Origin of the sequence: Acidovorax sacchari (assembly GCF_042847045.1) — a bacterium.
In the GTDB taxonomy this organism is placed as follows: domain Bacteria; phylum Pseudomonadota; class Gammaproteobacteria; order Burkholderiales; family Burkholderiaceae_C; genus Paracidovorax; species Paracidovorax sacchari.
In genome coordinates, this window is record NZ_AP035783.1 from 1,506,448 (window position 1) to 1,563,492 (window position 57,045).

49 protein-coding genes and 2 pseudogenes (2 of these 51 cut by a window edge) are annotated in these 57,045 nt (G+C 63.8%); 17 read left to right on the forward strand and 34 right to left on the reverse strand.

Translation table 11 applies throughout. The features are described 5' to 3' along the window. The 4 genes from eno to ACGHC0_RS06825 form a co-directional block, all read right to left on the reverse strand. Positions 1–1,236, reverse strand: partial view of a phosphopyruvate hydratase gene (gene eno, locus ACGHC0_RS06810; RefSeq protein ID WP_368354549.1) — the 5' portion only. Its footprint begins 51 nt before the window's first position; only the first 1,236 of its 1,287 coding nucleotides appear in the window; the start codon lies at positions 1,234–1,236; its stop codon lies off the left edge, out of view. Positions 1,237–1,365: 129 nt separating this feature from the next. Beyond that, entirely contained in the window at positions 1,366–1,656 is a 291-nt protein-coding gene (locus tag ACGHC0_RS06815; protein WP_415267754.1) for a DUF1330 domain-containing protein, read from the reverse strand. A gap of 8 nt (positions 1,657–1,664) precedes the next feature. Continuing rightward, positions 1,665–2,522 carry a 3-deoxy-8-phosphooctulonate synthase gene (gene kdsA / locus ACGHC0_RS06820; RefSeq protein ID WP_368354550.1) on the reverse strand — a complete coding sequence of 286 codons (858 nt, stop codon included), beginning with the start codon at positions 2,520–2,522 and terminating at the stop codon, positions 1,665–1,667. Between the two features lie 31 nt (positions 2,523–2,553). Then, a complete protein-coding gene (locus tag ACGHC0_RS06825; protein ID WP_415267755.1) occupies positions 2,554–4,233 on the reverse strand; it encodes a CTP synthase in 1,680 nt (559 codons plus the stop codon). A 112-nt stretch (positions 4,234–4,345) separates the two neighbouring features. Here ACGHC0_RS06825 and coaBC point away from each other — a divergent pair, with 112 nt between their 5' ends. From coaBC to ACGHC0_RS06840, 3 genes are all read left to right on the forward strand, one after another. Further along, positions 4,346–5,563, forward strand: a complete 1,218-nt coding sequence (coaBC, locus tag ACGHC0_RS06830; RefSeq protein WP_415267756.1) for a bifunctional phosphopantothenoylcysteine decarboxylase/phosphopantothenate--cysteine ligase CoaBC — start codon at positions 4,346–4,348, stop codon at positions 5,561–5,563. A 76-nt stretch (positions 5,564–5,639) separates the two neighbouring features. Further along, entirely contained in the window at positions 5,640–6,086 is a 447-nt protein-coding gene (gene dut / locus ACGHC0_RS06835; RefSeq protein WP_368354553.1) for a dUTP diphosphatase, read from the forward strand. A 140-nt stretch (positions 6,087–6,226) separates the two neighbouring features. Continuing rightward, a complete protein-coding gene (locus ACGHC0_RS06840) occupies positions 6,227–6,721 on the forward strand; it encodes a glycine zipper 2TM domain-containing protein (RefSeq protein WP_368354554.1) in 495 nt (164 codons plus the stop codon). Between the two features lie 90 nt (positions 6,722–6,811). Here the strand turns inward: ACGHC0_RS06840 and ACGHC0_RS06845 are convergent, their stop codons facing one another. Continuing rightward, a complete protein-coding gene (locus ACGHC0_RS06845) occupies positions 6,812–7,342 on the reverse strand; it encodes an FKBP-type peptidyl-prolyl cis-trans isomerase (RefSeq protein ID WP_415267757.1) in 531 nt (176 codons plus the stop codon). A 63-nt stretch (positions 7,343–7,405) separates the two neighbouring features. Between ACGHC0_RS06845 and ACGHC0_RS06850 the strand changes: the two genes are divergently transcribed. From ACGHC0_RS06850 to ACGHC0_RS06860, 3 genes are all read left to right on the forward strand, one after another. Then, on the forward strand, positions 7,406–8,542 hold the full coding sequence (locus ACGHC0_RS06850) for a JmjC domain-containing protein (RefSeq protein ID WP_368354556.1): 1,137 nt from the start codon (positions 7,406–7,408) through the stop codon (positions 8,540–8,542). A gap of 73 nt (positions 8,543–8,615) precedes the next feature. Further along, the gene (locus tag ACGHC0_RS06855) at positions 8,616–9,128 is read left to right on the forward strand and encodes a hypothetical protein (RefSeq protein WP_415267758.1); all 513 of its coding nucleotides are present in this window, start codon (positions 8,616–8,618) and stop codon (positions 9,126–9,128) included. Between the two features lie 193 nt (positions 9,129–9,321). Then, positions 9,322–9,600: a hypothetical protein gene (locus ACGHC0_RS06860; protein WP_041827273.1), complete on the forward strand. Its 279-nt coding sequence runs from the start codon at positions 9,322–9,324 to the stop codon at positions 9,598–9,600. A 109-nt stretch (positions 9,601–9,709) separates the two neighbouring features. Here the strand turns inward: ACGHC0_RS06860 and ACGHC0_RS06865 are convergent, their stop codons facing one another. From ACGHC0_RS06865 to ACGHC0_RS06890, 6 genes are all read right to left on the reverse strand, one after another. Further along, positions 9,710–10,492, reverse strand: coding sequence for an MBL fold metallo-hydrolase (locus ACGHC0_RS06865; RefSeq protein WP_368354558.1), 783 nt, complete (start codon positions 10,490–10,492; stop codon positions 9,710–9,712). A gap of 35 nt (positions 10,493–10,527) precedes the next feature. After that, positions 10,528–11,622 carry an outer membrane protein assembly factor BamC gene (gene bamC, locus ACGHC0_RS06870; RefSeq protein WP_013593801.1) on the reverse strand — a complete coding sequence of 365 codons (1,095 nt, stop codon included), beginning with the start codon at positions 11,620–11,622 and terminating at the stop codon, positions 10,528–10,530. Positions 11,623–11,698: 76 nt separating this feature from the next. Beyond that, the gene (gene dapA, locus ACGHC0_RS06875; protein WP_368354559.1) at positions 11,699–12,595 is read right to left on the reverse strand and encodes a 4-hydroxy-tetrahydrodipicolinate synthase; all 897 of its coding nucleotides are present in this window, start codon (positions 12,593–12,595) and stop codon (positions 11,699–11,701) included. A gap of 62 nt (positions 12,596–12,657) precedes the next feature. Then, the gene (locus tag ACGHC0_RS06880) at positions 12,658–13,245 is read right to left on the reverse strand and encodes a class I SAM-dependent methyltransferase (RefSeq protein ID WP_415268389.1); all 588 of its coding nucleotides are present in this window, start codon (positions 13,243–13,245) and stop codon (positions 12,658–12,660) included. A gap of 60 nt (positions 13,246–13,305) precedes the next feature. Next, entirely contained in the window at positions 13,306–13,476 is a 171-nt protein-coding gene (locus ACGHC0_RS06885) for a hypothetical protein (protein ID WP_368354561.1), read from the reverse strand. An 8-nt stretch (positions 13,477–13,484) separates the two neighbouring features. Beyond that, positions 13,485–14,723, reverse strand: coding sequence for an MFS transporter (locus tag ACGHC0_RS06890; protein WP_368354562.1), 1,239 nt, complete (start codon positions 14,721–14,723; stop codon positions 13,485–13,487). Between the two features lie 124 nt (positions 14,724–14,847). Here ACGHC0_RS06890 and ACGHC0_RS06895 point away from each other — a divergent pair, with 124 nt between their 5' ends. The 5 genes from ACGHC0_RS06895 to ACGHC0_RS06915 all read left to right on the forward strand — a co-directional run bounded on the left by ACGHC0_RS06895 (position 14,848) and on the right by ACGHC0_RS06915 (position 23,963). Continuing rightward, on the forward strand, positions 14,848–16,830 hold the full coding sequence (locus tag ACGHC0_RS06895) for a DNA topoisomerase IV subunit B (protein ID WP_368354563.1): 1,983 nt from the start codon (positions 14,848–14,850) through the stop codon (positions 16,828–16,830). Positions 16,831–16,833: 3 nt separating this feature from the next. Further along, positions 16,834–17,679: a lytic transglycosylase domain-containing protein gene (locus ACGHC0_RS06900; RefSeq protein ID WP_405045331.1), complete on the forward strand. Its 846-nt coding sequence runs from the start codon at positions 16,834–16,836 to the stop codon at positions 17,677–17,679. Positions 17,680–17,740: 61 nt separating this feature from the next. Next, positions 17,741–20,098: a DNA topoisomerase IV subunit A gene (gene parC / locus ACGHC0_RS06905; protein WP_415267759.1), complete on the forward strand. Its 2,358-nt coding sequence runs from the start codon at positions 17,741–17,743 to the stop codon at positions 20,096–20,098. A gap of 200 nt (positions 20,099–20,298) precedes the next feature. After that, entirely contained in the window at positions 20,299–22,113 is a 1,815-nt protein-coding gene (locus tag ACGHC0_RS06910; protein ID WP_415267760.1) for a methyl-accepting chemotaxis protein, read from the forward strand. A 239-nt stretch (positions 22,114–22,352) separates the two neighbouring features. Further along, on the forward strand, positions 22,353–23,963 hold the full coding sequence (locus ACGHC0_RS06915) for a methyl-accepting chemotaxis protein (RefSeq protein WP_415267761.1): 1,611 nt from the start codon (positions 22,353–22,355) through the stop codon (positions 23,961–23,963). Between the two features lie 25 nt (positions 23,964–23,988). Here ACGHC0_RS06915 and pdxY read toward each other — a convergent pair whose 3' ends face one another. The 3 genes from pdxY to ACGHC0_RS06930 all read right to left on the reverse strand — a co-directional run bounded on the left by pdxY (position 23,989) and on the right by ACGHC0_RS06930 (position 25,915). Next, positions 23,989–24,927, reverse strand: a complete 939-nt coding sequence (gene pdxY / locus ACGHC0_RS06920; RefSeq protein WP_415267762.1) for a pyridoxal kinase PdxY — start codon at positions 24,925–24,927, stop codon at positions 23,989–23,991. 5 nt (positions 24,928–24,932) lie between these two features. Then, complete coding sequence (locus ACGHC0_RS06925; RefSeq protein WP_107129008.1) at positions 24,933–25,391, reverse strand: RidA family protein; 459 nt, start codon at positions 25,389–25,391, stop codon at positions 24,933–24,935. 116 nt (positions 25,392–25,507) lie between these two features. Next, the gene (locus ACGHC0_RS06930; protein WP_107129009.1) at positions 25,508–25,915 is read right to left on the reverse strand and encodes a GFA family protein; all 408 of its coding nucleotides are present in this window, start codon (positions 25,913–25,915) and stop codon (positions 25,508–25,510) included. 122 nt (positions 25,916–26,037) lie between these two features. Here ACGHC0_RS06930 and ACGHC0_RS06935 point away from each other — a divergent pair, with 122 nt between their 5' ends. From ACGHC0_RS06935 to ACGHC0_RS06945, 3 genes and pseudogenes are all read left to right on the forward strand, one after another. Beyond that, complete coding sequence (locus tag ACGHC0_RS06935; protein ID WP_368354568.1) at positions 26,038–26,301, forward strand: hypothetical protein; 264 nt, start codon at positions 26,038–26,040, stop codon at positions 26,299–26,301. After that, positions 26,282–27,082: a zeta toxin family protein gene (locus ACGHC0_RS06940; RefSeq protein WP_415267763.1), complete on the forward strand. Its 801-nt coding sequence runs from the start codon at positions 26,282–26,284 to the stop codon at positions 27,080–27,082. Before ACGHC0_RS06935 ends, ACGHC0_RS06940 begins: the two co-directional genes overlap by 20 nt. A 148-nt stretch (positions 27,083–27,230) precedes the next feature. Beyond that, positions 27,231–28,316 (forward strand): annotated as a pseudogene (locus ACGHC0_RS06945) (DUF4131 domain-containing protein); the annotation flags it as partial. Positions 28,317–28,547: 231 nt separating this feature from the next. On the opposite strand, the gene ACGHC0_RS06950 reads toward ACGHC0_RS06945, so the two are convergent. From ACGHC0_RS06950 to ACGHC0_RS06985, 8 genes are all read right to left on the reverse strand, one after another. Continuing rightward, complete coding sequence (locus ACGHC0_RS06950) at positions 28,548–29,468, reverse strand: hypothetical protein (RefSeq protein ID WP_415267764.1); 921 nt, start codon at positions 29,466–29,468, stop codon at positions 28,548–28,550. 20 nt (positions 29,469–29,488) lie between these two features. Next, entirely contained in the window at positions 29,489–29,875 is a 387-nt protein-coding gene (locus ACGHC0_RS06955; protein WP_415267765.1) for a hypothetical protein, read from the reverse strand. A gap of 52 nt (positions 29,876–29,927) precedes the next feature. After that, complete coding sequence (locus tag ACGHC0_RS06960) at positions 29,928–33,101, reverse strand: UvrD-helicase domain-containing protein (RefSeq protein WP_415267766.1); 3,174 nt, start codon at positions 33,099–33,101, stop codon at positions 29,928–29,930. After that, on the reverse strand, positions 33,101–35,719 hold the full coding sequence (locus tag ACGHC0_RS06965) for a PD-(D/E)XK nuclease family protein (protein WP_415267767.1): 2,619 nt from the start codon (positions 35,717–35,719) through the stop codon (positions 33,101–33,103). Before ACGHC0_RS06965 ends, ACGHC0_RS06960 begins: the two co-directional genes overlap by 1 nt. Before the next feature lie 159 nt (positions 35,720–35,878). Continuing rightward, on the reverse strand, positions 35,879–36,055 hold the full coding sequence (locus tag ACGHC0_RS06970; protein WP_156382509.1) for a hypothetical protein: 177 nt from the start codon (positions 36,053–36,055) through the stop codon (positions 35,879–35,881). 17 nt (positions 36,056–36,072) lie between these two features. Beyond that, the gene (locus ACGHC0_RS06975) at positions 36,073–36,351 is read right to left on the reverse strand and encodes a hypothetical protein (protein WP_415267768.1); all 279 of its coding nucleotides are present in this window, start codon (positions 36,349–36,351) and stop codon (positions 36,073–36,075) included. Positions 36,352–36,422: 71 nt separating this feature from the next. Continuing rightward, a complete protein-coding gene (locus ACGHC0_RS06980) occupies positions 36,423–37,415 on the reverse strand; it encodes a helix-turn-helix transcriptional regulator (protein WP_415267769.1) in 993 nt (330 codons plus the stop codon). Between the two features lie 226 nt (positions 37,416–37,641). After that, positions 37,642–37,896, reverse strand: coding sequence for a hypothetical protein (locus ACGHC0_RS06985; protein ID WP_415267770.1), 255 nt, complete (start codon positions 37,894–37,896; stop codon positions 37,642–37,644). Between the two features lie 185 nt (positions 37,897–38,081). Here ACGHC0_RS06985 and ACGHC0_RS06990 point away from each other — a divergent pair, with 185 nt between their 5' ends. Next, entirely contained in the window at positions 38,082–38,636 is a 555-nt protein-coding gene (locus ACGHC0_RS06990) for a HEPN domain-containing protein (RefSeq protein ID WP_415267771.1), read from the forward strand. On the opposite strand, the gene ACGHC0_RS06995 is transcribed toward ACGHC0_RS06990, so the two are convergent. The 6 genes and pseudogenes from ACGHC0_RS06995 to ACGHC0_RS07020 form a co-directional block, all read right to left on the reverse strand. Next, positions 38,611–39,687: a transposase gene (locus ACGHC0_RS06995; RefSeq protein ID WP_415267772.1), complete on the reverse strand. Its 1,077-nt coding sequence runs from the start codon at positions 39,685–39,687 to the stop codon at positions 38,611–38,613. The genes ACGHC0_RS06990 and ACGHC0_RS06995 overlap by 26 nt on opposite strands. 518 nt (positions 39,688–40,205) lie before the next feature. Continuing rightward, a complete protein-coding gene (locus ACGHC0_RS07000) occupies positions 40,206–40,796 on the reverse strand; it encodes a hypothetical protein (protein ID WP_415268464.1) in 591 nt (196 codons plus the stop codon). A 255-nt stretch (positions 40,797–41,051) separates the two neighbouring features. Continuing rightward, positions 41,052–41,510, reverse strand: a pseudogene (locus tag ACGHC0_RS07005) (TniQ family protein); the annotation flags it as partial. After that, positions 41,498–43,195: an AAA family ATPase gene (locus ACGHC0_RS07010; RefSeq protein WP_415267773.1), complete on the reverse strand. Its 1,698-nt coding sequence runs from the start codon at positions 43,193–43,195 to the stop codon at positions 41,498–41,500. The gene ACGHC0_RS07010 and the pseudogene ACGHC0_RS07005, both read right to left, overlap by 13 nt. Beyond that, the gene (locus ACGHC0_RS07015; RefSeq protein ID WP_415267774.1) at positions 43,192–45,501 is read right to left on the reverse strand and encodes a hypothetical protein; all 2,310 of its coding nucleotides are present in this window, start codon (positions 45,499–45,501) and stop codon (positions 43,192–43,194) included. The genes ACGHC0_RS07010 and ACGHC0_RS07015 overlap by 4 nt, the downstream gene beginning before the upstream one ends. 1 nt (position 45,502) lies before the next feature. Then, on the reverse strand, positions 45,503–46,348 hold the full coding sequence (locus tag ACGHC0_RS07020) for a TnsA endonuclease N-terminal domain-containing protein (RefSeq protein ID WP_415267775.1): 846 nt from the start codon (positions 46,346–46,348) through the stop codon (positions 45,503–45,505). A gap of 264 nt (positions 46,349–46,612) precedes the next feature. On the opposite strand from ACGHC0_RS07020, the gene ACGHC0_RS07025 reads away from it, so the two are divergent. Next, positions 46,613–46,912, forward strand: a complete 300-nt coding sequence (locus ACGHC0_RS07025; RefSeq protein WP_415267776.1) for a DUF6471 domain-containing protein — start codon at positions 46,613–46,615, stop codon at positions 46,910–46,912. 475 nt (positions 46,913–47,387) lie between these two features. Here ACGHC0_RS07025 and ACGHC0_RS07030 read toward each other — a convergent pair whose 3' ends face one another. From ACGHC0_RS07030 to ACGHC0_RS07055, 6 genes are all read right to left on the reverse strand, one after another. After that, positions 47,388–51,137, reverse strand: a complete 3,750-nt coding sequence (locus tag ACGHC0_RS07030) for an SNF2-related protein (protein WP_415267777.1) — start codon at positions 51,135–51,137, stop codon at positions 47,388–47,390. A gap of 9 nt (positions 51,138–51,146) precedes the next feature. After that, the gene (locus ACGHC0_RS07035) at positions 51,147–52,838 is read right to left on the reverse strand and encodes an EH signature domain-containing protein (protein WP_415267778.1); all 1,692 of its coding nucleotides are present in this window, start codon (positions 52,836–52,838) and stop codon (positions 51,147–51,149) included. After that, positions 52,835–53,545, reverse strand: a complete 711-nt coding sequence (locus ACGHC0_RS07040; RefSeq protein WP_415267779.1) for an OmpA/MotB family protein — start codon at positions 53,543–53,545, stop codon at positions 52,835–52,837. Before ACGHC0_RS07040 ends, ACGHC0_RS07035 begins: the two co-directional genes overlap by 4 nt. 3 nt (positions 53,546–53,548) lie before the next feature. After that, a complete protein-coding gene (gene zorA, locus ACGHC0_RS07045; RefSeq protein WP_415267780.1) occupies positions 53,549–55,606 on the reverse strand; it encodes an anti-phage ZorAB system protein ZorA in 2,058 nt (685 codons plus the stop codon). Beyond that, the gene (locus tag ACGHC0_RS07050) at positions 55,603–55,806 is read right to left on the reverse strand and encodes a hypothetical protein (protein ID WP_287142338.1); all 204 of its coding nucleotides are present in this window, start codon (positions 55,804–55,806) and stop codon (positions 55,603–55,605) included. The genes zorA and ACGHC0_RS07050 overlap by 4 nt, the downstream gene beginning before the upstream one ends. Positions 55,807–55,892: 86 nt before the next feature. Next, a complete protein-coding gene (locus tag ACGHC0_RS07055; RefSeq protein ID WP_415267781.1) occupies positions 55,893–56,801 on the reverse strand; it encodes a WYL domain-containing protein in 909 nt (302 codons plus the stop codon). Between the two features lie 148 nt (positions 56,802–56,949). Between ACGHC0_RS07055 and ACGHC0_RS07060 the strand changes: the two genes are divergently transcribed. Next, positions 56,950–57,045 carry the start of a DUF3375 domain-containing protein gene (locus ACGHC0_RS07060; protein WP_415267782.1) on the forward strand. The gene runs 1,368 nt beyond the window's last position, so only the first 96 of its 1,464 coding nucleotides appear in the window; its start codon is at positions 56,950–56,952; its stop codon lies beyond the right edge, outside the window.

Genomic DNA, 57,045 nt, shown 5'->3' on the forward strand with positions numbered 1-57,045 from the left:
CAGGTCTTCCTCGATGCGCAGCAGCTGGTTGTACTTCGCGATGCGGTCCGAGCGCGACAGCGAACCGGTCTTGATCTGGCCGGCGTTGGTGCCCACCGCGATGTCGGCGATGGTGGAGTCTTCCGTCTCGCCCGAGCGGTGCGAGATCACGGCCGTGTAGCCCGCGCGCTTGGCCATCTCGATGGCGGCGAAGGTTTCGGTCAGCGTGCCGATCTGGTTGATCTTGATGAGGATCGAGTTGCCGATGCCCTTGTCGATGCCTTCCTTCAGAATCTTGGTGTTGGTGACGAACAGGTCGTCGCCCACCAGCTGCACGTTCTTGCCCAGGCGCTCGGTCAGGTGCTTCCAGCCGTCCCAGTCGCCTTCGGCCATGCCGTCCTCGATGGAGATGATGGGGTACTTGTCCACCCAGGTGGCCAGCATGTCGGTCCATTGCTGGGCCGTCAGGCGGATGCCGCCTTCGCCTTCCAGCACGTAGTGGCCGTCCTTGTAGAACTCGCTGGCGGCGCAGTCCAGGCCCAGGGCGATCTGCTCGCCGGCCGTGTAGCCCGCGGCGTCGATGGCCTGCAGGATCAGCTGGATGGCGGCCTCGTGGTTCTCGACGCTGGGGGCGAAACCGCCCTCGTCGCCGACGGCGGTGCTCATGCCCTTGTCGTTGATGATCTTCTTCAGGGCGTGGAACACTTCCGCGCCCCAGCGCACGGCCTCGCGGAAGCTCGGCGCGCCCACGGGGATGATCATGAATTCCTGCAGATCCAGGCTGTTGTTGGCATGCGCGCCCCCGTTGATGACGTTCATCATCGGCACGGGCAGCTGCAGGCCGCCCATGCCGCCCAGGTAGCGGTACAGCGGCAGGCCGGATTCCTCTGCGGCGGCGCGGGCCACGGCCATGGACACGGCCAGCATGGCGTTCGCGCCCAGGCGGCTCTTGTTGTCGGTGCCGTCCAGGTCGATCAGCGTCTTGTCCAGGAAGGCCTGCTCGGAGGCATCCAGGCCCAGCACGGCCTCGGAAATCTCGGTGTTGATGTGTTCGACGGCCTTCAGCACGCCCTTGCCCAGGTAGCGGCTCTTGTCGCCGTCGCGCAGTTCGATGGCTTCGCGGCTGCCGGTGGAGGCGCCGGAGGGCACGGCCGCGCGGCCCATCACGCCCGACTCCAGCAGCACGTCGCACTCGACGGTGGGGTTGCCGCGGCTGTCCAGCACTTCGCGGCCGACGATATCAACGATGGCACTCATGGATTTCCTTTGAGGAGTTTGATGACGGGGGGCAGTCACGGGCAGGGCGCCGAAGGAAGGCGCGCCGCGCGTGCGGCTGCAACATCGGGATGGCGGGCGGGCAATGGCGCGGGGCCGGGCCGGAAGGCCTCACACCCCTTCGACGCACACCATGCGCATGACGGCCGCGCCCAGGCGCGCGGACTTCGCCTGCTGATACTCGGCGGATTCGTAGAAGGCGCGGGCGGCCTCCATGGTGGGGAATTTCAGGACCACCGTGCGGCCCGGATTCCAGTCGCCCTCGAGCACTTCCACGCGGCCCCCGCGCACGCACACTTCGGCGCCATGCACCTGCATGGCCTGCGTGCTGAGGCGGCGGTACTCGTTGTACTGCTCGGGGTTGGTGACGGTGACGGACGCGATGATGTAGGCGCTGCTCATGGTTTGTCTCAGGCTGCGAAGTCGTTTTCGAGAAAGCCGTTCCGCTTGGTGACGGAATCCAGGGCGACCAGGGTTTCCAGCAGCGCCTTCATGTGCTTGAGCGGCACCGCGTTGGGACCGTCCGAGAGGGCGTTGCTGGGATCGGGGTGCGTTTCCATGAAGAGGCCGGCCACGCCCACGGCCACGGCCGCGCGCGCCAGCACCGGCACCATTTCGCGCTGGCCGCCGCTGCTGGTGCCCTGGCCGCCCGGCAGCTGCACGCTGTGCGTGGCGTCGAACACCACGGGCGCGCCCGTCTCGCGCATGATGGCCAGGCCGCGCATGTCGGAGACGAGGTTGTTGTAGCCGAAGCTCGCGCCGCGCTCGCAGGCCATGAAGCTGTCTTCCGGCAGGCCCTTCTCGCGCGCGGCGGCGCGGGCCTTGTCGATGACGTTCTTCATGTCGTGGGGCGCGAGGAACTGCCCCTTCTTGATGTTCACGGGCTTGCCCGACTGCGCCACGGCGCGGATGAAGTCGGTCTGGCGGCACAGGAACGCCGGCGTCTGCAGCACGTCCACCACCTTGGCGGCCTCGATGATGTCGTCCTCGGTGTGCACGTCGGTCAGCACGGGCACCTCCAGTTCGCGGCGGATCCTGGCCAGGATCTCCAGGCCCTTCTCGCGGCCGGGGCCGCGGAAGCTCGTGCCCGAGGAGCGGTTGGCCTTGTCGAAGCTGCTCTTGAAGATGAACGGGATGCCCAGTGCCGCCGTGGTTTCCTTCAGGCGCCCAGCCACGTCCATCTGCAGCTGTTCGGACTCGATGACGCAGGGACCTGCGATGAGGAAGAAGGGCCGGTCGAGGCCGGCGTCGAAGCCGCAGAGTTTCATGGAAGGTGCCTTGGGGAGAGGTGCCGGCGCCTCAGGAGGCAGCGGCGGCGGGCAGTGCGGGCTGGCGGCTCTTCTGGTGCTCGATCGCCGCCTTGATGAAGGCGTTGAAGAGCGGATGGCCGTCCCACGGGGTGGACTTGAATTCGGGGTGGAACTGCACGCCGATGAACCACGGATGCACCTCGCGCGGGAGCTCGACGATCTCGGTGAGCTGCTCGCGCTGCGTGAGCGCGGAGATCACGAGGCCCGCCTTGCGGAGCTGGTCGAGGTAGTTCACGTTCGCCTCGTACCGGTGGCGGTGGCGCTCGGTGACGATGTTGCCGTAGATCTCGTGCGCCAGCGTGCCGGAGGCGATGTCGGAGCTTTGCGCGCCCAGGCGCATGGTGCCACCCAGGTCGGAGGTCTCGCTGCGCGTCTGGATGGTGCCGTCGGCGTCCTTCCATTCGGTGATCAGCGCGATCACGGGGTGCGGCGTGGCGGCGTCGAACTCGGTGCTGTTGGCGTTCGCCAGGCCCGCCACATGGCGCGCATATTCGATGGTGGCCACCTGCATGCCCAGGCAGATGCCCAGGTAGGGCACCTTCTGCTCGCGGGCGTAGCGCGCCGTGCAGATCTTGCCTTCCACGCCGCGCGCGCCGAAGCCGCCGGGCACCAGGATGGCATCGTACTTGGCGAGCTTCTCGGCCGCATCGCCCGGAGCGATGGTCTCGGAATCGACGTGCTCGATCTTCACGCGCACGTGGTTCTTCATGCCCGCGTGGCGCAGCGCCTCGTTCACCGACTTGTAGCTGTCGGACAGATCGACGTACTTGCCCACCATGGCGATGGTGACCTCGCCCTGCGGATGCTCGGTCTCGTACACGAGCTGGTCCCAGCGCTTGAGGCTGGTGGGCGGCGTGTTCAGGCGCAGCTTGTCGCAGATCAGGCCGTCCAGGCCCTGCTCGTGCAGCATGCGGGGCACCTTGTAGATGGTGTCCACGTCCCACATGCTGATCACGCCCCATTCGGCCACATTGGTGAACAGGGATATCTTGCCGCGCTCCTCGTCGGGGATGCGGCGGTCTGCGCGGCAGAGCAGGGCGTCGGGCTGGATGCCGATCTCGCGCAGCTTCTGCACCGTGTGCTGGGTGGGCTTGGTCTTGAGTTCGCCGGCCGCCGCGATGTAGGGCAGGTAGGTGAGGTGGACGAACGCGGAATTGTTCGGTCCCATGCGCAGGCTCATCTGGCGCACGGCTTCGAGGAAGGGCAGGGATTCGATGTCGCCCACCGTGCCGCCGATCTCTACGATGGCCACGTCCACCGCGTCGTCGGTTCCGATGCCCGCGCCGCGCTTGACGTATTCCTGGATCTCGTTGGTGACGTGCGGGATCACCTGCACCGTCTTGCCCAGGTAGTCGCCGCGGCGCTCCTTCTCCAGCACGGACTGGTAGATGCGGCCCGTGGTGAAGTTGTTGGTCTTCTTCATGCGCGTTTCGATGAAACGCTCATAGTGGCCGAGGTCGAGGTCGGTCTCGGCGCCGTCGTCGGTGACGAACACTTCGCCGTGCTGGAACGGGGACATGGTGCCCGGATCCACGTTGATGTACGGGTCGAGCTTGATGAGGGTGACTTTGAGGCCGCGCGATTCGAGGATCGCAGCAAGGGAGGCTGAGGCGATTCCCTTGCCCAGGGAAGACACCACACCGCCGGTGACGAAGACAAATTTGGTCATGTCTTTTTATGGTGGTGGGAAATCGGGATTATAGAGGCCGGCCCATCCACGCCCGGCCGCCCCGGCGCCTTCCCCCTGCACCGTGGCGGGGCGTCTGCTAAATTGCTCGCCCATGAACGAACTGGCGGGCAAACACATTCTCCTGGGCCTTTCGGGCGGCGTCGCCTGCTACAAATCGGCCGAGCTGGTGCGCCTGCTCGCCAAGGCCGGCGCCACCGTGCAGGTGGTCATGACCGAGGCGGCCGAGCGGTTCATCACGCCCGTCACCATGCAGGCGCTCACGGGCCGCGCGGTCTACACCTCGCAGTGGGACGCGCGCGAGCCCAACAACATGCCGCACATCAACCTGGGCCGCGAGGCGGATGCGATCCTGATCGCCCCCTGCAGTGCCGATTTCGTCGCCCGGCTGGCGCAGGGCCGGTCCGACGAACTGCTCAGCCTGCTGTGCCTCGCACGGCCCGCGCAGCGCGTGCCGCTGCTGCTCGCGCCGGCGATGAACCGCGAGATGTGGGCACACCCCGCCACGCAGCGCAACCTGGCGCAGGTCGCTGCCGACGGCGCCGTGGTGCTGGGCGTGGGCACGGGCGACCAGGCCTGCGGCGAGACGGGCGACGGCCGCATGCTGGAACCCGCGGAGCTGCTGGAGGAACTGACGGCCTTCTTCGCGCCGAGGCTGCTCGCGGGGCATCGCGTGCTGGTCACGGCCGGACCGACCTTCGAGGCGATCGACCCGGTACGCGGCATCACCAACCTCTCGAGCGGCAAGATGGGATTCGCCATCGCGCGTGCGGCCCGCGAGGCGGGAGCCGATGTGGATCTGGTCGCCGGCCCCGTGCACCTGCCCACGCCGCGTGGCGTGCGCCGCGTGGACGTGCGGTCGGCGAGGGACATGCTGCAGGCCTGCACCGCGCTCGCCCCGCAGGCATCCATCTTCGTGGCGACAGCGGCCGTCGCGGACTGGCGCCCGGCGGAAGCCGCCACGCGCAAGATCAAGAAGGACGGTTCGGGAGCCGTCCCGGCGCTCGCCTTCGTGGAGAACCCCGACATCCTGGCGACCATCGCGGCCTCCGACCGCGCGCGCGGCGGGGCGCTCTACTGCGTGGGCTTCGCGGCCGAGAGCGACCACCTGCTGGAGCACGCCACGGCCAAGCGCGCACGCAAAGGCGTGCCCCTGCTGGTCGGCAACATCGGTCCCGAGACCTTCGGACAGGACGACAATGCCCTGCTGCTGGTGGACGCCGAAGGCCACCGCACGCTGCCCCGCGCCACCAAGCGCGAACTGGCGCAGCAGCTCGTGGCGGACATCGCCCGCCGGCTGGCAGCGGCCTGAAGGTCTCGCCGGGATGGCGCGCCGGGGGCTGGTACCCCGGAGTGTTGCGCCCTCGCATCATTGATTGAAAGCATTTGTGAAAATCGACGTCAAGATCCTCGACGCGCGCATGGCGGAGCAGTTGCCCGCCTACGCCACGCCCGGCAGTGCCGGCCTCGACCTGCGGGCCTGCCTGGATGCCCCGCTGACCCTGGAGCCCAACGCCTGGCAGCTCGTGCCCACGGGCATCGCCATCTACCTGAAGGACCCGGGCTACGCCGCGCTGATCCTGCCGCGCTCGGGCCTGGGCCACAAGCACGGCATCGTGCTGGGCAACCTGGTCGGCCTCATCGACAGCGATTACCAGGGACAGTTGATGGTCAGCGCCTGGAACCGCAGCGACACCGCCTTCACCCTGCAGCCGATGGAGCGGCTGGCCCAGCTCGTGATCGTGCCGGTGGTGCAGGCACAGTTCAATGTGGTGCAGGAATTTCCGGCCACGGCGCGTGGCGAGAACGGTTACGGCTCCACGGGCAAGGTGTAGGTATCGTCCTATCCGTCCGGGGCGATGGTGCCTACGGCGGCCGCGGCCATCGCCCGTCGCGTGCCGCGGCCGGCCCCATGCTCCAATGGGTTGACCGGCGGGGCCAGAGCCTTGTCCATTTCCGCAAGAAGGAGTCGAACATGCTGAAGTTTTCCCGCACCACCGCTGCGATCGCCACCGTGGCCCTCGCCGGTGCCCTGGGCGCCTGCGCCGAGCAGCCGCGCTACGGTTCGCAGTATCCCGGCCAGCCCACGTATTCGAGCTACCCGTCTTCCGCGCCTGCCGGCATGGAATACGGCACGGTGACCAACATCGAAATGCTGCAGGGCCGCAGCGGCAACAGCGGCGTGGGTGTCGGCACCGTGGCCGGCGCCGTGATCGGCGGCGTGCTGGGCAACCAGGTGGGCAAGGGCACCGGCCGTGCGGCGGCCACCGTGCTCGGCGCCGTCGGCGGCGGCGTGGTGGGCAACCAGATCGAGAACCGCAACAGCAACAACGATGGCCGCGCCGAGGGATACCGGATCACGGTACAGCTCGACCAGGGCGGCCAGCGCGCCTACGACGTGGGCTCCCCCGGCGACCTGCGCCCCGGCGACCGCGTTCGCCTGAACGGCGGCCAGATCTCGCGCATGTGACGCACCGGCGCCCGCAGGGCAGCCGCCGCGGCACGCCCTCAACGGAAAAAGGACCCTCGGGTCCTTTTTTCATGGGCGTGCGTCTGCGGTTCAGTGCAGCAGCGGCGCGTCCGTGTCCGTGTCCGGCGGCTGGATGCGGAAGAAGCCGGTGCCGGCGGTGCCGCGTCCGATTTCCTCCTCCGTGGCTTCCCGCACGCCCTGCACGGTGAGGTGCAGGCGCAGCGCGATGCCGGCGAGCGGATGGTTGCCATCCAGCACCACGTGCTCGGGGTAGAGCTGGGTCACGGTGTAGAGCACGTCCCGCGGCGCGTCCGGGTTGGAGCCTTCGGGCAGGGCACTGCCCTCGATGGTCATGCCTTCCTCGATGTCTGCCGGGAAGCGGCTGCGGGGTTCGAGAAACAGCAATTGGTCCTGGTAGTCGCCGAAAGCCTCCTCGGGTTCCAGGTGCAGCGCGAGGGTGTCGCCCGTTGTGTGGCCCTGCAGCGCCTCTTCGATGCGGGCGAACAGGTCGTCGCCGCCGACGAGGAATTCCACCGGGTCATCGAGCACGTCCAGCTCCTCGCCCAATGTGTCTTTCAGGATCCAGGTCAAGGCGACCACGCATTGTTGGTTGATTTCCATAGGAGAATTGTCGCAGTTCGTCCACCGGCCGCGCCATCGGCGCGTGCGCCTTCCGCTTTCCCCATGGATACCCACACCCCCCTCGCCCTGCTGGGCGGAATCACCCCCGCGCAATTCATGCGCCGCCATTGGCAGAAAAAGCCCTTGCTGGTGCGCCAGGCCATCGCCCGGTTCACCCCGCCCGTGGGCCGCGCGGAGCTTTTCGCGCTGGCCGCCCGGGAGACCGTGGAGTCCCGCCTGGTGCAGCAGAAGAAGGGGGGCTGGAGCCTGCGGCACGGCCCCTTCGCGCGCCGCGCGCTGCCCCCCCTCGCCACACCCGACTGGACGCTGCTGGTACAGGGCGTGGACCTGCACGACGATGCCGTGCATGCGCTGCTGCAGCAGTTCCGATTCGTGCCGCAGGCCCGGCTGGACGACCTGATGATCAGCTACGCCACCGACGGCGGCGGCGTGGGGCCGCACTTCGACAGCTACGACGTGTTCCTGCTGCAGGCCCATGGCCGGCGGCGCTGGCGCATCGGGCGGCAGAAGGACCTCGCGCTCAAGGACGGCATCCCGCTCAAGATCCTGGAGAATTTCGAGCCCGAGCAGGAGTTCGTGCTGGAGCCTGGCGACATGCTCTACCTGCCGCCGCGCTGGGCGCACGACGGCATCGCCGAGGGCGAGTGCATGACCTATTCCATCGGCTTCCGTTCGCCGTCGCGCACGGGCCTCGCGCAGGACCTGCTCACCCGCCTGTCGGACGGGCCGGAGGAAGAGGGCGCGCTCTCGCCGCACCTGTACCGTGATCCCGCTCAGGATGCGGCGGACCGCCCCGGGGAGATTCCCGCCGCGCTGCTGGACTTCGCGCGCGATGCCCTGGCGCGGGCCCTGGCCGAGCCGCTGGCCGTGGAGCGCGCGCTGGGCGAGAGCCTGACCGAGCCCAAGCCCAACGTCTGGTTCGAGCCCGGGGATCCGGATGCGGACGTGGCACAGGGTGTGCGCCTGGACCGGCGCACGCGCATGATGTACGACGCGCGCCATGTCTTCATCAACGGCGAGAGCTATCTCGCCGGCGGCCGGGACGCCACGCTCATGCGGCGCCTGGCCGACCGGCGCGAACTCGCCGCGCGCGACATGGCGCGGGCCAGCGAGGATGCGCTGGAACTGCTGGCGTCGTGGTGCGACGCCGGCTGGGTGCACGCGACGCCCGCTGGATAGGCCGGGCAGGCTGCTCGCCGCCCGCGGAGCCTTTGGCGCGGACTGCCGCGCGGTTCGAACAAGGAGGTCGTCCATGGATTTCTCCCAGGCCCCGAGTGGCGAGGCGCCATTGCCGTCCGGCCGTTTCGAGGGTCGGCGCGACTTCGACGGCGGGGTGCGCGCCGCCCTGGCGTGCGCCGCCCGCGAGGGCTGGCAGGAACTGGTGCTGTGCGATTTCGACTTCCACGACTGGCCGCTGGGGGACCGCGACGTGGAGGCCTCGCTGCATGCATGGGCTGCGCGGGGGCGCCGGATGACGCTGCTGGCCGCCAGCTACGACGAGGTGGTCCGGCGCCATGCGCGCTTCGTGCGCTGGCGTGGCACCTGGGACCACATCGTGGAATGCCGCAAGGCGCCCGCGAGGGAGCGGCAGGAGCTGCCCGGCGTGCTGTGGTCCGGCCGCTGGGTGCTGCAGAGGCTGGATGCAGAGCGCTGCACCGGCGTGGCCGGCAGCGAGCCCGAGCGCCGCGTGCAGGTCCGGCAGGCACTGGACGAATGGCTGCGGCGCAGCACGCCTGCCTTTCCCGCGACGACGCTCGGACTATGACATCGCTCAGCCCGGGCTGTCGGTGTTCGTCCGTATTGACGCAATCTCCCTATAATTTGCGGTTGCTGTCTGGGAGTGCATAGCGCACTTCAAGCGCCACGGGGTGCATCGCGCCCGGCCAAAGCGCATCGCTGAAAGAGGGCGGCGTGGCGGCAAATTCCAAGATCCGTCTGTCCCATAGGAAAAAACCGAAATGAAGAACTCTCTCGTTCTGGCTGCCCTGGTCGCGTCCGTCGCTCTCGCCGCCTGCGGCAAGAAGGAAGAAGCCCCGGCTCCGGCCCCGGCTCCCGTCGAAGCTCCGGCCCCGGCTCCCGCTCCCGTGCCCGCACCGGCCGAAGCACCTGCTTCCGACGCTTCGGCTCCTGCCGCAGCCGCTGCTGCAGAAGCCTCCGCTCCCGCCAGCGATGCCGCCAAGGCCGCTGCAGACGCCGCTGCAGCCGCTGCAGCAGGTGGTGCTTCCGCCGCCAAGTAAGCTGCCACACCGCCTCCCGCCGCCGGGCCACCAGCCTGCGGCGAAAGGCCGGCACGAAAGCCCCGTACCGCAAGGTCGGGGCTTTTTTTTCGGCCCGCTCAGGAGAATGTCAGGCCCACCCGCCGATCCAGGCGGTGCCGCTGCGCTGGTCCGCCACCTCGATACGGGCAGGTTCCCAGCCGATGGCCTCGGCGAGCGCGGCACGGGCGAGGTCCGGGCGGTTGTTCTGGGCGCTGAGGTGGGCCGCGGCCACGCTGCGCAGGCCATCGTGCCGCACCGCGCGCAGGATCTCCGCCGCCACGTGGTTGCCCAGGTGCCCGTAGGCGCCGCCGATGCGCCGCTTCAGGAAGGCGGGATAGCTGGAGACGGAGAGCATCTCGCGGTCGTGGTTGCTCTCCAGCAGTAGGGCATGGCAACCGCGCAGGTGGGCAAGCACATGCTCCGTGGCATGGCCCAGGTCCGTGAGCAAACCGATGTGGGTGGCTCCGTCGCTGCAGCGCAGGTGCAGCGGCTCGCGCGCATCGTGCGGCACGGTGAAGGGGCGGGCCTCGAACGCACCCAGGTCGATGGATTCGCCGTCCGCGGTGAGGTGCAGCAGCCCGTCCAGGTCCGGCGCGCCGATGGCCTCATGGGTGCCGTGGCTCATCCAGGCGGGAATGCGGTGGCGCAGGGCGATCTTCTGCAGGCCGGCCACGTGGTCGGAATGCTCGTGGGTGATGAAGATCGCGTCGATGTCGTCGATCGCGAGGCCGGCCTCGCCGAGGCGGCCGGCCAGCTGACGCGGACCCAGCCCGCAATCGACGAGCAGGCGCCGCACCTGCGTGCCGCAGCGCCCCTCGACGATGGTGGCATTGCCCGAGCTGCCGCTGCCCAGGTTCTTGAAGCGCAGCACGCGGTCCGTCGCTCCTCAGCAGGCGGCAACGCCGGTCACTTCAGGTCGTCGGCGAGCACGCGGACGATGCGGTCCGCGTTGGCCGAGCTCTCGGGTGCACCCGCGGCATTGAGCACCGCGACCGTGCTCTTGCCGCCTTCGGTGCGCACCTGGATGCGGTACTTGACGGGCGGCGCGGCATCAGCCGAGCGGCCCAGCAGCTTGGCGAAGAAGCCGGGGTCCTTCTTCTCGGTGGGCTCGACATAGCGCACGGAGTACACACCCTGGGCGCGGTCGCGCTCCTCGACGGTGAAGCCCGTGCGGTCGAGCGCCAGCCCGACGCGGCGCCATGCGCGGTCGAAGCTCTCGTCGAGCTCCACCACGGGCGCGTTGCCCACCCGGCCGATGCGTGCGGTCGGCGGCGGCTGGATCGGAGCGGCCGCCACGGCGCGGGACTCTTCCTGGCTCACGCCGAGCTTGACCATCAGGCGGCGCAGGAATTCGGTTTCCAGTTCAGGATCGACCGGGCGGGGCTGCCAGATGGTGCTGTCCTTCTGGGAGGTGGTGTAGACCTCGACCATGCCGCGGTGGCTGATGTAGATCTCGGTGGAGCCGTCGGCGCCGCGCTCCAGGCGGGTGCGGAACTTGTCGCGCTCGCCCGTGGAATAGACGGAGTCGAAGATCTTGCCGATGGTGGAGCGGATGATGTCCTGCGGCAGCTTGGCGCGGTTCTCGGCCCAGTCGGTTTCCATGATGCCGAGGTTGGGCTGGTCGATCGTGAGCACGAAACCGTTTTCGTTCCAGAAGTCGCGCACCGGCTCCCAGAGCGCATCGGCGGGGCGCTTCACCACCAGCCAGCGCTGGTTGCCGTCGCGCTCGATGCGCACGTCGCCCAGCGATTTGGCGGCGGCATTGACCGTGCCGGGCTGCCTTTGCGCCTGGCCGGCCTCGAAGGCCGCGGCCGACACCACGCCGCCCGCCACCGTGTAGCGCGAATCGCGCGACAGCTGCGTCAGGTCGGGCGGCACTTCGAGGGTCGAGCCCTTGGTGGCGCTCTTGTAGTCGATCTTGTCGTTGTCCAGGATGGACGTGGAGCAGGCGGACAAGGCCATGGCAAGGCCCAGCAGGCCCAGGCGGTTGATAGCGTTCACGCAAAAATCCTTTGAGGGAGTCTCTGGAGGCGGGCTGCGGTGGAAAAGGCGGGGCGCAGGCAGGCGAGGGCGTGCCTCACAGCAGGCCGGCGGAGCGCAGCGCGCCTTCCACCACGGATTCGCTGCCCTGGGAAAGGGGGGTCATGGGCAGGCGCATGGTGCCGCCGCACAGGCCCATGCGCTGCATGGCCCACTTCACGGGGATGGGGTTGGCCTCGACGAAGAGCTGCTTGTGGACCGGCAGCAGCCGGAACTGGATCTCCATGGCCCGGCGCACGTCGCCGGCCAGGGCGGCCACGCAGAGTTCGTGCATCAGGCGGGGCGCCACGTTGGCGGTGACGCTGATGTTGCCCTGGCCGCCGCAGAGCATGAGGGCCACGGCGGTGGGGTCATCGCCCGAATAGACGGCGAAGCCTTCGGGCACCTCGCGGATCAGCCACTGCGCGCGCTCGATGTTGCCGGTGGCTTCCTTGATGCCGATGATGCCCGGCACCTGGGCCAGGCGCAGCACCGTGTCGTGCTGCATATCGGCGACGGAGCGGCCGGGCACGTTGTAGAGGACGGTGGGCAGGTCGCCCACGGCCTCGGCGATCGCCTTGAAGTGCCGGTACTGGCCCTCCTGCGTGGGCTTGTTGTAGTAGGGGACGACCTGCAGCTGCGTGTCGGCGCCCACCTTCTTGGCGAAGCGGGCGAGCTCGATGGCCTCGGCCGTGGAGTTGGCGCCGCAGCCGGCCATGATGGGCACGCGCCTGGCGGCCTGCTCGACGGCCACGCGGATGATCTCGCAGTGCTCCTCGACATTGACGGTGGGCGATTCGCCGGTGGTGCCCACCACGCCGATGCAGTCGGTGCCTTCGGCGACATGCCAGTCGATCAGCTTGCGCAGGGTGGGGTAGTCCACGCTGCCGTCCTCGTGCATGGGGGTGACGAGGGCGACGATGCTGCCGGTGAGGGTGGCGCTGGAAGAGGTCATGTCCACGAAGGAAAACGGTAAAAGAGCATTCTAACGAGTGTGTAACCGGCCCGGCCGGGGGGTTAACCGGAGGCGGGAGGCACGAGGGGGTGGCGGGGTGGCCCGTCGCCGGGCGCTTCCCGGACGGCCGCGAGGCGCTGCACGAACCGCTCCGGAGACGGCAGGAAGCCGTCCTCGTAGGCGACCACCCTGAGACCGGGGAAGGCCGCCAGCAGTTCCCCGGGCTCCAGCAGAAACTCCGGCCGCGACGGCCGGCCCACGGTCCCGTTGCCGCGCGCGAAGGTTTCGTACAGCAGCACGCCGCCGGGCGCGACGCTGGCCGCGAGGGCGGGCAGCAGGGGGCGCCAGAGGTAGTGGGTCACCACCACGGCGTCGAAGCGGCGCCCGGCGAAGGGCCAGGGGCCCTGTTCGATGTCCGCATGGATGAGTTCCCCCAGCGGCGTGAGCGGATCGATCGCTTCGGCGGAGCGGTCCACGCCGCTCACGGCATGGCCGCGCGCATGGAACCAGCGCAGGTGCCGGCCGCTGCCGCAGGCCACGTCCAGCACGTGGCCGCGCGGCGGCACCAGGTGGGCCCAGCGCGTGATCCATTCGGACGGCACGTCGTGGCCGTGCAGCGCGGCATGGGGTGGCGGGCCGGGACGGTGCATCAAGGGAGGAGCGCGGGAGAGAGGAGGCAGGGATTGCGGCGGACGTGCCGCGGCGGGAGTTCAGAAACAGGACCAGACCTGGTCCGCCATCATCACCACGAAGCCGGGCTCCGCATAGAGCGTGAAGGCGGCGGACAGCGCCACGGCGGCCGCGAGGGTCCAGGGCAGCCACCGCTTCCAGCCGGGGCGCCGGGAGGAAGGGGGAGGCAAAGGGGCGGAAGCCGTGGGCATGCTGCGCCTCAGGCGGGGGCGCCCGTCCGGACCGGCGTGCGCGCGATCGGCGATTCGCGCACCGGCAGGTTGATGAGGCCGGCCACCAGCCCCAAGGCGATGGCGAGGTACCAGACCACGTCGTAGCTGCCCGTGCGGTCGTAGAGGTAGCCGCCCAGCCAGACGCCCAGGAAGCTGCCGATCTGGTGGCTGAAGAACACGAACCCGCCCAGCATCGAGAGGTGCTGCACACCGAAGATCTGCGCCACCGTGGCGTTGGTGGGCGGCACGGTGGACAGCCACAGGAACCCGATCACCGCGGAGAACACGTACACCGAGACGGGGGTGAGCGGCGCGAGCAGGAACACGGTGATCGCCACCGCGCGGGCGAAATAGATGAAGGCCAGGATGTGCCGGCGCGCCATGCGCTGGCCCAGGGTGCCGGCGATGTAGGTGCCGAAGACGTTGAAGAGGCCGATCAGGGCCAGCGCGTAGCTCGCCACCTGGGGCGAGAGGCCGTGGTCCTTGAGGTAGCTGGGCATGTGCACGCCGATGAACACCACCTGGAAGCCGCACACGAAGTACCCGGCCGTGAGTAGCAGGAAGCTGGGGTAGCGCAGCGCTTCGGACAGGGCCTCGCCCACGGTCTGGCTGCGCGGCGCTGCGGGAGTGCCTGCGGCGCGGCGCCCGAAGCCCGGCTCGCGCAGGCCGAAGGCCAGCGGCACGATGAGCATCACCATGGCCGAGAGGGCGAGCAGCGATTCCTGCCAGCCCAGGCGGGCGATCAGCTGGCCCTCCACGGGCACCATCAGGAACTGCCCGAATGAGCCGGCCGCCGCGGCCACGCCCATGGCCCAGGAGCGCTTCTCGGGCGCGATCTGGCGGCCCAGCACGCCGTAGATCACGGCGTAGGTGGTGCCCGCCTGCGCCGCGCCGATCAGCACGCCGGCCGTGAGGGCGAACAGCAGGGGCGTGGGCGACAGCGCCATGCCGGCCAGCCCGAGGGCGTAGAGCACTGCCCCCGCGATCAGCACGCGGAAGGCCCCGAAGCGGTCGGCCGCCATGCCCGCGAAGATGCCGAACAGGCCCCAGGCGAGGTTCTGCACGGCGAGCGCGAGCGCGAACGTCTGGCGGGTCCAGCCCATGTCCTGCGTGATGGGCTGCAGCCACAGGCCGAAGCCGTGGCGGATGCCCATGGAGAGCGTGACGACGGCCGCGCCGCAGGCCAGGACCTGCACCATGGAGAGCTTCGGGGTTTCGGAGGACATCCATCGAATGTAGCCAAAAGCGTCCGCCGGCGCTCGCCGCGGAATGCGGGTTAACCCGTGCGGCAGGCGGGTGGCTGTCTTTCCATCCAGTGCCGCCGGGCACGCCGCACTACAATCCGCGCCCATGGCAGCCAAACCCTCTTCCGTTTCGCCCAGCGACTATTCCGAAGGTTCGATCCGCGTGCTCAAGGGCCTGGAGCCCGTGAAGCAGCGGCCGGGCATGTACACGCGCACGGACAACCCGCTGCACATCATCCAGGAAGTGCTCGACAACGCGGCCGACGAGGCCCTGGCCGGGCACGGCAAGCGCATCAAGGTCACGCTGTTCGCCGACGGCTCCGTCGGCATCGAGGACGACGGGCGCGGCATTCCGTTCGGCCTGCACCCCGAGGAGAAGGCGCCGGTGATCGAGCTGGTCTTCACGCGCCTGCATGCCGGCGGCAAGTTCGACAAGGGCAAGGGCGGTGCCTACAGCTTCTCGGGCGGCCTGCACGGCGTGGGCGTCTCGGTCACCAACGCCCTGGCGCTGCGGCTGGAGGCCACCACGCACCGCGACGGGCAGATCGCACGCCTCGTGTTCGAGGGCGGCGACGTCACCGAGCCGCTCACGGCACGGCCCCTGGCCGCGGGCGAACGCCGCCAGGGCACCACGGTGCGCGTGTGGCCGGACGGCAAGTATTTCGAGTCGACCGCGCTGCCGATGGGCGAACTGGTCCACCTGCTGCGCAGCAAGGCCGTGCTGATGCCGGGCGTGACCGTGTCGCTGGTCAACGAAAAGACCAAGGAGACGCAGACCTGGCAATACAAGGGCGGCCTGCGCGACTACCTGGGCCAGAGCCTGTCGGCCGACCCGGTGATACCGCTCTTCGAGGGCGAGGGCTATGCCGACCGGCACAACGAGAGCTTCGCCGAAGGCGAGGGCGCCGCATGGTGCGTGGGCTTCACCGACGAGGGCGCGCCCGTGCGCGAGAGCTACGTCAACCTGATTCCCACCAGCGCAGGCGGCACGCACGACGCGGGCCTGCGCGACGGCCTGTTCCAGGCGGTCAAGAGCTTCATCGAGCTGCACTCGCTGCTGCCCAAGGGCGTGAAGCTGCTGCCCGAGGACGTGTTCGCGCGCGCCTCGTACGTGCTCTCGGCCAAGGTGCTGGATCCGCAGTTCCAGGGCCAGGTGAAGGAAAAACTCAATTCGCGCGATGCCGTCCGGCTGGTCTCGAGCTACGTGCGGCCCGCGCTCGAGCTGTGGCTGCACCAGCACGTGGACTACGGCAAGAAGCTCGCCGAGCTCGCCATCAAGGCCGCGCAGACGCGCCAGAAGGCCGGGCAGAAGGTCGAGAAGAAGAAGGGCTCCGGCGTGGCCGTGCTGCCCGGCAAGCTCACCGACTGCGAGAGCCGCGACCTGTCGCACAACGAGGTGTTCCTGGTGGAGGGCGACTCCGCCGGGGGCAGCGCCAAGATGGGCCGGGACAAGGAATGCCAGGCCGTGCTGCCGCTGCGCGGCAAGGTGCTCAATACCTGGGAGGTGGACCGCGACCGGCTGTTCGCCAACACCGAGATCCACGATATCTCCGTGGCGCTGGGCGTGGACCCGCACGGCCCCGACGACACGCCGGACCTCTCCGGCCTGCGCTACGGCAAGGTCTGCATCCTGTCGGATGCCGACGTCGATGGATCCCACATCCAGGTGCTGCTGCTCACGCTGTTCTTCCGTCACTTCCCCAAGCTGATCGAGACCGGCCACATCTACGTGGCGCGTCCGCCGCTCTACCGCGTGGACGTGCCGGCGCGCGGCAAGAAGCCGGCCTCGAAGGTCTATGCACTGGACGACGGCGAGCTGGAGGCGATCCTCGACAAGTGCGCCAAGGACGGCGTGGCGCGCGAGAAGTGCCAGATCAGCCGCTTCAAGGGGCTGGGCGAGATGAATGCCGAGCAGCTCTGGGAGACCACGCTCAACCCCGACACCCGCCGCCTGCTGCCCGTGCAGCTGGGCGACCTGGGCTTCGCCGAAACCGAGGGCCTCATCACCAAGCTCATGGGCAAGGGCGAGGCGGCCGCGCGGCGCGAGCTGATGGAACTGCACGGCGACGCCGTGGAAGTGGATATCTGAGCCATGGCGGCGCAGCGCGTGGCGGATGGCACGGCGGGGGCCCGGCTGCGGCGGCAGCTGGCGGCGGGCGCGCGGATGGCCGCGCTGGGGCTCGCGCTGTGGCTGCCGCTGCAATCCGCCCATGCGGACCTCTGGGCCTACGTGGACGAGCGCGGCGTGACGCATTTCGCGGCCGAGCGCATCGACGAGCGCTACAGCCTGTTCTTCCGCGGCGACGTGTTCGACTCGACCAGGGACGGGCGCTCCACGGGCACGGGCCTGGTGCCGCCCGGTGTGGCGCCGGCAGCCACGCCGGAGGGCGCGCGGCGCCTGGCCTATTTCGACATCGCCCCCGAGGTCAAGCGCGTGAAGCATTTCCTGCGCGCCTCGGCGAACCAGCACGGGCTCGACTACGAACTGCTGCAGGCCGTGATCGCGACCGAATCGGGGTTCGATCCGCAGGCAGTGTCGCCGCGCGGCGCCGTGGGGCTCATGCAGGTGATGCCGGCCACGGCCGAACGCTTCGGCGTGGCGCGCGAGGCCAGGCGTTCGGTGGAGCAGAAGCTCACCGACCCGGGCACGAACATCGCGGCCGGCGCGCGCTACCTGCGCCACCTGATCGATCTCTTCGAGGGCCGGCTGGATCTGGCGCTGGCCGCCTACAACGCGGGCGAGGGCGCCGTGCAGCGCGCCGGCCGCCGCATTCCCGCCTACCGCGAGACGCAGAATTACGTGAAGAGCGTGCTGGGGCTCTATGCCCTGCTCAAGCCCGCGGCGGCCGCTCCGGCGCCGGTGGCAGCGGGGCGCGGCGCCGCGGCCGGCCGGGTGCGCATGGAGCTGGCGGCACCCGTGGTCCAGGGCGCGCCCTGATCTTTCGAACGACACCGCGGCGCACCGTCCGCCGCGTTCCTCTTTCCATCCTTCCCGACGCATGAGCGACAACGACCAACCCACCCTCGACTTCTCCCAGCCCGCGTCCGGCGACCACCTGGGCCTGGCCGGCTATGCGCAGCGCGCCTACCTGGAGTACGCGCTCTCCGTGGTGAAGGGCCGCGCGCTGCCGGACGTGTGCGACGGCATGAAGCCGGTGCAGCGCCGCATCCTCTTCGCGATGGAGCGCATGGGCCTGGCCTACGGCGGGCCGACCCGCAACGTGCCGGCCAAGCCCGTGAAGAGCGCCCGCGTGGTCGGCGACGTGCTGGGCCGCTTCCATCCGCACGGCGACCAGTCGGCCTACGATGCGCTGGTGCGGCTCGCGCAGGATTTCAGCCAGCGCTACCCGCTCATCGACGGCCAGGGCAACTTCGGCAGCCGCGACGGCGACGGTGCCGCGGCCATGCGCTACACCGAGGCGCGGCTCACGCGCATCGCCAGCCTACTGCTCGATGAGATCGACCAGGGCACGGTCGATTTCGTGCCCAACTACGACGGCTCGACGGAGGAGCCGCGGCAACTGCCCGCGCGCCTGCCGTTCGCGCTGCTCAACGGCGCGAGCGGCATCGCCGTCGGCCTGGCCACCGAGATCCCGAGCCACAACCTGCGCGAGATCGCCGACGCCTGCGTGGCGCTGGTGAAGAACCCGAAGCTCGCCGACGAGGAACTCGCCGCGATGGTGCCGGGCCCGGACTATCCGGGGGGCGGGCAGATCATCAGCAGCCCCGGCGACATCCAGGACGCCTACCGCACGGGCCGCGGCAGCCTGAAGGTGCGCGCGCGCTGGAAGATCGAGGACCTCGCGCGCGGCCAGTGGCAGATGGTGGTCACCGAGCTGCCGCCCGGCGTGTCCGCCCAGAAGGTGCTCGAAGAGATCGAGGAACTCACCAATCCCAAGGTGAAAGCCGGCAAGAAGGCGCTGTCGCAGGAGCAGACGCAGCTCAAGGCCACGGTGCTGGGCGTGCTGGACGTGGTGCGCGACGAGTCGAGCAAGGATGCGCCCGTGCGCATCGTGTTCGAGCCCAAGACCGGCAAGGTGCCGCAGCAGGAACTGATCACCACGCTGCTGGCGCACACCAGCCTGGAAACCTCCGCGCCCATCAACCTGACCATGGTGGGCCTGGACGGCAAGCCCGTGCAGAAGTCGTTGCGGCGGATGCTGGAGGAATGGATCGCCTTCCGCCAGCAGACCATCACGCGGCGCAGCCAGCACCGCCTGGCCAAGGTGCTGGACCGCATCCACATCCTCGAGGGGCGGCAGACCGTGCTGCTCAACATCGACGAGGTGATCGCCATCATCCGTGCGAGCGACGAGCCCAAGGCCGCGCTGATGGCGCGCTTCAACCTGTCGGACCGGCAGGCCGAGGACATCCTCGAAATCCGCCTGCGCCAGCTCGCGCGGCTCGAAGCCATCAAGATCGAGCAGGAACTCAAGGAACTGCGCGAGGAGCAGGGCAAGCTCGAGGACATCCTCGCGAACCCGGCATCGCTGCGCCGCCTCATGGTCAAGGAGATCGAGGCGGACGCGAAGCAGTTCGCCGACGCGCGTCGCACCCTCATCCAGGCCGAAAAGCGCGCCACGGCCGAGGTGAAGGTGGTCGATGAGCCCGTGACGGTGGTCGTTTCGCAGAAGGGCTGGGTGCGCGCGCGCCAGGGCCACGGGCACGATGCCGGCACCTTCGCCTTCAAGGCGGGTGACGCGCTCTACGGCACCTTCGAGTGCCGCACCGTCGATACGCTCATCGCCTTCGGCAGCAACGGTCGCGTGTACTCCGTGGCCATCTCGCAATTGCCCGGCGCGCGCGGCGACGGACAGCCCATCACCACGCTGATCGACCTGGAGGCCGGCACGCAGCCGGTGCACTATTTCGCGGGCCCGGCGAACGCGGCGCTGCTGCTCGCGGGCACGGGCGGCTACGGTTTCATCGCGGCCGTGGAGCACATGACGGCGCGCAACCGCGGCGGCAAGGCCTTCGTCTCGCTGGGCGAAGGCGAACAGCTGTGCCGGCCGTCGCACGCGGCGTTCACCAGCGGCAGCCAGGCGCTCGCCCCCGCGACCCATGTGTGCTGCGCCTCGGCGGGCGGGCGCATCCTGACTTTCGAGATCACCGAGCTCAAGCAGATGGCCAATGGCGGGCGCGGCCTGATGCTCATCGACCTCGAACCCAAGGACACGCTGGCGGGCGCCGCGGCGTACACGCGCAGCGTGCGCATCGCGGGCGTGGGCCGGGGCGGCAAGGAGCGCGACGAGACGCTGGAGATCCGCAGCCTCAACAATGCGCGCTTCCCGCGCGGGCGCAAGGGCAAGGCGGCGGACCTGGGCTTCAAGCCCAACGCCGTGCAGCGCGTCGAGTAAAGCCGCGCGAACACCGCTTGCCGGAGGGCCGCCAGGGCATGGCGGCCCTTTTTTGTTGCGCCGCCGCATCGCGACGGGGACATGGTGTTAATGCGGAGTGGTGTTTCGGCTTGTATCAATGCACTATCTGCCCGCACGGCCACCGGAGGCGGAGGCTGCCGGGCCGTGCATTGCCTTGATGCGCGCCAGGAGCACCTACCGTGAAAGATCTGAAAATCGCCACCCGCCTCGCGCTGGGATTCGCGCTCATCCTGCTTGTCATGTTCGTCATGAACATGCTGGGCCTGACCAACATGGGGGAGATGGTCCGTTCCGTGAAGGGCGTCGGATCGGAAGCCCTCTTCAAGGAGCGCCTGATCAGCGACTGGGCGCGCAACATCCATACGAGCGTGCAACGCACCAAGGCCGTGGCGCTGAGCGCCGATGCGGCACTCAGCGACAGGTTCGCTGAAGAGGCGGCGGCCTCGTCGCGCCAGTCGGGGGACATGCTCAAGCGCATCGATGCGCTGGCGCAGACCGACCAGGAAAAGGCGCTGATGGCCGACATCCAGAAAACCCGCGTGGCCTATCTCGCGTCGCGCGATGCCCTCTACAAGGCCAAGCGCGAGGGCCGGCTGGACGAGGCGCAGCGCCTGTTCACGCAGGAGTTCCAGCCCCTGACCGTGCAGTACCTCAAGAGCGTCCAGCAACTCCTGGACCTGCAGCGCGCGGACATCGACGCGGCCCTCGGGAAGGTGGAGTCCGGCTATGCGCAGACCCGCATCGCCGTGGCGATCGCGAGCGTGCTGGCCCTGGTCCTGGGCGCGGGCCTGGGCTGGTGGATCACGCGTGGCATCACGCGACCGCTCGGCGAGGCGGTGCGTGTCGCGCGTGCCGTGGCGGACAACGATCTCACGAGCCATATCACCACGGGCGGGCGCGATGAGACCGGACAGATGCTGGATGCCCTGCGCCAGATGAACGACAACCTCGCCCAGGTCACGGGCCGCGTGCGCCAGGGTGCCGACAGCATCGCCGTCGCCGCGCGCGAAATCGACGCGGGCAACCAGGACCTGTCCGCGCGCACCGAGCGGCAGGCGAGCGCCCTGCAGCAGACGGCTGCCTCCATCGAACAACTCACCAGCGCCGTGCGGCAGAACGCCGACAGCGCCCGGCAGGCCAACCAGCTCGCGGCCCATGCCTCGCAGGTGGCGGGCGAGGGCGGGCAGGTGGTGGCCGGCGTGGTGCAGACCATGGGCGCCATCGATGCTTCCTCGCGCCGCATCGCGGACATCATCGGCGTGATCGACGGCATCGCTTTCCAGACCAACATCCTGGCGCTGAACGCTGCCGTGGAGGCGGCCCGGGCCGGCGAGCAGGGCCGCGGCTTCGCGGTAGTGGCCGGCGAAGTGCGCGCGCTCGCAGGGCGCAGCGCCGAAGCCGCCAAGGACATCAAGACGCTGATCGGCGACTCGGTGGCCAAGGTGGACGAAGGCTCCCAGCAGGTCGCACAGGCCGGACGCACCATGGAAACCGTGGTGGACAGCATCCGGCGCGTGGCCGACATCATGGGCGAGATCAGCGCCGCGAGCGCGGAGCAGAGTTCGGGCATCGAGCAGGTGAGCCAGGCCATCGGGCAGATGGACCAGGTGACGCAGCAGAACGCGGCCCTGGTCGAGGAGGCCGCGGCGGCGGCCGGCTCGCTCAAGACGCAGGCGGCCATGCTGGCCGAAGTGGTGGCGGCATTCCGCCTGCGGGACGGCCGCGGGGCGGGCGCTCCCGCCACATCCGTGCCCGTTCCGCCGCCCGCTGCCAAGGCGGTGTCGGCGCCCGCGTTCCCTCCGGCGGCAGCGCCTGCGGCACCGCGCCCTGCCGTCGCGGCACCCGCCCGGCCGCGCACGCCGGCCGTCGCCAGGCCGGCCGCCGGCAAGGCGCCTGCACTGACCGGCCGCCCGGCACCGGCGGCATCCGCGCCGCAGCCCCCTGCGCCGCCGCGCAAGGCCAGCCAGAGCGACGACGACTGGGAAACCTTCTAAGAGCGGCTGACACGACCCTTCTGGCGTCGTTGCCGCATCTTGTCGTACTACCCGTACTGCCTGCGATACGGCGCCTGGCCAGAACCGCTTCGCTGGGTCGTGTCAGCCGCCCTGAGCCTGGCAGGTGGTTCCACCCGGCGCTGGTGTAAACACCGAGCGCCCCGGACGCCGCTTCATGCACGATGGCTTCAGCCGACGAGGGTGGGCGCGGCCCGCCCGGCACGACAAAGGAGTCCGCCATGCAACGATCACTGCGGGTCGTCCACAAGCTCTGGATCGCCGTCGCCCTGCTGGTGGCCATGCTGTCCGCGGTACTCGGCGTTGCCGCCGTGCGCTACCAGCGCGAGCAGGCCCTGGCCGAGGCCGCGCGCGACGAGATGGAAAAGCGCTCCCAGGCGGCCCTGCGCTGGGCCGGTCTCACGGAGACCAACGCGGCCCGCACCCTGGCCATCGCGCTCACCGCCGACCCCCTGCTGGAGGCGCAGTTCAAGGAAACGGTCGCCGCTACGTCCGCGCGCATTTCCGAAACCCAGAAGATGCTGTCCGGCATGGATCTCTCCGCGCAGGACAGGGCCCAGATGGCAAGGATCGCGGCGGCGCGCCAGGCCACTCTGGACCTGCGCGGTGAGGCCGGCAGGCTGGCTGCCGCCGGGCAGCGGGACGAAGCCCGTGCCCTGGTGCTGCAGCGCTACCAGCCCACCGTGGCCACCTACCTGCAACTCCTGCGGGATTTTGCGCAGTCGCAGGCCGAAGCCGCCGATGCGGTACGTGACCGGACGATCGCATCGCTGCAGCGCATCCTGCTGGGCGCGGTCGCGGGGCTGGTGCTCCTGCTGGCGGGCATCGTCGCGGGCAGCGTGGTGCTGATCCGCAGCATCCAGAGGCCGCTGGCGGAGGCCAATGCAGTGGCGGCGCGCATTGCCAGCGGCGACCTGGCCTCGCCCGTGCCGCAGGGCGGCGGCGACGAGTTCGGCGAACTGCTGCAATCGCTCGGTGCGATGGGCGAAGCGCTTTCTGGCGTGGTGCGGCAGGTGCGCCAGAGCACCGACAGCATCGCCATCGCCAGTGCCGAGATCGCCACCGGCAACCATGACCTGTCCGTGCGCACCGAGCAGGCCTCCAGCAGCCTGCAGGAGACGGCCGCGGCCATGGAACAGCTCACCAGCACCCTGCAGCAGAGCGCGGGCAGCGCGCAGCAGGCCAGCGGGCTCGCGGCCAGTGCCCGCAGCGTGGCGCAGCGCGGCGGCGACGTGGTCACGCAGGTGGTCTCCACCATGGAGGACATCCACCAGAGCAGCCGCCGGATCGCCGACATCATCGGCGTGATCGACGGCATCGCCTTCCAGACCAACATCCTGGCCCTGAACGCCGCCGTGGAGGCGGCGCGCGCGGGCGAGCAGGGCCGAGGCTTCGCCGTGGTGGCGGCCGAGGTGCGTGCCCTGGCGCAGCGCAGCGCCACTGCCGCACGGGAGATCAAGCAGCTGATCGGGACCTCGGTGGAGCGGGTGGAGGCCGGCAGCCGGCTGGTGCAGGATGCCGGCGCCACCATGCAGGACGTCGTGCGCTCGGTGCAGCACGTCAACGACATGATCGGCGAGATCACCACCGCGGCGGCGGAGCAGAGTGCCGGCATCGGGCAGGTGAACGAATCCGTGGGACGGCTGGACCAGACGACGCAGCAGAACGCCGCGCTGGTGGAAGAAAGCGCAGCCGCGGCCCAGAGCCTGCGCGAGCAGGCCGAGCAGCTGGCGCGCACGGTGTCGGTATTCAAGCTGCGCGCCCTGCCGGGCGCTGCCGGCACGGCGCTGCCGCAGCCCGTGCGGGGCACGCCCCGCACACTGGCGGCCTGATCCGGCGCGGGGCCGGGGCCTCGCCTCAGGACCGCGCCGGGGTGCCCACCGCCTCGGCGGCGAAACGCTCCGACGGTTGCGCGATCTGCTCGCGGCAGGCCACCAGGGGCAGGTCGCGCTGGCCCGGCGCGGTGCGCGACACGAGTGCGTACAGGCTGCTGACCGCGCTCGATACCGCGTCCGGCGTGGACGCGCCGCGCAGCAGGTGGCCCAGCAGCACGGCCGAGAACACGTCGCCCATGCCGTTGGGCAGGGGCTGCAGGTCGATGAACGGCGTGCGCACCAGCCAGGCGGCCTCCGCCGTCACGGCCAGCGTGGCCAGCCGGTCGTCCGGCAGGTCGGGCGTGCGCAGGCTGGTCACCACGATGAGCGAGGGGCCCGTGCCGGTGGCATCGCCCAGCAACGCGCGTGCGGCGGCCACCGCCTCGTCCACCGAGCTCAGGGGCACGCCGTGCAGCAGTTCGAATTCGTACTGGTTGGGCGTGATGATGCTGGCCTGCGCCAGCGCGCGGCGGCGCAGGAATTCCGGGATGCCCGGGCGCACGAACACGCCCCGGCCCACGTCGCCCATCACCGGGTCGCACAGGTAGCGCAGGCCCGGGCGCACGGCCCGGATCTCCTGCACCGCGGCCAGGATGGCCTCGCCCACGCCGGCATCGCCCAGGTAGCCGGAGAGCACCGCCGTGCAGCGCGCCAGCACGCCGCGCGCGCGCAGGCCATCGAGCACGTCGGCGATGTGCGCGGGCGGGAACACCTGCCCCTTGAACTCACCGTAGCCCGTGTGGTTGGAGAACTGCACCGTGTGCACCGCCACCGGCTGGATGCCCAGCATCTGCAGCGGCAGCATGGCCGCGTCATTGCCCACGTGCCCGAAGGCGACATGCGACTGGATGGAGAGCACCAGCGGCGGTTCCCCGGACGGCGGGCTGGCGGAAGGGGCTGCGGTGGCGCTCACGGCATGCACGGCGCTCAGGCCAGTTCGGCGATCAGCTCGATTTCCACGCAGGCGCCCATGGGGATCTGCGCCACGCCGAAGGCGCTGCGCGCGTGCTTGCCCTTGTCGCCGAACACCTCGCCCAGCAGCTCGCTGGCGCCGTTGGTCACCAGGTGCTGCTCGGTGAAATCACCCGTGGAATTCACCAGGCTCATCACCTTCACGATGCGCTGCACACGATTCAGGTCACCGCCCGTGGCCGCATGCAGCGTGCCCAGCAGGTCGATCGCCACGGCGCGCGCCGCGGCCTTGCCGTCTTCCGTCGCGATGTCGCGGCCGAACTGCCCCACCCACGGCTTGCCGTCCTTGCGGGCGATGTGGCCGCTCAGGAAGACGAGGTTGCCCGTCTGCACGTAGGGCACATAGGCCGCGGCCGGCGTGGCGACGGGCGGGAGCGTGATGTTCAGGGCAGAGAGTTTGTCGTAAATGCTCATGGTGGCGGGAGGTGGTGGTTGAGGGAAAAAAGGGCGCAGGCTGTGCGTGTGCAGGTCGATGGAGCGCACGAAAGGCCTGCGGCGGCAGGAATGGTACAGCGCTCCGGCGGCCCTCTTCAGGGCTGCCCGTCGAAGCTTTCCACCCCGTCGGGGGACGGCACCCAGGCAAGGCGCCGCCGGGTCCAGATCTGCCTTTTCGGAGCGCCCAGTGCGTGCCGCTGCCGGATGGCGCCGATCCGCAGTGAATAGGCCGTCGGGGCTTCCTCTGCGCAGGCGTACAGCGGCGTGCCGCAGTGTTCGCAGAACGCGAGCAGGCGCCTGGCCCCGCTGTCGGCGGTTTTCACGTAGGTGCGCGGTGTGCCACGCGTCAGCCGGAAGCCGGAGGCCGGCGCGGGAATGTTGGCGCGGAACGCGGAGCCCGAGTGGGTCTGGCAGTCGTTGCAGTGGCAGACCGTCATGCTGCCCGGCTGGACCTCGGCTTCGTAGGCCACCGCGCCGCAGTGGCATTGGCCTTCAATCTTCACGGAGATTCTCCTGGGGTGGCGGGAGGCGGGATGCCTCCCCGTGGTCCATTCTGCGCCGGGTGGGAAAGCGGCTTCCGGGGTGCCCTGATAGACTGGCGGCGACACGTTTTTCCGCATCCCCCATGTCCTCCCCTACCCAGCGAACCATTCCGACCGAAAGGGGAATGCAGATCGCCGAGCGACGCATCCCCGAGATGGCCTCCAAGGCGGGCCATGAGGCCTACCGGGCCGCGCTCAGGGCGACGGGGGCGGCCACCGTGAAGACCGCTTCGGGCCAGGTCGTCGAGCGCAGGATCGACGGCAGCGTCACCGTCATCAAAGACCTTCCGGTGGGCAAGCGCGTCAAGCCGGGCACGGTCCTCAGGCGTGTCTCACGGGGCAGCTGACGCCCGGCGGGCTGCCAGGCCTGCCCTGGCCCGACCGGCCCAGCCGCGCCTGCGCGTCCTCGCAGGGCCGAACGGATCCGGCAAGAGCACCCTGCAGTCCGAACTCAAGCCCCAGTGGATCGGCGCCTTCGTGAACGCCGACGAGATAGAGAAGACGCTGCGCGCCTCCGGCGGCTGCCTGGGGCTGCGGCAGCTCGGCGTGACAGGTGAGCCCCCGGCGGTGCTGGAGCGGATCCGCGGCAGCTTCCAGACGTTCGGCCTGGGGCGGCGGCTGGACATGCCGGCCCTGCTGGCCGGAATCACGCTGGACAGTGAGCTGACCCTCCGCTTGCCCGGCCCCTGGGACTCCTACCTGGCCGCCACGCTGGCCGAGGCCGTGCGCCGGGAACTGCGCGACGAAGGCCGGACCTTCACGTTCGAGACCGTCATGTCGCACCGCTCGAAGATCGACTTCATGCGGGAAACCCGCGCGCGGGGCTACCGGGTCTATCTGTACTTCGTGGCGACCGACGACCCCGCCATCAACATCGACCGGGTGCGGCGGCGCGTGCTGCAGGGCGGCCATCCGGTGCCCGAGGACAAGGTCATCGACCGGTACCACAAGTCCATCGCACTGATGACGGAGGCCTGCGAGGTGGCACACCGTGCCTACATCTTCGACAACTCGGGCGCCAGGCACAGGCTGCTCGCCGAGGTGACGGATTTCGACACCCTCCGGCTGGAGTCCAGCGTGCTCAACCCGTGGTTTCTCGGGACCGGGCTGTGGAGGGCGTTTTCCTGAGGGCATGACCGCGGCACGGCGACGAAGCAGCGCCCGAAATGCCGTAAAGGGCTCCGCAGGCCGGCCCCGTTGCCTCACGGATCGGTATGCCTTGCATGCCTTTTTCTCGCGGTCTGCGGCCTGTTGCCAGCCCTAGCATCAGGGCCCCATGAGCCGGCCCGCTTCCTCCGCCACGCCGCCCGTCCCTCCGACTCTTCCTGCTCCGCCATCGAGCCCCATCGTCGAGGCTGGCGGCTGGCTCTGGCCCGCGCTGCTGCTGGGCAGCATTGCCGGTGCGTTGCTGCAGCTCATGCAGCCCGCGCTCTGGGCGGCGCGCCTGTATGCGGCACTGCTGCTGGCGGGCGTGGCCGCGTTGGCGCTGGCCAGGCGCCTGGGCCGTCGCCGACGCGGTCCGGCGGCCCATGCACTGCCGGTTTCCGCACCGCAATGGCTGGCCTTCTGTGCCATGGCGCTGGCGGCGTTCGCGGTCTGCGGCCTGCGCGCGGGCGCCTGTCTGTCGGATGCGCTGGACCCGGCTTTGGAGGGGCGCGACCTGCGCATCGTCGCCGTGGTGGCGGCGATGCCGCAGCCCACGGACGCGGGCGTGCGCCTGCGGCTGGAGGTGGAGTCGGCGTGGTTCACGGAGCAGGATGGCGGCGGGCCGCGTTCCGGCGGGCGCCGTGGGCAGCGCAGCGGCCGGAAAGACCGCCCGGAGGCGGAGGGCGGTGCCGGCACACGCCATGCTCCCGGCCGGCCCGTGCGGCTGCCGCCGCTGGTCGATGTGTCGTGGTCTTCCGGAGCTCCCTGGTTCACGCGCCAGGCGGACGGCACCCGGACGAAGGCCCGTGCCGCAGCCGTGTCCGCGGGCATGCCGGACGCGGCACCTATCCCCGCTCCCGTGCCCGAAGTCCGCGTGGGCGAACGGTGGGAAATGACGGTGCGCCTGAATGCCCCGCATGGCCTGCGCAATCCGGGTGGCTTCGACGCCGAGTTGTGGCTGTGGGAGCAGGGCGTGCAGGCCACGGGCTCCGTGCAGGCGGGCGCCCGTGCCGAGCGGCCGGTGCGGCTGGAGGCCGCGCCCTGGTGGCGGCACCCGGTGGAGCAGGCGCGGCAGCAGGTGCGCGATGCCATCCTCGCCCGGCTGGCGCCGCCGCAGGCCACCGGGGCGGACGACGATTTACAGGATTTGGCCCGGCGGCGCGCCGCGGGCGTGGTGGCCGCCCTGGTGACGGGCGACCAGCGTGCGATCGACCGGTGGTCGTCGACAATCAAGTTCTACGCTGGCTTCCCTCTCAAGTCAAAAGCGCCTTGGCAAGTTTTGACAAATGGAGTTACCTTGCAGTGAGGCTTGATGACCAACTGCTGGTCAATCAAGTCCTATTCTGGCTTGATGTGACAGCAGTTCTGGGCCTGCCGATAGCGACTTCTTCTTGCACCAACACAGTGCCGTGACTTGGCCGCATAGGCAACTGAGACGCAGGGGCTCTCAGCCTAAAGTGATGCCTAGGTATCCCGCAATGGCTGCAGGTATCAATGCACTGGCGGTTTCCAAGGCGACGTGCCAAGTACCGCTTCCGGCTCTCAGCAGTAGCGTCCCAAGCCACGCTTTCACTCGAGCTCCCAGCTTCCCGGTTTCCTTGATGTCCTCCTGGTCTTCCGCCAGTGCAGTCTCAAGCTCTGCAATGGCGCCGTTCGGAACTCCAGCATCCTTGAGCAGCTTTTTCAGCGCTGGCAAGTCTCCGGTTCCGATGCTCACATTTTGAGAGAAATTGGAACTGGCATTCGCTATAGCACCAACGCTTCCATAAATCGTCGTATGGAAGACGTTCTTCACTTCTTCCTGGGTGGGTTTGTCGTTTTGAGCGTCGGAATTTTTCATAAGCTCGGGGTGTGATTTCTGCAGCTCCAGGGTGAAGTCCAGAACCTTGGTTTTGACCGCATCTAGGACACCGTGCACGGACCCTGCGGTCAGCACCTTCCACGCCTGTACACAGTGAAACCCCTCGTACATCGCATCGCCGTATAGCGCAAGAGCTTCCATGGGCCAAGGCACTTGGAAGTTTCCTTCACTTCTTCGAAGGAGCTCTTGTAGTGCCCCGACACTTTGCTTGAGCGCGGTCGTGCGAAAGACATCGTGAAACTCTGTTGGCAGAACATGAATCGGGATATCCGCGTTCCGCAAGCCCGAGCCAAAGGCTCCCGAGAAATGTCCCTTCGAAGGAACTTTTAGGATTCGATACGTCGGCGGTGGAACTTCTTCTGGATAGCCGTTGAGTTCGTAGCCTGCCCAGAGTTCTAACTCCCGGGACTCCAGTGTGATGGCCAAAACCTTGCACATCCGTAGAAGACCTGCGACGTCGCAGTCGCGTTTCAAGGTCTCATCACGAATCGTTTTTAGAAGGCTCATGGACTGCTTGCGCTCATTTATCAGGTAGGTGGTAGGGTTGGCTCAGCTTCGAGAAGCCTAGATTCGGGCATGCCTTCCGGTCGGATGACTGCACCCGGTCCGTGAATGTGTTTGGTATCACCCCGGTCAAACTTAATTTGCATCCGGAACTGGCCTGGCTTTCCCTCGGAGTAGAGGCTCTCAATGACTCCCGCGCCAAATAGGCGGTGGACGACACGGGAGCCAACCCCCAAATCACTTTCCCCGACCAAACTGAGGCTAAAGTCTTGAACGGAAAAACCGGGCTCTTGCAGACTAGCTTGGGTCCTCGCCAGTTCTGCCGCGGCGGCTTCGGAGTCCGCCGCTACTTGAACATGAACGGTTCTTGTCTGAACCACTTGAACCTTGGCGTTGAAGTACTTGGTCATCGAAGCGACAGCCTTAAGTTGGTCAAGGTACGGGCGTTGCTATGGCGCAACCTTAAGCGAGGCGCAATGCACGAGCAGCGACCGGCAGGTATAGCCACTGTTCCGCTACCGGCGTCCCTGTGGCAGCAACCAGAGCCTCGGCATAGGCAGCGAGTTGAGGGCCGTGTTCCTGGGTCATCTGCTCATTCCGGTCTGCGCCACCGGGGTTGGATTTGTGGTCTACAAGAATCCATCCATTGGAGGACTGCACCAGCAAGTCGATACGGCCCCTCACGCGCGTTCCATCTGGGCGATTTGCTTCAATCGGAACCTCGACGAAGGTGGGACATCCTGGCCACCGCTCGGCGCACCACGCACGGAAGGCGTTGAGCTGCGCGACAACTGCGGCGTTGTCGACGGTGTTGCCTACGCCCCAATTGCTGAGAATGCTGCTGACATCGGCCTGCTCCACCGCTCCTCGCGCACCAGCCCGAGCAATGCAGTGATGGACTGCTGTCCCCAGGTCGGCCATGTCGGGCTTGCCTGTTAGTGCAATACGAATGCCAATGTTTGCGGTCTCCGCAATGGTGAATTGCCCGCCAACGGCGCTACTCGGTCGGTACCACAAGGGCACTGCCGATGCGAGAGGTCGACGGGTAAACCAATGACGGTCTTGCGGTGCTCGCACTGGAGGCTCGGCCGCGCATTCGTCTTTGTTCCAGTCCTCGGATGTTCTTGAACACCGCCGACTATCAGCAAGGACCGTCTCCCCGGTAGGACCAAACAGAATCTGACTTGCGCCCGGTAGCTCATCCACCCAACTGCGAACTGGCACAGACTTCCTGACGAATGACACCAGGACGTTCACATCTCTGGCACGGGTCAACCCAACGTAGAGCAGGCGCTTGTTTTCCGCCTCGGCGTCTTTTTGCATGGAGACTCCCGTCGCACTTGCTTCCGCGTTGACAGCGGCTTGTGGGGCCGCGCGCTTACCCCAAGTCTTGGGCCAGCAGTGAATGAAGCGATTGCCCAGTGGCATCTGCGGGTCAAAGGCGCCTTCCGTGCGTGCCCGCACATTCCAAAGCGCACTTCTGGCAGTTTCGCCAAGCGCAGAAAGTACAACGACCGGCCATTCCAAGCCCTTTGACCCATGGTAGGTGAGGACCGTGACCGCGTTGTCTGCTGACGCGGCCCGACCATCGTCCTCCGCTTCCGCGGTTTCATCGAGCCACCTGAGTAGCCCACTGACCGTCGCAGGTCGCTTGGCCGCGATGCATTCGTCTTCGTAGGTTTTGCCCAGTTCGACCAGTGCTTCAACGTTGGCCAATCGGTTGTGGGCCTCATGCGGAGAGCTAGACCATTGGGCGACAAGCTGCGCGACGTGTGACTCTGAAGCGGCCAGGCGTAGAGCTTCCAGAGGAGTCAAGGAGGTGAAGGCCGGGCGTAGTTCTTCGAAACGTGAAAGCAGCGGATGTGCAGATTCGCCGTGTGTCTTCCACTCATGAGATTTGACATCGGGCTTGTCTAGATAGTCGAGGCGGTCCGCGAGCCATGCGTCTACCGGGATGCCATCTGCCAACGTCAGCACAAGAGCGGATGCAACCGTGTCGCTGACATCGTGCATGCGTCGCAGACAAGCCAGGACAAAAATGGCCTCGGCTGTTCCCAGCAGGCCGGCGCGAGGGCTTGCAGAAGGAATGCCCCACTGGGTGAGCGAAGTGACGGCCAAGTCCACTTGGTCGTGTTTCCGGCAGAGGACCCCGATGTCACCTGGCTGGACTGCCCGAAGAGATTTGGTCGCCTTGTCTTCCACCTGCATCCCGGAGGCTAGTAGCTCCGCTATGGCCTGGCCCAGTGCCAGGTAGTCCGTGCCGTTCTTGCTGCTCTCAAAGTTCCAGTTCAAAAGCGAGGGTTGGTTGGGGAGGTCCTTGCGAGCGGGTTGCAACTGAACGTCCTGTGGCGCCAATTCGGGCTGAAAGGCACCGCCGAACACTGCATTCGTGAGCGAGACCAAGGTTGGGGTGGACCGACGCGATGTGGTCAGGGGGGCACCAATAGAGCCGCCCCAGCCCGGAATCGCTCCGATGATTCCAGAGATAAGGCTGGCATCGGTCCCGCGAAAGCCATAAATCGCTTGCTTGGGGTCGCCAACCCAGAGTGAACGTTTGGCCAGCTTGGCGAATTCCACGAACAGTGCGAGCTGGAGAGGGCTTGTGTCCTGGAACTCATCGACCATCACCAAGTCGAGTTCGTCGGCCAACACCTCGCGGACGCTGGCGTTTTCTCGAATCGCCCGCAGCAACAGCACTTCCTGGTCGCTGAAGTCCACGGCGCCCAGGGTCTTCTTAGCCTCCGCATAGGCATCCAGGGCATCGGCTGCTAGATTGAATACCAGCTCCAAATACCGCCGCACGTTGGCATGGAAGGCGGGATGAGATTCGTGCGCCTGAGCCGCGGCTTTCACTGGCTCGAGAAAGTGCTTGACCTTGGCACCGGCGTCGATACCTGCTGCACCTATCCAGTCAGGCCACGACCATCGGTCCTCGCGGAACGCACGCTCGAGCTTTTGCAAGTCACCCAGTCCTTCTTGGAGGTTCTTGGCCACTTTGGCGCCGGCCGCATTCTGCGCGTCGACATAGGTGGCCACCTCTTGGCGCGCGGTTGCCACTGCTGCGGCTAAAACTGCCGTCGGGTCTGGACCTGCGACCGGGGCAGGCCAGTTCGCAAGCATTTGGTCGGCGTTGCGCGGTCCCATCGGCCGTAGCGCTGCGGGCGCAATGTCGTTGTCGAGGGCTGCCTTGACCACGTCCTTGACGGTCTTGGCCCAGTCTTCCTGTTCAATTCCAAATCTGCGCGTGAGTTGAACAAATTCGGACTGGCCCACAGGGTCCAGAGTCTCAGCAAGTGATGTTTCGAGCAGCCGTTTTGTCTGCCCTTCACTGAGAACGGTCTGGTCGGGGGACAGCCCCAACTCAAAGCAAAACTGCTTGAGCATCTGGCCGCAGACGCTGTTGACCGTTCCCAGCCTAGCCTGTCCGATAGCCGTGGCAAGGTCAACACGGCCTTTCTCCAGTAACCATGACCGAGCGCGTTCGCGCAACTCCGTGGCGGCCTTCACCGTAAACGTCGTTGCCAAAATGGCATGAGGCCTTGCAGTAGCAGACTCTAGAGCCTGAGCGAGGGTCTCGGTCAGCTTGTAGGTCTTGCCGCTACCAGCGCCCGCGCTCACAAATTCGATGTTGTTCATCACTCCCACCCTCCCAGCAACACAAGGTAGTCCCGGTCCCATTGGCTAGGGCCCTTTACAGGCAGCGTGCCCTCGGGACCGTTGTAATCGTCGGTCGGCCCATGCGGGACGACTTCAATCTGCCCTGCGGCGAACTGACCTGTTCTCCAGGTCCAGGTCGCTTTTGCCCGGTCGAGCAACGTGCCGACCGTAACGCCCTCTGGAGGCGGGGTGAGTTGAGCCTTCGAGAAGAAGTCAGGGTGCGAGATGAAAAGCGCGCCGCTTTCCAGGATGAAGAATCCTAGTGCCGCAGGTGCAGTTCCGGTTTTCTGCTCGACTAAGCTGGAGTACAGGGCCAACTGGAGGTGGCCGCCCTCGCGCAGCATCCGTGCGTAGTGGTTGTCTCCGCGCCACTTCATGTCGAGCGCGACAACTTTGTTGTCAGGTACTTCGACCAGAAGGTCAATCTTGCCGGTCAACGGGACTGGTCCGAGCATGCCATCAAATTCGGCCTCGGTCTGAACGCGTACTGCTTTGGCTGCGCGCAGATGGTCTAAGAGCGAGCAGATTGCACCTTCGCAGGTCATCTGGAAGCGCTGCAGGCTGATGCCGGCGCCTTGCATGAGGAGAACGGCGCCTTCTGTGCGGAGCAACTCGTCGGCCTGAGCTCGAAACCAGTCCTTGGCGTGCTGGTTCGTCCAGGTAAGGACATCGGCATGCGCAAAGAGTTTTTCGAAGACGCGGTGGGCGAGAATGCCGAGAAGACGGTTATCTTCTTCCACAGCAAGAATGGATGTCGGGTTCAGCCGGGCAATCCGCTTGAGCGCAAAGAGAGCCGGCGCGTTGAACAACTCGTTGAGTGCCGTGTAAGACTGTGGATTGGTGGACAGCTTCAGCGGCCCGGCGAGCTGGATATGGCGTTGGACCTCCGGAAATGGAAGCGAAGCTACCTGTACGGTCAGGCTTCCTAGAAACTGGCTGCCGCATGCAGCATCAAGGTCCAGCGCCTGCGCTTCAAAGTCTGGGATGAGTTGCTGGAGGAGTTGTCGTATAGGATGGACTTCCCGACCTGGAGGAGGCAACACCATCACAAAGCGCTTGCGGGCTGCCAACAGCGGACGTAGCCATTGCATGGCCAGGGCTGACAACTGCTTCACGGGGTCCCGCAGCTCGACGCCCAGCTCCTTCAATGCTTGGACTTCTGCACTCGACCACGGGAGCTGCTGTGCCAGCACTGGCGTGGAAGGCATCCACCAAATAACCTCATCAGCTGGCTCGATGCAAGCTGCCGCAGTATTCGCAGAGCGCATGCACCCAACCTGAGAGACGGCACCAGGATTGGATGCGCCTGTTGGCGTTGCATGGGCCACAAGCTGTTCAATTTGCCGGGGCAGCAGTGTGGTGACGCCTTGTCGGGAGAGCTCAGAGAGACTGTCGAAAACAGCTGCGCACTGGCGATGCGCAGGTGCGAACGTGGCCGCTATCGAAGGGTCGCCAGACAGCCTGCGGCGCATAGCTTCTTTGAGCTTGTCGGCTCGCGCGAGCAGGGCATCCAGGGGCGCACCCTGATGGCGTGGCCAGCGTTCGCCTTCAAGCCAGAACTCGATTTCAAGCACCAGAGCTTCGCCATCTTTGTCGGCAGCAATCTTGTTCTTGGCCTCTACCCATGCGTCTCCACCAATCCCCGGTTGCTCCGCAACGGCTTTCGCGAGCGTTGCTCGCGCCTTCCGGCTAAAGGGTCCGACAGGATGTGTCAGGAAGTCGACCAGGCGACCGACGTCGAGAGGTGCCCAGCACATCTCCAGGGCCAGGCCCAGTGCTTGTAGCGCCGGTCGAAGCTGGCTAAGGTTCTCAAAGCCACAATTGACTCCGCCGGTGGCGACCAAGGTGGTGTCGAGCGACTCCCCATGGTTTTCCGCGAGGACCAGCCGGTCCGAGGGGTGGGCTGCGGCGTGCGCACCGAGCCAGTGCTCGGCTGTCGAAAAAGAGAGAGTTCGAACGAGCTGCACGCTGCTGTCCGCAATGGGGGGCATCCTGCTTGGTGGCTCTTGCCCTGACATGACGAGAACCGCTTTTTCTTGCAAGGCACGCAGTGCTCCTTGGCCATGAGGAACTGCAGGGCTGGCTTGCACATTTGGCAAGCACGACAGCACCCTGCGCCACAAGAGAGGGAAATCTTCCTGCGGGTCAATAAGCGAGACAGAGGTAATCGGGTTGGGGCCTGTCGCCCTGAGCGCCTGTTCAACCAACAACAGCCGGGTGGCTTCACCCGGTGGCATGTCCGAGGCGGTCGTCTCTACCATCGCCAGTTCTTGAAGCCGAACCGGATGCGATGCCCGTGCCGTTCCCTGCCAGCCTCCGAGAAGCCACTCATCGCGCCAGGACAGGAGCTTCGCCGCTGTGCCAACGCTGTCGACTTTCATCGATGCGCTGTAAAAACGAGTCCCGTCGTCATGGCGCTGCAGATGTCCCATGTAAACCGCAACGCGCTGTGCTGCCGCTACCTCAGGCCTAGCCAAACCAAGGTACGTTTCCAGCAATGACAAAAAGCCGAGCCGTCCCACAACAGGGGTGTTGAAGGAGTTCTGCGGCGAAGGGCCCTGTCGGGCATCAAGATTCAAACCGAGGGTGACATGCATGGCGCGTAAAGCAAGTAGCGCAAGCACATCGAGGGGATGTGCCTGCGCGGGCTAGGCAAAGGGCAACATCAGCAAGTTCCGTATTCCACTCCCCGGAGCGTCAACCCGGCTGGTCTGATGAAATTTGAACGCGGCCCGGTTTCCCGAGCCGCGTGTTGGCTACTTGTGCTCCTTGCGAACGCCCTTGAAGGGCTCGCCGTCCTTCTTTTGGTCCATGAAGCGGCCGTTGCCGGTGTCGCGCTTGGTCCACGTTTGGTTGGTCGGGTTGAACACCTGCGAGCGGTCACGTACAGCGCCGCGGCGGGCGTTATCGCCGACGGGGTCGTTTTTGGCCATTTCAGTCTCCTATGGGGTTACGCGTTGAGGGAGTGGGTCCAGCTAGGCAGCCCACTACGAGAAAGAAAGTCCACCAGGGGCGGGCTCCCGAAGAACTGCAGCCGTCCACCGGACATGAAGGCGAGGGCAGCCTGGTCGACGCGAAGGTTCGCACCCCGCGCTTTGGCCGTCAGTTGGGCCAGCAACTGGGAGTTGTCGTCCCGGGAGCCAGAGGACGAGCGGGCGTCGAAGACGGCAAAGTTAATCCAGCCGCCGTTCTGTGCACGCTCCCGAATATGAGCGAAATTCACTTTCATCTTGCACTCCTAGCCCGGAAAACGTCGAGCATGGGAGGTATTCTTGCGAGTGCACTGGTTCAAATAACGACCTACTGAACAGCTGCAGGAAGATTTTTTGATGCTGCGGCGCACAATGCGTCATGTAGGCGCTGTCGCAGCTCAGGAGGCTCCAGAATTTCCACTTCCGGGCTGTGGCGTAGAAGGTCCATCAACAACTCTTGGTCATTCGAATATGGAATTTCCAAGATGTAGCTGCCGTCCTCAAGGAACTCGCTCGACTGGTCGTGGTGCCAGGTCTCCTTGCTGACCCACTGGGCTCGGCCTGGTGTGAACTTCAAACGTGCGCGGTGAGCCGCTTTGCCGGCAAAGATGCCGTAGCCGCTGCGGAAGTGCTCCTGCATCTCTTCTAAGCTGACTTCCTGCGCGGGCTCATCCACAACGAGGACATCGGCAACGGCTTCCAGTGCGAAAGACCTGAGGGCATTGCGGGTGTGGCACCATGCGTCCAACATCCAGTTCTCGCGGTAGTGCACCAGTTGTTGAGGAGAAATGGTGCGCTCCGTGTGCTCTTTGCGGTCACGGTTCAGGTACCGCAGATGCAAGCGCTTGCCGTCCAGCAAGGCCCCGGCTATGAGCTGGAAGTGCTTGGATTCAACCTTCCTGGGGGCGAAATGGATGAGCTTGAGCTTGCGTTCAATTGGCTTGGCCGACTTTGTGCCCTCAGCGAGCAGACTGCGGAAGCGTGATTTCAGCGGGCCAACGTGTTCGTCCAGCAGTCCCGGCTGAACACCCTCCACCAGATGGAGCATCGTCAGCAGAGCGAAGACCTCAGATGAGTTGAACCAAACTCCGGGAAGTTCGAACCGGCCGCCATCGGCCAACTCATCGCGGATGACCCATCCGCGTTGGCTGCGGTCCCAGTCGAGGGGGCATCCGAGCCGGTCTCGCAGGAAATCGAGGTCACGTTTTACAGACGCGTGCGAGACCTCCAGTTCTGCCTGGAACGTAGCCATCGGCACAGCGCCATGCCGACGAATGAGGCGCACGATTTTGGTTATACGCTCGATGCTGACCTTCGACATGGCTTTCCTTCAAGTGGCTGGGCTGGTGGGCTTGAAGGGAAAAGCTCCCCTCTCACCAACTCTCAGGCGATATCCCGATGCTCCTTCGAGGCGAACTGCGTCGTGTGATACATCTTAGCCAAATTTGAAACGCTTATACACAATGGTTTATAAGGGTGCGGACCGAGACCTGAAAAAGGGACATCACGCTGGAAGGTAGGGCCGGGCGCCGCTACTGCGAGAGGTTTCAATTGCGGCCGTTACCGGCTTTCTGCGTCCGCTTGGCCCTGACCTGTTTGCGCGGCGCCGTCTGTTCGGAAATGGTCGTCGGGCTTGAGAAATGCTGAACCATCAGGCCCAATGTCGTGGCCTGCACGAGCAAGCTGAAGACGACCACGACGTAGGTGACGTCCAGGACCAGGTCGCGGCCCTGGAATTCAGGCAGCGAAAGCGCCAATGCAATGGAGATACCCCCCACGTAGCTCACGCAGATGCGGCACATGACAGTCCCGAAAAGTCGGTCCGGGTGATTCAGTCATGTAGCGGCCAGGCTCGTGCAATCATCGACGCGACCTGACGCGGCGTTTACCTGGCGACCTTCCTTGAAGGTCGCCTTTTGTGCAGGGCCTGCGCCCCTCGTGCTGGTGGCGACGACAGTGAACTAGGCACCATTAGAGGAGGAAGTTTGTGAAGGACGTTACGAGTGGCTCCCAAGCGCTGGCCACGTTTTTGGTAAGCATCAAGGATGCCGAGAACCTCTTGGCGCACTTCAACACCCTCAATGTCAAGCCGCCACCCCCGGAAATCGAAGTCCTCAAGCGTGCAGGGTTGGTCATGGCCATGACGGCCTGGGAAACCTATGTCGAAGACCGGGTGCTTGAGGCGGCAGCTTCGAGACTGGCAGGCTTAGCCGACTCTGCGCTGGCAAATTTTGTGCAATCCCGATTGACTGATGAGATAAAGCGTCTGCACAACCCTAGTGCGGAGAAGACTGTGCAGTTGTTTGTGGACTATGCCGGGGTGGATGTCTCGGGAAACTGGGTATGGAACCATGTCATCCCCCCTGTTGCCAAACAACGGCTCAACGGCTATTTGAAGCTTCGTGGCGACGTGGTTCATCGGTCGCGTGTATCGGCCAAGGGCCCTCCGCAGCCGGACCCCGTCACGAAAGACGACCTTCACCGCGCCATTGGCTTCTTGAAGGAGCTGGTCAAGGCTACGGACAAGGCGCTTTCGACGTAACCACTTCTTCGTGACCAGGAAGGGGTCCCGAAGTGAGCTCCCCCGGAGGTGTTCGCAGCTTCGGAAGTTGCTCCATCACCAAGTCCAACCTTCCGTCTGCGCGCCATCGGGCAAGTGCACTGGCGACGGTTGTTGGCAAAACGCCATGCAAGGCGGCGAGGTCACGCCAGCTGATGTCAGTAGACAGTTTCTGAAGAATGCAGTTCAGAAGTACACGGTTGCGGCAAGTCTCATATCGACGACCGTGGTCTGTCCTTACCAGAATGGGTCGAAGGGCATCCCATTCCTCGTCTGATAGTGCCCTTCCTGTTTCATAGTCAGTTGCTTCCACGGCGGGCCTTTTAAGTGCTCTTGTGTGGGCCGACGTGACGAAGGAGCGCGGATGACCTATGGCAAAGTCTGCAGGGTCCTCAAGGGCTTCAAACTGAACCAAGCTCAACGTCGTAATATAGCAATCAAGTCCAACGCGATGGTGGCGGCTGGCAACGGTTGCTCTGACACTGGGGAGTTCGAAATGCAAGTGTCCTGCCTTTGCCGCCTGATAGACGCTGGCCCAAGACTGGCGCGCTGAGGGGAAGCAGAAAAACCAAGATAGCGGGCCCATGTAGGTGCTCTCCCGGGTATACCGAATGTTACCAAGATTTCCGCGCACCTGCACATAGCTAGAGCTACCCTGGTCTGCAAGAAAGCAGATGTCGTCCAGGGATTGCGCTTTGAACAACTGGGGCAGCAGAATCTGATTGGGCCGCACGAACGCCCTCAAAAGTGCCAGGGCTGGAATGACCAGTCGCGACCGGCCTAGCTGTAATGACCAAGCGGAGTGTCTTGGTTCGGGGTCCAGCTTCAGCCCAAACGCCTCTGCGTATTCACTGAACGAGGCCGCCTGCAAATCTTGGAGGTTGAAGGTAATGTGTCGGGCGTAGGTTTGAGGTTTGGGTAGTCCTCGATTGGCCATGGCAGCAGGCTCAATGAGCTTCGTGCCGCCTTCACTGCTGCTTGTAAGCGCTAGCGCCTTTCCATTTCGCCAATCGATTCCCGTGACCAGTTCCACAACACACTCCTTCTGTTGGAATGTGTAGGAACGAAGGCGCTACGTATCGTTATAAGTCGAACTTCAGTGCGGCCTAGTCAGGTGTCTATACGAGACATTCAACTTCTAGGCCGGAGAAATGTCCCGTCACTTGTCCATGTACGCCGCCGCATGCTTGGCTACATTCGTCTGTCTGAGCGCGCAAGCTCAAGCTGTTCAAAATTCCAATCCAACCCAGTGTGTTTCCAAGTTGGCAACGACAAGCGAAGCATTCGTGCGCGCGTCAGGTCCTACTATCTCACTGGTAGTCATATCAAAGAACATCGACTCCGCATTTAAATATATGCAGGCGGCTGAGTCTCTGGCGCGTTTACTACCACCTGGCTCAAAGAACGCGTTCGTCACAGACGAGTCGGTTGCGTCTGTCGATTTGCAATCACTGGCAGGCGTTAGCCGTCAAGTTGAGGAGTGTGAGGCATGGGCAAAGGAGGTTTACGGAAAGCTTTCCAATCATGTTCGTGACGGAATTTATGCCTCAGCTAAGAATCGCTTGGAGCAGTTGCGCCCTTCACGATAGTAGGCGAGGCAACGGCTGCCCCCTCCGAGGACGAAAATTTCTTGCGTTGCCGATATTTGTAGACAAACGGCTTCTGCCGGCCCTCCTGAATTGCCAACAACTTCTTGGCGTGAGCCTCGCGGCCTCCTGTCTTCCTTTGTGATGCTTCCGACTTCTTGAAAGCTTCAATTTGCTCCAGTGTCAGTGGAAGTGAGGCCCGGTGATGCCGAAAGATTTGCCATTTTCCGGTCTCCTCCAGCAGATGTTTGACTGTCACTATTTCCCTACGGCGGATGGCCGCTTCGGCTCGCTTCCTCACTGCCGTGGCAAGCCAACGGTCTAATCTGGCGGAATCGACAGGAGTTTTTCCCGGCTTTCGATAGGAAAAGGACAGGTCTGCAGACTGGTAGTGCTCAAAGAACGCTGACAACAAAACATGTTTGGCGGGCGCAAAGGGAACACTGCATCGTTCTCGGACAATCAGCGCGGGCCATGCTCGCTCGGGGGTCGCGTACTCGCATCCTGCATCCGAGAGGTACTCCACGCCAAAAGCTTGCTGCAGTTCGAACGCCATGCGTGCTCCAGCGACGAGACCACTGGGCAGCATTAGGTTCAGGGAGGTTGCGCGTGCACGGTAGTTGCTCAGCCATTCACTTTGATGCATCCATGGGCCATGGCAGATGGCGGCGGACGTCTGCGCGACCTGGCGGAGCAATGTCAAAGAACATTGCGGAATCTCAATGTGCCGTCGTTGTCGGTGCGGCAATGGCATCAAGAGATTCTGAGCCAAGGTTGTTGGGCGATTGCCAGTGCCATGCAGGGGGCTCCCATGCTTGAGGCACATCCGGACGCCGGGTAGGCAATGAACGCGATGCCAATAGCTTTCTCCTTTCTCGTGGACGTCCTCCCTTGCACATTGAGGGCAGTATCGAAATTCTGGAAGGCCGTGAGTGACTGACTTCACCAGAGAAGCCGTTGACCCCTGGCCGACAGTGCAGCCACCGATAAGTTTTCGCTCAAGCCGACAGACCTCCGTCGTCGGCATGAAGGCGACGGCATATGGAAAAACGGTATGGCTCCATAGCAGCGTTCTTGCGTCGGTACGTGTCTGAGTCGCCAAGTCCGGGAGATTGGTGGGCAGAAACATTGAATAGTTGCTCCTGCCCGGGATGCCTAGAAGATGTGTGACCAAGCGCTTCGGTGCCAGGCCATCGTGAATGACTGCCCGCGCTAGGACACTTCCAATGAGCTCGTCGGGATAAGGCGCAGGCAAACTCAGGCGGCCCAAAGTGCGTCCTCGGGTTCTCGTACGAGCTGCAGCGCGAACAACTGCTCAACGATAGAAGTTCGCTCTGTTGCGGCGCGCACGATGGCATGGCGGAAATCGTCCGGACGATGTTCGATGCCCGGAAACGAGGGCGTCGACACCTGTACCGTTTGGGCTTTTGGGGGGCCTTTGGGCTTGGCAACTCCCTTCCTGGCAGGCACGGCCTTCTTCGCCAACTGCGCTGCTGCATCGAACATGTTCTTCGCGGTGCCGTCTTGCTCCACTTCGACCGCCAACACCTTGGCGTCTTCAACTGGCATGCCCAAGGCAGTGCCAGCATTGACAAGCCGCAGCTGAAAGTCGGGAGACCCAGGACGTGCAGAGGCTGCGCGCGTACGGCTGAGGCGTTGCCGGCGTTCCAGGCCTTCCATGAGGGTTTCGACGTGCACGGATTTCACGTCTTCGAACATCAACAGTGCCTCGCGGTCGTCGTTGCGCAGTGCTGTGACCATCGGATGCACCAATGTGAACTGGCTTTCATAGACCGACAAGACGAGTTGAACGCTCAGCGTGTCGAGGTCATCCAGAATAGCGCGGGCCTGCACTACGATGAACAACTTGATGGCGAGGTCGATGATTCCCTGAGTGCAGTCGTAGAAAGCATCGAGTAATTCAGGGGTGAGACGCTGGCTCGTGCTCATCCAGCAGTACTTCCATAGGCACTCCATGAAGTAGACCCACTCACCGTCAGCTTCGACGAGTTGCATGGTTGCCCTGTCCTGTACGACGTCATAGCGGGGCAATGGTGACCAGTTCCCCAGTCCCATACCCAGACTTCTCCGTGCCTGGCGCATGTCCAAGCCCAACACCTTCTCTGCCTTCGGCGTGCCGACGTAGAGGACTGGGTTCTTCGACTTGTTAGCCAATGTCGTGAGCTCGGTCATGACGACCTGGTCTGACTGACCACGGGTATTGGCGACGTTCTGCACCTCGTCAGGAACGAGAAGTCCAACGCAGTGCTTGTTCAGCAGGATGCGAACAGAGGTTTGTAACGCGGCGTCGGTGGCTCGTCCCTTTTTGAGGTGGTCCTCAACGTAGGTGTTATCAGGGATGAGTTCTGCAATGGCATGGATGATGGCCGATAGCAAGGCCTTGACCCCTTTGCCGTCCTTCGACATCTCAAAGTGGAGCCAGGTAATCTGGTAAAGGTCCAGCTCTGGGTGATAGATGACTTGGGGGTACCGGGCCAAGCAGCGCTGGATGGTGGTGGTCTTGCCCATGCCGGACACACCAATAATGGACGCCGAAAGCTTTGGGGCCACGGTGTCGTAGCTTTGGCGGAATCCCTGGGGTTTTTGGGTATCGTCGTGAATTTCTTGATAAATGCGCACGTGCTCGGGGGACATTGGTCGTCGCCCGAGGTATCCCTCACGCAGCATGGTGTCCAGCGTGAGCGCCAGTTCTACATGCGATGTGAGTGGAATCATGAGATTGCTCAGGCTGAGCAACTCCCTCAGACGGTCGTGACGAGCCCATTCGCGCGAGGATTCTTCGAACTTCGGAAGAAACTCCAGTGATTCGACGACTTGCTCCTCGCTGAGTGGCAGTGGTAGCGCCTCAATGAGCTGGTTACCAGAATACCGCGCTTGCTTTTGAGGCTTGTAATTGGCGAGTTGGATGTGGGGCGGCAAGTACAATTTTTTCATATGGTTCCTTGCATACGCTGGCGAAGTTCGGCCATCCGCGCAGACAGCGGCGGTTTGTGCTGGTTGTTGGTGGGCGCGACAGTGGGCGTTTCCGCCGGCTCGTGGTTCGACGACTTGGCCAGTTGTGCTTGACTGATATGTATGACTTTGGCCATCGGTTTTGCCGTTTCACTGGAATGAAGCGCAGGCTGAGGGGGCTCTGCAACGAATGCCCGCGCGTTGGGAATATCGACCCGGGCGACACGTTCGCCTTTGAGCTCTTCCGCGCGGGCGGGTGCAACGTCTTTGCTACGACCGGAGCGTGATACGCCTTTTGTGACGGACTTCATTTCCTTCACTGCCGCATCAATGATGGGTTTCGTCTGTTTGTGGAACTCGTATTGCGCGTGTCGTTTTACCTCGACGGCGTCTGCCGTGAGTTCGTCCACGTCGTGGAAATGCTGAGCTACTTCATTGAAACTCATACCTTCGAACTTGATACTGTCCTTGGTAAGCTTCGCAACGAAGGACTCGCCGCTACCATTCGGGGAGTAAAGGATGATTTCATCAACAACTCGATAGTCGAAGGCGACCTGGATAGGCATGCGCTGTCTCCGACCTTGAACGAACCAGCCGTTCTCTCTCGCTTCTGGGCAGGAGAAGAACATCTTCTTGAATGAGACACCGTCCGCTGTGACCACTGCCTCTCCTCGCGGGAGCAATTCCTCCCTCACCTTTTCGAAGTTCATACGGTCGAGCGAGCCCATTCGCCGCTGGACGCTGTGTTCGAAGAGTTCACGAGGAATCGGCCGTTGACGGTCCGCCACCTGGGCGTCGGTCAATGGGTATCCCTTTTGCATCGTCTTGTTGTGAGCGATGATGGCGGCGACGATGACAGCGGTGAACTCGAGAAGGTTCAAAGCGACATCTTTGTCGATATTGATGCTACGGCGTTTACGAGATTCCGCATCCGGGGCGTATCCGGGCGTGCCCGGCGCAATGATGGCTTGCATCATCTTGAAGCCGCATTCAACAAGCGGCTTCCAATCAGGCCGTAGGCCTGGGACGTTCGCGATGGTGCTGCGCAGAGACATGCCGATTCTGCGAGCCTCGGTGCTGACAAGTTCCCCTTGGTCCGCAAGGAACATTTCCGGCAAGACGCCGTGAGCGGGCCAATCCGCAGGGTCATAAGGTAGCCCGAGGCGCTCGCAAAGCGCCTCCTTGTCTTCGCCAATACTCAGGATTGCCTGCATGGCCGCCGTGTAGCATGCATTCTCGAAACCAAGGTAGTAGCCCACAATGAGTCGGCTATGGCGGTCGATGATGAGATACAACGTTGGTTTCCCAACGATTTTCGACCTGTCCTTTGTCGAAACCAGCTTCACGTCGACGATGGTGGCGTCGAATTCATAGATGTGGCCAGCACCGTGGCACTCAATCTGAATGGACCCTTCTGTGGCGCGGTCTTCTTGAGCAAACCGCTTTTCGCCCTTGCGTCGGGAGAGCCGAACGTGCAACGGGTAATTGGTTTTCAGAAAACGCGACAACTGTCGGTAGCTCGGGCACTCCCGCTCTGGACGCAGACACTCATCCCCGTTGCCGTCAATGAAGGTGTATCGAGTTTCATGGAGGTGCTGAAGGGTGGCCGTCAACGTACGCTGCTTTCCCTTCTCGAAGTAATACATCTCGATGACTTCCCGCATGTTGTCCAGGTCGTGTTGTCCCAACTGATAGGGCTGCAAGGCCGCCTCCCCGGCGCCTACCAGGTCACCCTTTGCCTGGCGCTTGCGCCCACGCCTTCCAGTACCGACGACATCGTGTCGGCCGCACAGGCTGTACTTGCCGAAAAGAGCATCCTGCGTCTGGCCTCCTTGCCACCAGTTGCGCAGGTCCTTCAACAACGTCTTTGGTGTGCCACCGCCGGCGTGCTTTGAACGCTCGACGAGCAGGGCATGCCTCGTCGTCGGGCTGAGAATAGCGGTGTTGTCTACAAGAGAGGAAATTCGCTCGTAGGCTTTGAGGCTGAGCGCGATGCTTGCCGCTGAGGGGGCGCGTCTGAAGGCTTTTGTTTTCGGCTGAAATAGGTCCGAGGCTTCTCTTTGTTGGACTGTCGGCTCAGGGGAAGGGGCCTTGTACTCGGTATGCAACTGCTCAAGAGGTACTTCGAATGGCAGTGCCAGCGGCTCTGTGAGATGGATAAGCCAGGCGCGTCCTGTTAGGACGCACGTTGACCCTTGCGCCCTGTCCCAAACTTCAATGTGGAGGATGCGGTAGAGGCTTCCATCCCGGGAGGCCACAACATCGTTGCGAAGATAGGTGACGCTCATGTCAGGCGCCTCCCACAGAACGGAGGCGTCCCGGGACAGCGGACAACTGAAAGCTTGCGAGAGGTGCGCGCTCCGGACTGGGATTGTTGAGGTCCATCGACAACGCGCGGTTGGCCAGCAGCATTCGCGCTACGCGCATGCCCGTCCCGGTATCGACGCTGCAGCGTCTGTCGTAGTTCGTGCAGTAATCCACCAGTGAGCCGGAAAAACTGGTCGCTGCAAGGTCGTGCACCATGCGCGACTGATGCTCTTCATAGAAGCCGGGGTAAGCCTCGACCGCGTCTGGCTCAAGTTGAGCCTTCCGAATCCACAGGAGGTTTCTCACCTTGGCATGTGGCAGGCGCTCCTTGATGATGAGGTCGTACGAAAGACCCATGCCCGAACAGATGGCATGTTCGATTTCGAGGCGCTCCACCACATCTGGAGTGAGCGCCTTCTGCTCTTTGACGCTGTAGGCCTTCAGTACTTCTTGGCCATCAACAATTCTTGTGACCAGAAAGTCGAGCGTCATGACGTACGGGACGTTCGTACCTGGGTAGTACGGATGTGGCACGCCAATCTCATGGGCTATTTCCAGGGAAATGTCGCGGTCGAGTGGGAACTGCTCGCGGATGTCCGCGTTGTCCAGGCGCCATTCCAGCATCGCGAATGTTTCATTTTCGCCGTCCGAAAGTAGCTCGTGATTGCGCCCTGTGCGATAGCTGTAGGGGGCATGCGTACGCCCGCGTGAGTGGAAGTCTGTGATACGGACCCATGGCTGGTATGAACCGTGATGACCACGGCCACGTCCTTCGTTCTGGAGCTCTGCAATGCGTTTTTCGCTCCATTTCTTGATGCCGCGACTCATCGACGTTGGTTGGTAAGACTAGAAAAGCGCTGCTGGGAGGGGGGAGGATAAGGACAAGGGCGATGCATAAGGGCTACTTCAATTGAGGAACTACAGCCGAAGCGAACATCGCTTCGATACATGGCAAGGGCGCATGCGAGTTGTGTAGCGCTCAAGATGTGAAAACTTTTATATGTGTATCGCAATAGGAGCTTTAACCATGAAATCGATGATTATGCATCTTATACGATGCTTTTTGAGCTAAATACCCCGTTGGCGACAAAAATGCATCGAATGCAAGGAAGAAGCATTGAAGTAGATGTAAAAATGCGGCCAAAATCTGCCGTGGAGAAGGAGTGGGAGGCCGAGGCCAAGCAGCTGCTCAAGGCCGAGCTCGCACGCCAAGGGGTGACCTACCGAGAACTGGTCAACAAGTTGGAAATCCTTGGAATCAAGGACGATGAGAAGGCCATCGGGAACCGCATCAGCCGGGGCAAGTTCACGCTGGTGTTCTTCCTGCAGTGCATGCGAGCCATTGGCGTGCAGCAACTTGACCTACGCGACCGAACACGCTCGCGACTCTAGGTCAGGTGCGATGAGCTCCCCTCAGCGCGAGCAGAGCCCGATAACTTATGAAAAATTATTGGTCGGACTCATAATTATTGAACCCACTTTAATTTCTCATAACGAGGGCCCCAGGTGCTACCTCCAGCAGGCACTCACGGGGTATAAAAACGCGAGCTATATGTTTTGGTCGGAGGAGGAGGCTCAAAACGCTGCGGCCGACGCATCGCGCAAGCAGACTCAAGGCGCAACCCTGGAAGCTAATAGTCGGAGGGGCGAGAGGGAGAAGTGCTGTTTCTCTGATAGTTCGACTATGCGATGGCGCACGCACGCGACCATCGTGCCTCAGCATACGGCCGGCTCCAGGTTTCACCCAGAATAGTCCGCTAGGCGAAGCTTTCTGCCTCCGCGAGGGGTAGGGGGAAACTTCGCCTTGCTCCAACGCTCACCAAATTTCAGTGTCAAGGCGATGGAGGCATGTCCCCATGCCTGACAGTCAGTTAATAGAAGTATCGGACCACTCGGAATAAAGCATCCGCTCAACTTCCAACATGGTTATCGGGTGACGACCCAGCAGTTCTGCCAGATGAGTTTGGTCAAGCAGTTCAACGGAATTGAGTTTGGCATTCTCATGGGCTTGTCGGTTGAAGAACTGGTTAGTGATGCAAACCTTGTCAAAGTTCACCATTGGATGCCTCCGTCGGTAGAAGGCTTCTCCAGTGACAACTTCCTTTACGGCATCCCAGTTCAGTGCGGTACCTTGAGTTCCACTGGTTTTCGCCTGTACTAGCTTGCCTTTTGACGACGCCAACGCGACGACGTCCACGCCGTTGTCGGCGGTGCCGGGCGTGCGATAGCAGTCGTAGCCTTGCTTCGTCCATAGAACGCCAGCAAGACACTCGAAGTGCTGCCAGCTCATGCGCAGTGCCGTATCCAACGTGACGCGCTCATCAATGTCCACGCTATCGGTAGCGGGTACGACGTCGGCAATGTTGAAGTCGCCAGGGTTGACGTCACCCGAACCATTGAGCATGTCTTCGGCTAGACCACGTTTGTAGGTAAGTAGCCGGTCCAGCTTCACATCAAAAGTCGTGAAGTCTTCAGCCCAGACGACGGGGTAATAAACATAAACGTCCTTCTTCTGCCCGATACGATATGCCCGGTCGGTGGCTTGGTCCTCTTTGGCAGGGTTCCAAGTCCGGGTGTAGTGGACCACGTGATTTGCTGCCTGGATGTTCACACCGAAACCGACTGCCACTGGAGAAAGCACGAGGACGCCGAAGCCGGGAGCTTCTTGGAAGGCCTTGATGCGTTTTTGCCGGCTGGCGGTATGACTGGCTGAAGCGCTGGTGTCGCCATTGATGATGCCTGGCTTGATGCCAAATTCGGCTTCGATGTAGTGCTGCAGAAGTCTCTGAATCTCCCGGAACTCACAGAATACGATAGCTTTTTCCTGCTTCTTTTGCACTTGGCGTAGCTGCGCCAATAGCCAATCCAGCTTGGGAGCCTTTTCTCGGTACTGCTTGGTCGGCTCTGGTTTGAAGACATTCAAACCGTGTGGCCGCGGGTCAGTACAGACTAGGCGTAGGTAGTGCAGCAACCCCAGATGGTTTTTGAACGGTGTGGGGTGGTCCGGGTCCCCGCGTTTCTTGAAGCTGTCGATGGCTTTGGCGTACAGGTTGCGCTGCGTGCTGGATAGCGATAACTTACGGCAGTCCTCGACAACAATCTTTTTGGGCAGTTCAGTTGCCACGTCCGCTTTCATCCGCCGCAGAATCTGCGGAGCAATGCGAGTCCGGAGTTCCTCTACGCGGGCCTTCTCTTCATCCGTCTTTGCCTCGATTGGCTTGCGGTAGCGTTGCCCGAAGTCGTTAAGAGCGCCGAGCAGGCCGGGCTGAACGAAATCGAACAGGCACCACATGTCGGCAAGGGTGTTCTCTACGGGGGTACCCGTACAGGCAATCTTGAAGGCCACGTTCTGCTTCTTAGCGGCTCGGGTCACCATCGCCGCAGGGTTTTTGATGCGTTGAGCCTCATCGCAGACCATCAGTGACCACTTCTGCGCAGCGAACGAAAACTCCAGGTCACGCAGGGTTTCGTAGGTGGTCAGCACAACCTTGGCGTCACCAACCCAGTTTGGTCGCAGAAACTTCACGAGCCCATCGTCGGTTTGCAGGCGCTGCTCCACCTGAGCACGCGGCACCCGTAAAGGCGCCAGGGCATCACCGTAGGCGGTCAGCAGCGGAAGTGAGCCTTCCCGGAAGAACTTGCGAGCTTCCTCTGCCCAGTTCTCCAGCAGAGACACGGGCGCGACCACGAGCATGGGCTCAATAGAAGGTTGTTTCTCAATGAGGTATGCCATCAAGGCGAGCAGCTGGAAGGTCTTGCCCAAGCCCATGTCATCGGCAAGGACTGCGCCACGCACCTGGTAGTCGGTCTGGAGGCTGAACAGATGCTGCATCCAGGCCAGGCCATCCCGCTGATGCTTCATCAAAGGGTATTCGGGGCGAATCGCCGTCGGCACTTTGGGTTCGGACGGAACGGACTCCAGCGCATCACGACGGAGTTCTTCGTACTCCAACGCTTGAATATTTGCCCGCAATACGAGCTGTTTCTTCTGCGCGGTTGGAGGTGGCGGCGGCAGTGTTGTTAGCGGGGCCGTTCTATCTTCGAGGTCTTTGAAGACTTCCCTGAACGTTTTGACAATGTTTGTCGCTTCAGCCAGCGGAATGTCCTGAGGTAGCCAAGACGTTTTTACGGTCGATGCCCCGGATTGCTGTGCTGCAGCTATTGCTTTCTCCAACCGCTCAATGGCCGTCTTGTTTGTCGGAACGGCTACGGGCTCCCCACCGTCTGCCGGTTGGTAAACGACAACGGGTAGTACGTTCTCCGGGAACCATCCCTCTCCTTCGTTCTTCTTCGTGATGTAAGGGGAGTAGTACGGCTTCTCGAAACCAATGCCTTCCACGCGTGAGCTGTAGCCACTGAGGTCATGGACTTGGGCATACGAGACCAGGGTGGGCGGGGCGCTCCGCCGGGCAAGCGCCTCCTTCAACTCATCGAGATGGCGTTGCGTGTCGCCCTGTACCTCAAGGTCGTATCCGTGCCAGGCGACGAGCTGATAGTTGCGGGCAAGCGCGGTATGAAGGGTTCGAACGAACACTTCGAGTTTGGCATCGTCGAGCCATTCTGTATGCGATGTCGCGGGGCCGTTGGTGTTGGCCGTTTCGATGAGTAAGCCTACCTGCAGGGGGTACCCTGAAGCGTCACGCTCAAACACAGGAGTGAATCGCTCGTATGCGAGTCCAGCGTCTTCACGGGCCTTCTCGAACTGAGACTCGACGATGACATCGACGGCATCATCGCCCAACGTGGCGTATGGATTGACCAGGAAGGCCTGAGCTCGGCTGCCTGCGACTCGCCGACCGGGTAGTCGTTTGATTTCTTGTAGAACGGTGCGGACCTTGGGAGTCACCAGAATCTGGATGATTCCTTCCGGCGTGACGATGTCATAGCGGTCTCGAACGTCCTTGCTGCGGTCGAATGCGTCAAGCCAATCCGAAGGGGCTCCTTCGAATCCAGGCTCTATCTCCACCACATGGTCATCGTCGACCACTTCAGAGCGCCGCAGCCCTATCTCCAGCTTTTCTGGGGTCAGCACCACTGACCGATAAAGAAAATCGTCGAGCTGCGCACCTGCTTGAAGTGCGAGCTTACGGATGCTGCCCCAAGCTTGGCGATGTGCGATATCAGTGCGCTCTGAGGCCGGGCGTCGAGCAAAGGCAACAACCGCTTTGAAGAGCTCCCATTGCTTGGGTTGCATCAATTCCGAGCGGTCCTCGCGCGCCATCAGCGGACCCGTGAGCTCCCAGTCCTGGGGCGCTCCATCATGGTCTCGCCAACCTGCGAGAACGATGGAGAAGTTTCCATCGGTCAACGAGTTGCTGCTTTGGAGTATCGGCCGCGCCTTCGTGAAAGGAGGCGTCGACAGGACTTCGGGAAGCGAGGCATAGGCAGCATCGGTGATGGCGGCGTACAACGCATCCCATCCCAGAAGAAAACCATCTTCGACTTCGACCGCAAGGCCATCGTCTGCCAACTGAGTCAGGAACCCGCCAACCATGGGGTCGCGCAGGTGCACGCCACCGCCATGTCCGGCGCCACGAGCGATGACCAAGCCGTCAGGCGACCAGTGACGCACCCATTCGGACGGAGGCGCTGCGTTCTTCTTGAATAACTGGAACATGTGTTTTTCTTATCTCCACCAGCCCTTGCCAGCCTTGTGTTGGAAGCCCCAGGTGGACAGAATTTCGGCGACCTGTCGGTCGGAGTCATCAGTAAGGACCCAAAGACTGCCGCCCTTGGGCGTCCTGTCCTCGATGCGCAAACCAAGTCGATGGGCTAGTTTGTCCAAGGCAAACCGGTTGTAGTGCTTGGGGAGTGCCGCGCCTGCGCCTTCAACAACAAGTTGCTCGCGCCGCGGCGGGAGATTTTCTGGAGGCTGATTGGGTGGTGAGGAGGGCCGGGCGACACGCGTCGCAACGGTCTGGGGCTTGATGCCGAACTCCTCGCGCAACTTCGCGTCGAACATCTGTTCCCACTTGGCCCAGCCGTTGATGCCATCTTGGTGGCTGAGCCAAAGGATGCTGCGGTTTTTCTGTTTGAGCGAATTGTGGTCGTACTGCGGCAGGCGTAGCGGCTCAGCCGTGTCGAATGGAACAGTCCTACGGGCGTCGTACCCGTACAGGGCGTTGCCCATGCCACTGAACTCGACGGCTACCAAGTCGCCCATCCGCATGATGAAGGCGTTGTTGCTGCCCGCCGCGTCGAGATGACAAATTAGCCCCTCCATCTTCTTGCGTAGGGCAACGAAGTCCCGGTCTCGGGCATTCCGCGCCGTTGAGCCTAGTGCGAATTCGATGTTATCGATGGCTTTGACGTAGCGTTTCCAGAACTCCATGCGGCGGCGGTCACCCAGGCCATCTTCAGCCAGTTTGGTGAAGAAGGTCTCGATGAACTCTAGTTTGAGCCAATCGGAGACCATCGACCGTGCTTCGGGCACGACGCCACCCCAACGGGTTTCATTGGAGGGGAGCCATGGATTTCCCCACCAAAGCACTGACCAGTCCCGCAGGTTCTGCTGCAGATGCATACCCGGAACCTTTACGTATCTATCAAGCAGCATGACGAGGCCACGGTCTCGCAGCACATCGTTGTTTGCGAGTAGCTCCAGCATCCGGGGCAGCAGACCTTTGAATTGGCTATCGCTCAACTGCGTCGCTCCACGGATTTGCGCGAGGACAAGTTCGCGCAGGAACCAGGATGCCTTGGCGATGCCCAGTTCTTCGCAGAGATGGTCTATGGCGCTGGCATCGCCCCGCAGCAACTCATCGACGTACGGAGCGCAAGGGGTCTCCCCGAACAGTTGCCTGTTGCCAATGGCGGTGGCCACCCAGTCTGGGTTGACCTGCCTGTCCTTGATGAGGTCGTTCTTGTCGTGCAGATATTCGCGCAGCAGCTTCCAGTTGTTGCGGGCCGTCGCGGGTGCGTTGTCCCCGAACGCGTCGTAGGTGAAGTAGCTTTTAGCCAACCCCTGATAGCAGCGACGGAAGGCGCTCGGACGCTCGGACCAGCTATCGACGCCATCAAGAACGGCTTCCAGCCGAGGGCGGTCCTCCAAAACACAGGGACCACTCGGCTTGTGCGGCAGACACAGCCCCCAAGATAGCAAATAGGCATCCCGGAAAGATGCGATTTCTTGGCTGTGCCAAAACCTGCGCACAGCATTGAGTTGCTGGTCCTCGGACAAAGTCTGTCGAGCAGACCCTTTGGCGCGCTCTCGTATTCTTGCCAGTACGCCGTCGATTTCGGTGGAAACCGCCAGCGCGCGTGAGCCTTCCTCGGTCCCGGTCCGTAGCAGCGAAGCCAGATGGTCGAGTGGGTTCATCGCAGTGCGCACTCTCCGAAGTTTCCAGACTCGACCGGCGCCGGCGCTCGGTGTTCGTTGATGCCCAGGAACTCCATCCGCATTTCTACCCGGCGGCTTTCTTCGTCAGTTTCCTTGGCAGCATTGAAGGAGTAGCCTCCGACGAGAAAGAGACTTCGGACGTCCTCTTTCTGCGGGGCTGACAGAACGTTACTGCCACTGGTCGCAAACATCGTGCACAGGACCCGTTGACTGCGCTGCAGGCTGAGATTCAAGTTGCTCAGGTAGGAGCCCGTTTTGTCCGTGTACCCTTCAACGACAACGCGCTTGAGTACTCGTTTGCCTAGGTCTTCGTTGGCCAACGTGAGGATTTCCGGAACGAACTGCCGCAGGACGCTCTCCTGGTCCGAAGTCAGCGTGGATTTACCGAAGGCAAACCGGGCGCGGTCACCGAAGTCGATAACGCGACGCTCTTTGTCGACCTTGATACCGTCATAGCGTTTCGCCGCTTCCGTGAACCGTTCGAGGATGCGCTCGATGTCCTTTCGGTGCTGTTCTTCGGCCTTCTCGCGTTCGGTCACGTTCTTCGTCACGGCGAGCAAGGCGACGCCCATCACCACGAGGAACAAGACCATCAGTGCGGTCATGAGGTCGGCGAAGGAAATCCAAAATGGCTTCTCCGCCTCATCCCGGCCGCCGCGTTTGAAGACAAGCTTGGCCCCTACCATGGCTTACACCCGCGCTGGCTTCATGTTGCCCATGGAGGCAAGCGTCACCTCCAGCTCTTGCACGCCGGAGGACAGGAGGCCGACGGCTGCACCGAGCTTGTTATGGAACTCCGTGTTGGCTTTCTCCAAGGTGCGCCGGACTTCAGTGGCGAAGGTCGTATGGGCTTCACCGAGCACCCGGCTGACACCTTCCAGATATTCATCGGCCTGCTTCTGAGCGGCTCCCAGTCGGGTCGCCGAACTCTCAATGCGGGTGAGGATGTCGGTTGTGAGAGATGCCTCTTTCCTGGCGAGCTCGACGGTTTCTCGCAGTTCGGCGACCAATTGACCGACTGCGTCACGTTGAACGCGATAGTCACGCAAGAGGTCTTGCAAAGTGGAAGCCCCGGCGGTAAGTGCACCAGATGTTTCGGCGAGCTTGGCAGTGACGCTTGCCGCTTGTCCGAGCACGCCGGTGACACGTTCGCCCGCCGCGGCGAAGTTTCGAGAGGCAGCGCCCAGTTGCTCAGCACCGGCATTCATCTTGTCGACCGAGGTGCTGGTGGTCTGGGTGAGGACTGCGACGTTCTGAGCCATCTGCGTGGAGGCCACCCCGATTTCCTTGATGGCGGCCTCTACCGACTCGGACATGCTGTTGACGGCGCTGGTCGTGCGGTCTGCCATGACCTGTTCACGGACGCGATTGCTTTCGAAGACAGCGGCTTGGGAGTCGTTCAAGGTGGCCAGCATGCCGGACACCTGAGTACCAATGGTTTCCAGTGTGGCCTGAAGCTTGGTGTTCGTCTCTGACTGCGACGATGCAACGAGTTGCCGAATCTGCTCAATGAAAGCCGCGGACTGGGCGTTCATCGCCTCTTGCCGTGCTTCCATCTTCTCAATGGCCTGGGCCATTCGCTCGGCCATCGTGTCCGTGGAACGGCGACTGGATTCCTCGATGTTTGCGACGAGCGTCTGTAGGGTTCCGACCGCGTCCTGAATGCTCTTGGCTGTCTGCTGATTGAGGTCGCTCAGGCCGCTAATCTGCCCGCCGAACAGGTCATTCAAGCGCTGGCTGAAGCTGGCCATGACGTCCTGAAGCATGCGCGCAGCCGTCGCGCTTTGGTCGCCGCTTGCGGCCTTGACGGTACTGGCGATGTCTTGCAGCGGACCTTGTAGGCTCTGTTGAATGCTCTCCGCAATGGTGGCACCCAGTGCCTTGTTGTCTTCCCTGGACGCTTCGACTTGCTCTTTCGAGGTTTGAGTTAGTCGGTCGACGAGCTGCAGCTGTGCGTCCTTTGATGCGGTGATTTGAGCGGAGGTCAGTTCCCGAAGCAGTTCACCCAGTTCCTTGACCAAGGCGTCTTTAAGAATTTTGGACTGGCTAGCGGAGTCCTCCGATGCGCGTACAAGGCGCGATAGATACTCTTCCCCGGCGCCGGAGTCGAAGCGCGCATCGATGTCGTGGGCGATTTCCTCAGTACGACGGTAGAGGGATGCCAGAAGCAGCTTCTCGATGAACGTCACGACCATTGCTGCGCCAATGGCCGCCGCCGAGACAAGGAACGCCTCGCCCACGAGGTGCATGAGCGACTGCAAGCTATCCCGAACGGTGGCAGCGTTTTCGCTGACCTGGAATTGGCGCAGGCCTTCGATAAGCCCGCTGAAGGTGCCAATGATGCCGATGCCGGTGAACAGACCAGGGAGGTGTTTGAAGAATTCTGTGCGAAGCCGGCTGTCAACCACGAACTGGCTGTTGAAGTACAACTCGGCGGGCGCTGTTGCACGGGTTGCGATGATGGTGAGCTGGCCATCGCGTTCCTCGCGCTGGATGTGCAGGGAGTCTTGATACTCCTTCCATAGGTGTGCCAGACGCTTGTCTCGCGCAAAGACTTTTTTGAACTCCGACGCGGAGTTCTTGGATTCAAAACGCCGGATGTCCTTCTGAATGGACCTCAACCGATTCCAATGGAGGAGGCCCGGGACGAAGAAGACCACCAGGAAGACTAAGATGAGGAATGCCAGCACGGCTCCTGTAGCCAGGACGGGCGTTGGGGTGGTGGCGAGAATGGATTGCAAGTTCACTTAGTCGGCCCTTCCACCGGCGTTCCGTTGACAGCCTTGAGTTCGGGGGCCTTGATGCCATGCGCATCGCAGTACTGGAACAGAAGCATTTCCAACATGTTGGTTTGGGAGCGCCGTTCCCGTGCTGCTGCGGCCTCCAACAACGCTTTGAAGCGCGCGGACACGCGAAAACTGATGGAGACGTTCTTTCCCTCGGACATGGTGGGCTCTTCCCGACTGTATAGAGCTCCACCATACATGTATCTAATGGTTTCTGGAAGTGGTAAAAGCAAGGAAATTGCTATGTCTACCGAACGAATCCTGGCATCAAGGCTTCGACTTCCGCACGGTTTCTGAGCTCGATTTGTTGGACCTCGGGCTTGGCGGATTCAGCCAGTTCAAGTCGAAGGTGACGCAGCGCGTAGAAGAGAAATGCTTGCCGGCAATGGAACTCCACCTGTCCATCCTCCATGCCGAAGTCGAGCTCAATTGCGCGCTTGTGGGATTCGGACAGTTTGGGGTGAGGAATCAGGACCAACGGGACGATGGTGTGCCATTCCGAGTCTTCCGCCGGATTGGCTATGCCTGGCTCGGTGCCAGTCACTTCGAGCATGCGTGCGATGACGAAGTCGCGAAACTCCTTGCGCGTATGACAGAACGCGCGCGCGTGCCAGCGAAACCCATCATGGGCCAGGGCATGCGGCGCAATCGTGCGCAAGGTCGGCTGTGGACGGGTCATGGACTGGTATTGCACGCGGATAGCCGTCCCTTTCCTGATGGCGCGCAATAGTGCGAGCAGAACGTCGGTTCGAAAATTCCGACTGGGTGCCGGTACGGTGGCCACTGGGGGGGCCCAGGCCAGAAAGCTGCTTTGTCCAGCCCGCAGTCCTGCGCTGTTTTCCAGGAGTTCGTTTAGGAATCGGCCCGCATCGCTGGAGGGATAGAGGGGCTGGAATTCAGGAGGCGCCGTGTAGACCCGAGAACTGCGGTCATACACGAGATTGCCTGGCGCCAGGCTGGTGTACTTGGCGATGTCCAGCGACGCTTGAGGTACGGATATACCGAAAAACTCCATGAGGTCGCTACGGTTGAGTCGGCCGTCCCAGCGCAGGCGGAAGTCTATGAATTCCAAGCGGCGGTCTTGGCTCCACCGGCCAGAAGAGCGACTGGTGGCTTGTTCCGCTTTGGTTGGCGGCTTGGCATCTGGCTGTGTCATCTCTCAAATTGTCTCACGGGTACAAAAACTATACGAGAATAAAAAATAGACGCGAATAGTAAATAGATGTATTCTGGCGACGTCGGACATCAATCTTGGAGGTCTCTGTGAGAGAAGTCAGCAGGTTTGACGTTGCCGGGGACGAGGCATGAAAGCTCTTCGAGGCGCGGCCGCCCTTCGCAATCTTCGCGAGCAACCCTTGTGGCGCCTGTTGGCCGCCAACAAGGGGCCGGTCGTGATTGCC

Bases quoted from the DNA above. Each gene is read 5' to 3' on its own strand.
- ACGHC0_RS06815 (WP_415267754.1), bottom strand. From the start codon at position 1,656: ATGAGCAGCGCCTACATCATCGCGTCCGTCACCGTCACCAACCCCGAG.
- kdsA (WP_368354550.1), bottom strand. From the start codon at position 2,522: ATGAAACTCTGCGGCTTCGACGCCGGCCTCGACCGGCCCTTCTTCCTC.
- ACGHC0_RS06825 (WP_415267755.1), bottom strand. From the start codon at position 4,233: ATGACCAAATTTGTCTTCGTCACCGGCGGTGTGGTGTCTTCCCTGGGC.
- coaBC (WP_415267756.1), top strand. From the start codon at position 4,346: ATGAACGAACTGGCGGGCAAACACATTCTCCTGGGCCTTTCGGGCGGC.
- ACGHC0_RS06840 (WP_368354554.1), top strand. From the start codon at position 6,227: ATGCTGAAGTTTTCCCGCACCACCGCTGCGATCGCCACCGTGGCCCTC.
- ACGHC0_RS06845 (WP_415267757.1), bottom strand. From the start codon at position 7,342: ATGGAAATCAACCAACAATGCGTGGTCGCCTTGACCTGGATCCTGAAA.
- ACGHC0_RS06850 (WP_368354556.1), top strand. From the start codon at position 7,406: ATGGATACCCACACCCCCCTCGCCCTGCTGGGCGGAATCACCCCCGCG.
- ACGHC0_RS06855 (WP_415267758.1), top strand. From the start codon at position 8,616: ATGGATTTCTCCCAGGCCCCGAGTGGCGAGGCGCCATTGCCGTCCGGC.
- ACGHC0_RS06860 (WP_041827273.1), top strand. From the start codon at position 9,322: ATGAAGAACTCTCTCGTTCTGGCTGCCCTGGTCGCGTCCGTCGCTCTC.
- dapA (WP_368354559.1), bottom strand. From the start codon at position 12,595: ATGACCTCTTCCAGCGCCACCCTCACCGGCAGCATCGTCGCCCTCGTC.
- ACGHC0_RS06880 (WP_415268389.1), bottom strand. From the start codon at position 13,245: ATGCACCGTCCCGGCCCGCCACCCCATGCCGCGCTGCACGGCCACGAC.
- ACGHC0_RS06885 (WP_368354561.1), bottom strand. From the start codon at position 13,476: ATGCCCACGGCTTCCGCCCCTTTGCCTCCCCCTTCCTCCCGGCGCCCC.
- ACGHC0_RS06890 (WP_368354562.1), bottom strand. From the start codon at position 14,723: ATGTCCTCCGAAACCCCGAAGCTCTCCATGGTGCAGGTCCTGGCCTGC.
- ACGHC0_RS06895 (WP_368354563.1), top strand. From the start codon at position 14,848: ATGGCAGCCAAACCCTCTTCCGTTTCGCCCAGCGACTATTCCGAAGGT.
- ACGHC0_RS06900 (WP_405045331.1), top strand. From the start codon at position 16,834: ATGGCGGCGCAGCGCGTGGCGGATGGCACGGCGGGGGCCCGGCTGCGG.
- parC (WP_415267759.1), top strand. From the start codon at position 17,741: ATGAGCGACAACGACCAACCCACCCTCGACTTCTCCCAGCCCGCGTCC.
- ACGHC0_RS06915 (WP_415267761.1), top strand. From the start codon at position 22,353: ATGCAACGATCACTGCGGGTCGTCCACAAGCTCTGGATCGCCGTCGCC.
- ACGHC0_RS06925 (WP_107129008.1), bottom strand. From the start codon at position 25,391: ATGAGCATTTACGACAAACTCTCTGCCCTGAACATCACGCTCCCGCCC.
- ACGHC0_RS06935 (WP_368354568.1), top strand. From the start codon at position 26,038: ATGTCCTCCCCTACCCAGCGAACCATTCCGACCGAAAGGGGAATGCAG.
- ACGHC0_RS06950 (WP_415267764.1), bottom strand. From the start codon at position 29,468: ATGAGCCTTCTAAAAACGATTCGTGATGAGACCTTGAAACGCGACTGC.
- ACGHC0_RS06955 (WP_415267765.1), bottom strand. From the start codon at position 29,875: ATGACCAAGTACTTCAACGCCAAGGTTCAAGTGGTTCAGACAAGAACC.
- ACGHC0_RS06960 (WP_415267766.1), bottom strand. From the start codon at position 33,101: ATGAACAACATCGAATTTGTGAGCGCGGGCGCTGGTAGCGGCAAGACC.
- ACGHC0_RS06965 (WP_415267767.1), bottom strand. From the start codon at position 35,719: ATGCATGTCACCCTCGGTTTGAATCTTGATGCCCGACAGGGCCCTTCG.
- ACGHC0_RS06970 (WP_156382509.1), bottom strand. From the start codon at position 36,055: ATGGCCAAAAACGACCCCGTCGGCGATAACGCCCGCCGCGGCGCTGTA.
- ACGHC0_RS06975 (WP_415267768.1), bottom strand. From the start codon at position 36,351: ATGAAAGTGAATTTCGCTCATATTCGGGAGCGTGCACAGAACGGCGGC.
- ACGHC0_RS06980 (WP_415267769.1), bottom strand. From the start codon at position 37,415: ATGTCGAAGGTCAGCATCGAGCGTATAACCAAAATCGTGCGCCTCATT.
- ACGHC0_RS06985 (WP_415267770.1), bottom strand. From the start codon at position 37,896: ATGTGCCGCATCTGCGTGAGCTACGTGGGGGGTATCTCCATTGCATTG.
- ACGHC0_RS07000 (WP_415268464.1), bottom strand. From the start codon at position 40,796: ATGGCGTTCGAACTGCAGCAAGCTTTTGGCGTGGAGTACCTCTCGGAT.
- ACGHC0_RS07010 (WP_415267773.1), bottom strand. From the start codon at position 43,195: ATGAAAAAATTGTACTTGCCGCCCCACATCCAACTCGCCAATTACAAG.
- ACGHC0_RS07015 (WP_415267774.1), bottom strand. From the start codon at position 45,501: ATGAGCGTCACCTATCTTCGCAACGATGTTGTGGCCTCCCGGGATGGA.
- ACGHC0_RS07020 (WP_415267775.1), bottom strand. From the start codon at position 46,348: ATGAGTCGCGGCATCAAGAAATGGAGCGAAAAACGCATTGCAGAGCTC.
- ACGHC0_RS07025 (WP_415267776.1), top strand. From the start codon at position 46,613: ATGCATCGAATGCAAGGAAGAAGCATTGAAGTAGATGTAAAAATGCGG.
- ACGHC0_RS07030 (WP_415267777.1), bottom strand. From the start codon at position 51,137: ATGTTCCAGTTATTCAAGAAGAACGCAGCGCCTCCGTCCGAATGGGTG.
- ACGHC0_RS07035 (WP_415267778.1), bottom strand. From the start codon at position 52,838: ATGAACCCACTCGACCATCTGGCTTCGCTGCTACGGACCGGGACCGAG.
- ACGHC0_RS07040 (WP_415267779.1), bottom strand. From the start codon at position 53,545: ATGGTAGGGGCCAAGCTTGTCTTCAAACGCGGCGGCCGGGATGAGGCG.
- ACGHC0_RS07050 (WP_287142338.1), bottom strand. From the start codon at position 55,806: ATGTCCGAGGGAAAGAACGTCTCCATCAGTTTTCGCGTGTCCGCGCGC.
- ACGHC0_RS07055 (WP_415267781.1), bottom strand. From the start codon at position 56,801: ATGACACAGCCAGATGCCAAGCCGCCAACCAAAGCGGAACAAGCCACC.